Below are 47,796 nucleotides of genomic sequence, written 5' to 3'. Positions count from 1 at the left end.
GGATTAGCGATGTCGGGGTTGGCGATGTCCGGATTGGCAATATCGGGGTTGGCGATGTCCGGGTTCGCGATGTCGGGGTTATAGACCTCGGCGTTGGCGATGTCCGGGTTGGCGATGTCTGGGTTGGCGATATCCGGGTTGGCGATGTCCGGGTTGGCGATGTCCGGGTTCAAGATGATGCGTTCGGTCAGCGGCACCGCAGGTGTCGTCCCGCCGTACGGCATCTCGACCACGTCGACCTGTATCTGTGCCTTCGGGTTCGAAGACGTGGCGTACACCGAGCGGGCGGCCGTCGATCGGCTGGGCGTCGTCACGATGATGCTGGTGAGCGGCGCCAGGGCCTGGCCGGCGGAGTCAACGTCGAACTGCCGGAACGACGCGCGGCCGCCTGCGGGCTGGCCGGCGATGGTCATGCGGAACGACTTGGTCGTCGGCGACGTGTTCTGCGCGAAGACCACGAAGGCCCGCTGGACCGTGGAGCTGAGCGGCTTGGTGTTACCAGGCGACCCGGTGACCAAACCGGTTGATACGCGGGCCGTATAGATGTTCTGGTTGCGCGATCCGGTCGAGTTAACGTCGCACGTCTGAGACACGTTCTGCGTCGGGTCAAAAACGCTCACCCCGGTGCGCGCGGTTGGCGGGGTGTAGTTGGACCAATCGGGTTTCCCGTTCGGACCCGCAGCGGGCTGCCGCACGTCGCGGTTGTCGGTCCACACGGCGTGGAAGACCGGCTGCGAGCCGTTCGTGTTGAAGGCCCAGCCGCCCGTGGCGGTCGGAACGAATGCCGGCGACACGGCGACATCCACGTAGTCGCCCATGAACGGGGCCGTGCCCTTCTTGAACATCGGCAGGTTCGGCGGGTTGTACTGCAACTGGTCCTCGACGAGCGTGCCGTCCGGTGCTCTTCTGAACGCGGCCAGGTAATCGGAGACGCGCACCGACGTCGCAAACACCGGCGTAGCCCCAGGTAGTCCCATCGACGCGCGCAGGTCGAGTGTGTGCCGCTTGTAAGCGGCGGCAATGGCGCTCTTGTCGTCGATGAGTTGCGTGAACTGCCCCGAGACGTCTTCGCGCAGGTCGTAGTAAACAAGCACGAGCCGCCCGCCGCCAAATGTCAGCGAGGGCATTAACTGGTGTCCGTTGTTGCCTTCGTTGGTGGCGACCGGCGTCGGCGCCGTCCAGGCACGGCCGTCTGGCGACGTGGCGATGACGATGCGGGCATCGTTCTGCGGCGATGAGGTGAAGCCGCGTTCGGCCCACGCCAGATAGACCCGCCCCGTGCCGTCGATGGCCATCGACGGATAGGAATTGGTCCGGAACATTAGGAATGCGTTGATATCGGAGGTGGGCTGATCGAACTCCGCGACCTCGCCGGCCACATTGACCGGCCTTCCGACCGCGGGCTTCTTCGACTTCTTCCCCGTCCGTTCATGCTCCTGATCTTCCTCTTCTTCCCTCTCCCTCGATTTCCCCCGGTGCTCGAAGTAGCGCCCAGGGTCGTGATCGCCCTTGTCGTCCCGATCGTGGGCAAAGGCACGGGCCAAGCCAGGCGCGCTGAAGCGGCGGCCGCGGTCGACCGAGCGCGCCGACATGATGGCATCGGTCTGTCCAGGTGCGGCGCTCGACGCGAACTGTCGCCACGCCACGTGCACTGTGCCGTTGCGCGGGTCGATGGCGATCGACGCGCCCTGGTTGACCCGGCCGCCGTCGTTGACCTTGGCCGGCGCCGACCACGACGCGCCGCAGTCGGTGGAGCGCGACAGCAGGATGTCCGATCGCAGCCCGAGGCCGTCTTCGTAGATCGACGAGAACGCGGCATACACGGCGCCCGCCGGAATCACTTGCTTCGAGCCGTTGGGTCCCGGAATGCGGCAGGTGCCACCGTCGCGTGGGATATCCACCGCAATCCATGGCTTGTCCAGAAACCGCCGGCCATTGTTGCGGGCGACGAGCGTCGTGCCGACGTATTGGAGCGGGTCACCGGGCGGTTGCCCCTGCCTGGCCTGATAGTTGTCTTCCCGATTGTTGTTGTCGATGTAGCGCGCGACGAAGACGGCGCTTCGCCCGCCTTCTCCGCGGTCGAAGGCCAGTCCTGCGTAATAGAAAAGACCGTTGGTGCCCGCCCGCACGACGGGGTCGGCCCCGGCCTGATAGCCGTAAAGCGGTGAGGTCATGCCTTCGGTCGAGGTGTCCTGCGGATACCCTGGCAGCAGCGTCGTCCGCCAGCGTTGACCGCCGTCGAAAGACTTGAAGAGCCCGAGCCAGGCGTCGCCCGTCTCATCCGCCCCATTCACAAACGGCAGATCGACCGTGCGGTAGTCGTTGGCGCCCGCCAGCAGGTGCAGCGGGTTCCTGGTGGAGACGGCCACGGACGGTTCGTTCTGGCGCTGGAGGTAGGGGTCGCCGTCGGGCCACTTGGTGCCCGACACCATGTTGACGTTGCGGCCGGGAATCTGGGCCTGGATGGTGGACATCGCCAAACCGATGGCGAAGCAGGCACCGAGAACTAGACGCACGTACGCATTACGTCGCGGCGCAAGGGGAGCGAACCGGCGCATGAGACCGCCTCCAAAAGCTGTGGCTATTCAGTTACCCAGGGAACTACTCAGGCGGACTACAAGGACGTTCAGATGGAACAAAGACCGGTAAGTGTAAGCCAGCCCACCTGCTTGCACAAACAATTGCGACCTTAGTTTTTCCTTATTTTTCGCGCGGAACGGCTCAAAAACACGAGTCGCCAGCGGTCGAACCTTCGAGATCTGGCCGAAATCCGCCTACCGATGGACGGAATAGGTGACCTTGAGCACCAGCGACTTGTTGGCGCGGCCGTCGAAGGCGCCGTCCGTGTAGCGCGTCTCGTTGTAGACCAGGAACACGTTGTCGATGGTCCGGAAGATGTAGTTCACGCGCACCTGCGTCGCGGCCAGCTGGCCGGCGCTGTTGTATTGCGCAAACGCCGAGGTCAGCAGGTTGGTCGAGAACGACACGTTGGCCCGCAGGCCAAACAGGTGGGTGACAAACGACCCGGGCGACAGCTGGACGTCGTTGATCTGGTAGCTCGGGTTGATCGACAGCATCTTGTTCGGCCGCAGGTCGCCGGCCAGCGTCACGGTCTTCTTGGTGCCGTCGTAGAAATTGCCGGCGCTGAGCGACACGTTGCCGCTGACCTTGCGGCCGTTGTACGACCGGAGGTTCACCGTGAGCCCGCTCCAGTCGTAGGTGCCGACCGGCAGCACCACGCCGGGGCCGATGTTGAAGGGACGCACCACGCGCTCGAAGCTGTCGAACGGCACGATCTCGATGCGGTCGCCGGTTTCAAACGCGGTGGCGAAGGTGAAGTTGCTCTCGCGGCTCCTGAGCACGCGCTCGTGGTCGTGGTACCACACGGTGCTCGGGGTCAGCTCGAACTGGCGGATGCGCCAGCGTTTCGGCCGCGGCTTGAGCGACCCGCGCACGCCGATCAGCCGCTCGCGCGCGCGCACGTAGCCGATGCCCGGGTTGAAGCCCGGGTCGATGTCGATGTAGTTGGCGCCCGCCTCGACGAAGTCGTCGCGCCACTCGGCGCCCAGTTGCGTGGCCCACTGCGCCGGCTTGCCGCGGTCTTCCGATCGCGCGGCGAGTCCCATCACATTCAGGTTGTTGAAGAACGTGAACCGCGCATCCGCGCCCAGCACCGTGTTGCGCAACCCGCCGCCTTGCCGGTTGGTGACCATGGCGCCGACGTAGGAGCGGCCGAGGATCTCCTTGCGCACGCGTCCCACCGTGTAGTTCTCGCCGGCCTGGCGGCCGGTGTCGTCGGTCTGCGCGTTCAGCACGCCGACATCGAATCCCCCGACCTTACCGGTGAGCTTGCCGCCCACCGGGATGGTGATGGGCGTGCCCTGGTTCGAGAGGCCGATGTTGCGGCTGTAGAACAACTCGAGGGGCGGCGGCCCGAAGTGGAGCAGGCCCACGCCCATTCGCAACGAGTCGGCGCCCTCGACGAAGAACTGGCGCTTCTCGGGGAAGAACAGGCTGAAGCGGGTGAGGTTGACCTGCTGCGCATCCACTTCGGTCTGCGCGAAGTCAGGGTTCACCGCCAGGTCGGCGGTCAGGGTCGACGTGGCCTGCCACTTCAGGTCGTCGATGCCGAGGTCCGTGATGCGGCGCCGGGACACCGGCACCGCGACGGCGTCGAGCGACTCGGCGCCGCCGAGGAAGTACGGGCGCAGGCGGATGCGCTCCGCCTGCTTGATGTCGGCGAGCCCGTTGAGCTGCCCGGCCTGCGAGACGTTCTGGAACGCGAAGTTGCGGCCCCATCCCGCCCAGTAGGACATCTCGTTGCGGCGCTTGATCACGCGCTCGAAGTTGAGGCCCCACGCCTGCGACGCGGCGCCGGTGAAGCGCAGGATCTTGAAGGGGATGGCAATCTCCACCGACCAGCCGGTGTCGGTGAGCACGGCGGCGGCGGTCCACTGCTCGTCCCAGTCGGCGTAGTAGAAGCGCGCCTCGTTGCGGACCAGCGCGTCGAAGCGGGTGCCGCCCGGGTTGACGCGGAACACGAACGCGTTGCGGTGATCGTGGTAGGTGTCGAGCAGCACCGAAAAGGTGTCGTCGCTCTCGAGCGTGTTGTCGCGGCGCAGCTCCGAAGCGCGGATCTCGGCCGGCACGCTGTCGGTCATGATGGCGCCGATGTAGAGGTGGGCCTGGTCGTAGGCGATCCGGACCGTGGTGGCTTCACTGGCGTCGGCGCCCTGGTCCGGCTCGCGCTGCCTGAAGCCGCTGATCACGGCGGCCTTCTGCCAGATCGGATCGTCAAGGCGCCCATCGAGTTTCGGCGGCGCCGTGGTCTTCAGCGCCTGCGCCGTCGGTGCCGAGGGGGACTGTGCCTGGGAGGTTGCCGGGAGACCGAGAAGGCAGAAAAGAACTATCGAGACTCTACAAGAACACACGCGCGGACGAGCTTACCATGTGGACGGATGACTACTGACCGGTTGGGCTCCTGGTGGCCGCGGCTGCGGGCCGCGGTGATCGCAATGCTCGTGATCGTGACGACGTCAGCCTGCGCCGCGTCGCGGTCAGCCCCAGCGGGTCCCGGCACGCCGATCGCCGGCTTCCCGCCGCTGCTGACGTGGATGGGCGAGTTCACGCGGCCGTCCGGCGCTCCTAATCCGCGGATTGCTGGGAGCCAGAGATTCGGCAGCCTGTCGGGCCTCGTGCTCGATGCGACAAGCGGACAGTGGCTGAGCGTGATTGACGACCGCGAGGGCTCGCGCGTGGCGTGGCTGTCCGTGACGCTGACCGGCGGACGGTTCGAGGTGTCGCCGACCCGCGTCCAGGCGCTGAGCGCCGGCCCAGGCGTGGTCGATCGGATTGCGACGCAGGCGGACCTCGAGGCCATCACCGCACTGCCGGACGGCACCTTCCTGATGGGCGAGGAAGGCCACCTGACCAGGGACGGCGTGTGGCAGCCGGCCATTCTCCAGGTGACGCGAGATGGTGTGGTCACCGGCGTGATCGGCTACCCGAAGGAATTCCAGATCAGCGTCGATGGCCGGACCGGTGTCCGCGACAACCAGGGGTTCGAGAGCCTGACGCGCACGCCGGGCGGCCGCCTGATCGCCGGTCTAGAACAACCGCTGGCGGAGCACGCCGTCACCACGTCCGCGCGCGGCGGCGAGGGCCGCCTGATCGAGTTTGAGCCGAGCGGCGCGACCTGGAAGCCCGGGCGGCAGTGGCGCTACACGATTTCGCCAACGCCCAAGGTTGACGGCTTTCCGGACATCTGCAGCGACGGCGAGAACGGCCTGGTGGAGCTGCTGGCAATCTCCGAGACCACGCTGATCGCCCTGGAACGGGCGTGCCTGATGAACGCGGCCGGCACCGTGCCCGCCAACGCGATCCAGTTGTTCTCGGTCACCCTGTCGGGAAACACCGCGCGCAAGACGCTGCTGCTGGATCTCTCGACGCTGGCGCCGAAGCTGTCGCCGGCGCTGGCCCACCTGGAGAATTTCGAAGGGCTCGCGTTTGGCCCGACCGCCGGCGGCCTGCGCACGCTGCTGGTGATGTCGGACGACAACTTCCGCCCGACGCAGAAGACGTCGTTCCTGTTGTTCGGGATGCGATAGGTCCGCCTAAAGGCGGACACTACATCGATGTGGTGTCCGCCTTTAGGCGGACCTATTCCACAAACTTGTAACCCACTCCCCTCACCGTGAGCAGGTGCTTCGGCTTGGTCGGGTCGACTTCCAGGTATCGCCGCAACCGCACGATGAAGTTGTCGATCGCGCGCGTGTCGGTGTCTTCGTGCAGGTCCCACACTTCCTCGAGAATCGCCTTGCGCGACACCGCCCGGCCGGCGTTGCGCACCAGGTACTGCAGCAGGTCGCACTCCATCTGTGTGAGCTGGTACGCCTTGTCGCCCACGCGCAGTTCGAGCGCCTCGAGATCCAGGGTGCGGCCCGCGAACGTCAACTGCTCGTGCTCGTGCACGGGCTGCTGCAGCCACTGCCGCCGCCGCAGCAGTCCGTGCAGCCGCGCCAGCAGGATCTGCAACTCGAACGGCTTCGGCAGGTAGTCGTCGGCGCCGGCTTCGAAGCCCTGCAACACGTCCGCCGGCCGGCTGCGCGCCGTCAGCATCAACACCGGAACGTAGTGGCCGGCGGCGCGCAGCTGCTTCACCACCTCGAACCCGTTCCGCCCCGGCAGCATCACGTCGAGCACCACCGCGTCGTAGGCGTCGCGATTGGCCAGCAGGCGCTCGAGCGCGGCCTGGCCATCCCCTTCGATGTCAACGGCGTGGCCCTCGGCCTCGAGGTTGAAGCGCAGGCCGTCGGCCAGGTGGGCCTCATCTTCGACGATCAGGATCTTGCTCACCCTTCGACTCGCTTTCCCGCGCCTTCGGCGCGGGCAAGCTCGCTCAGGGCAGGTCCTTCGACTGGCGCCAGCCCGCTTCGAGCCGCCGTTTTCACGCGCGGCAGCTCGAGCGTGAACGTCGAACCCTTGCCCTCGCCCGTACTTTCGGCAAACACGCGGCCGCCGTGCGCCTTGGCGATCGAGCGGACGATGTACAGGCCGAGGCCGGTGCCCTTGACCTTGACGCCGTCGGCCTGGAAGCGGTAAAAGCGGCTGAAGATACGCCCGAGTTGCGCGCGCGGAATGCCGACGCCGGCGTCCTTGACGCGCACCCACGCCGTGTCGGGCGTGGCCGCGACCGCCTGCACCGTCACGTGCGGCGTGCCGCTCGAATACTTCACGGCGTTGTCGAGCAGGTTGGCAATGGCGGTGCGCAGGTCGTCGACGTTGCCGTCAACCACGAGCAGCGTGCCGGGATCCGCGTCGGCGAGCGTCACCGCCGTGTCCGGCAGGTGGTGCCGCATGCGGGCGATGTCGATGCAGTCCTGCACCAGCCACACCAGATCGACCGGCGCGCGGTGATCGAGCTTGCGCTTGTGGCGGGCATGGCCGGCCTTCAGCACCTGCTCCACCGTGTGCTGCAGCCGGTCGGCGTCCTGCAGCATGATGCGGTAGAACTCCTTGCGCTGCGCGTCGCCGACCTCCCGCGCCTGGAGCGTTTCCAGGTACAGGCGAATCGACGCGATCGGTGTCTTGAGTTCGTGGGTGACGGAGTTGAGGAAGCTGTCTTGCTGCTCGGTGATGCCCATCTCGCGGACCAGGAACACCGTGTAGACGATCAGGCCGGCGATGATGAGCGCGAAGGTGATGACGCCGAGAACGAGCGGCGCCACGCGCCGCCCGTTCACGAGAATCCAGCCGATGTTGAGCGTGACCGCCGCGGCAACGAGCACGACGCAGAGGACGACGAAGACGATGGAAGCCGTCTGGCGCCTGGTCACCCTGCCATTCTAGGCCAACGCGGAGCGCGGCTCCGCGGACGTCAGGCGGCTTCTTCTTCCAGCTCCTGGCGGACCTTGGCGACCTTCACGTCCCAGGCCAGGCCCACCGCCTTCATGAGGCTGATGGCAATCCAGTTCATGTCGAACTCGTACCAGGCCAGGCCGTGGCGCGCCGACACCGGGTGGGCGTGGTGGTTGTTGTGCCAGCCCTCGCCGAACGAGAGCAGCGCCACCCACCAGCTGTTGCGCGAGTCATCCTTGGTCTGGAAGCGGCGCGAACCCCAGATGTGCGTGGCCGAGTTCACCAGCCAGGTGGCGTGCAGCAGGAAGGTGGTGCGGAAGAACGTGCCCCAGAGGACATACGGAATGCCGCCAAATGCGAGCAGGCCGAGGCCGACCACTACTTGCGGCACCCAGTGCCACTTGCTCATGAACACGTGGAACGGATCCTTGCAGAGGTCCGGCGCGTAGCGGCGCAGCACCTCGGTGTCGTGGTGCATGCCCTTGCCCATCAGGATCCAGCCCATGTGCGCCCAGAACGCGCCTTCTTTCGGCGTGTGCGGATCGCCGTCCTGATCCGAGTACTGGTGGTGAATGCGATGCGTGGCCACCCAGAAAATGGGCCCGCCCTCGAGCGCCAGCGTGGCGCAGGTGGTGAGGAAGTACTCCATCCACTTGGGCGTCTTGTAGCCGCGGTGCGTCAGCAGGCGGTGATACGCCATGCCGATGCCCAGCGAGCCCGCCACCCACCACAGGATGACCGCCGCCATGATGGCGCCGAAGTCGATGTACCAGAACGCCGCGACGGCGCCGATGTGGAACGCCGTCATCGCAATGAAGGTGATCCAGTTAATACCCTTGGCGGCCTTGCGGCCATAAATCTCGGTCACAGGAATCATGATGGACAGACAGTAGCAGGCCCTCAAAGCCCGCTCTGTAATAGTTCTGTCAGGCCTTCAACCCTTGTTATGTCAGCAACTTAATGATACTTGTTATAGCCATATATGGCTGCAACATCCCTTGAGCGCGAGCTCAAGCGTGGGAGCGCCGAACTCCTCATCCTCGCCCTGCTCGAAGAGCAGGAGCGTCACGGCTATCAGATCGCCCAACTGATCACCGAACGCAGCGGCGGCGTGATCACCTTTCACGTCACCTCTCTCTACCCCACCCTGTATCGCCTCGAGGACAAAGGACTGATCGAAGGGCGCTGGGTGGAAAAGCACCACCTTCGCCAAGGCTCCGGTGGTCAAGCCGCCGGGCGGCGTCGCCGCTATTACCGGCTGACACCAGGTGGCCGCGGAGTACTCGCCAAGCAGCGAGCAGTTTGGGAAGCGTTTTCCGCCGCGCTCACGCGTGTGGCCGGCGAGCCGCTTGAAGAGTTGCCGTAGCGGACGCAGGGCGCAGACCCCTCGGCAACACCTGCTCGGAGTCAGACCCCTATTTCAGGACGAACCGCCGCCACGTCTCCACCATCGCGCGATCCGGTCCGCCCAGCGCCTGGTGGCGCTCGACGTAGTTGCGGAAGCGCGCGAGGTGGTCGGCGCTGAGACCCTTGTCCTGCACGTGCATGCGATAGAGCACTTGGATCGCGATGAACAGGAGCGGCTGGTCGTCGTTCTTGGTATTGTCGAGCAGGTCCACGAGCTTCGGCAGCGCCCCGCCGTAGTCGCCGAGCATGGCCAGCGCGGTGGCTTCGCGGCGGATGCGGTCACTGTCGCTGGCCCACGCCGACGGCGCCTCTTCGATTAGATCCACCGCCTGCCGGCCGTCACCCATGCGCAGCAGCGCATCGACGAGCGCGGGATACACGGCGCCAGGGTTTTCGCTGAGCAGCGCCATCTGCCACGCGCCCACCGCCTCCTTGTCGCGGCCGAGCGCGGCATGGGTGGCGCCGAGGTAGAACGCCGCGCCGAGGAAGTCGGACGCGCCCTTCAGGGTCTGCTGGAACCACGCCGCCGCCTGTGGCACCTCGCCCTTGCTGAAGGCTTCCAGGCCGCGCACGAACGCCAGGTTCAGCTCATCGTCCGGGGTACTGCCCGCGTCCGCGGGCGCCGAGAACTGGCCGTTGCGCGCCTTCTCGATGACCTCTTCCACGGCCGGCGAAGGCGGATGCAGGGCGGTCAGGCCATCCAGGAACGGCGCGACCACGTTCGGGATCAACACCGTTCCCCTCACGAAGCGCGGCACCGGCGCGAAGATCTTCACCTCTGCCAGCGGCGCCGGCGGGGCATCCGGATCCAGCGGCACGCGCGGATCGATCGACACCGCCGTGGTCTCGGCGACAACGGGAGCCATGAGAAACGGTCGCACCAGCCGCAGATCCGGTTGCCCCGGGGCCTTGACGATGGCGCGGGCGACGTACTCGCCCGGCGGCAGCACGCCGAGTTTCAGCGTGGCCGCGAACGCCCGCAGGTTGTTGCCGCGCGGCGCCTGCCGCGCCTCCACGCTCACCAGCGGATTGCCGTTCTCGGCGTCCGCGATCTCGATCATCACCTTCGCCCGGCCCAGCAGGCTGGCGTCACTGCCGCTGATCTCGACCATCGCGGTCAGGGTCTCGGAATCGATGATGGCGGAGGGCCGCGGCCGCGGCAACTCGCCGGCGGTGGGCGGCTGCGGCACGAGCATCAGGTCCGACACGTTCAAGCCACCGCCCATGCGCGACGGGCGCGCGTTGATGGTGTGGTGCACGCTGCCGGCGCGGCCCCGCTCATCGACCGCCGCCACGCGCAAGGTGTACTCCCCGGGATCGAGCAGGAGCGACGTGAGGATCAGGCGCGGCGACTCGCCCCGCACGCTGGCCGGAGCCAGCGTGGTCAGGCCGGCGCGATTCATCACCGTGCGATCGTTCTTGTCGAGGACGATCACGCCGACCGGCAGGTCCATCCCGGTGGCCGCCGCATCGCCCACTTCGGCGCTGATCACGACGCGCACTTTGGCGGTGCCGGAGTCGAGGGCGGTGAAGCTGGCCACGCGCATCGGCAACACCCGGCTGGGCAGCGGCTGCCGCAGCACCTCAGTCAGTTGTTCCATCGGTGTCATGGCGGCCGTGGCGGCCGCGGTTTCGACGGTGTCGCGCAGCACGAACGTCGGCCGCGCCCGCACGGTCAGGCCGCGCGGTTTCACCTGCACGCGGATGCGGTGTTCCTTCCCGGTGCGATCGGCCTCGGTGGGCTCGAATCCGAGCAGGTAGTAGCCGGAGAGCTCGCGGCCGAGCCGATCGAACGCGATGTTCGCCGCGGCGTTGACGGTCGCCAGCGTTCCGCGCGTCTGTTCCGCCAGCAGCTCCAGCCCCTCGCTCAACAGCCCATCGTCGTAGAAGCGCGACAGGCCCGGGGCGGTCGCGTCGTCCATGTCGAAGAACGACTGGCCGGGACGGATGATGTGGATGGTGGCGCGCGCCTCGGCGGCGCGGCGGCCAATCTCGCGCATGTTCTGGCGATCGCGGCCGACGAACATGCCCTCGGAGATCATCACGATGTTGATCGGGGTCTTGAGTTGCGCGAGGCCCTTGAGCAGGCCTTCGAGGGCCGTGACCCCGATCCGCGTCCGTGAGCTGGCCTCGAGGAGCAGGCTCCGCGCGTCGCTTTCCACGGTGGTGGTGCAGGCGTCGAGGGCGGGACCGGTGTCGCCGGCGCACTCGCGGGCGATGGCCTGCTCCCACAGCGAGGTGTCGTTGTTCTCGAGCGCCCACGCTTCGCTGATGTTGACCTTGGCCATGCCGGCGCGGGCCGAGACGCTGCCGCTGACCTTGAGCAGCGCCTCGGCGACGCGCTTGCGATCCGAGGTGAACTCGACGTTGCCGACGCCGGTGGGCAGGCGCGCGAGGCCGACCAGGTCGCCGGGCGCCAGCCGATCGAACAGCGTTTGCGCGGTGCGCAGCACCGAGCGCGACGACCCGACGCGCAGGTTGCTCTCGTCCACCACGAACAGCAGCAGGCGGCCGGTGGTGGCCGACTCGTTCGACGTGTAGTTGGTCTCCCGCGGAGTGGCCGGGGTGGTGTTGGTCGGGGCCGTGGAAATGAACTGGACCGACTGGATCGGCCGCGGCTGCCCGTTGACCTGCAACTCGAAGTCGCCGGCCGCCAGGGTGGGCACCGGCCTGGCGTCGCGATCCACCACGTTGACGTCGACGAGCACCAGTTCCGCCTTGGTCTCGAAGCTTGGCCGTGGCGGCGCCGGTTGCGGCTGCTGGGCGCCAAGCGTGACTACGCCACCCACCCAGGCGAGGGCGACCGTCACGAGCGCGCGCGTGGTCGTCATTTAGGAACCCGGCGCGCGATAACCCTGTCGCGCGCGAACGGAGTAGCCGGTGCCCGGGATCTCGATCTTGACCTCGCGCCAGGCGCCGTCGCGCCTGGGGTTGGTGGACTCGTAGCCGATCATGTATTGATTCGACAGCTCCTCAAGGATTTCGGCGAAGGGCTGGTCGAGCTGATCGCTCCGCTCCACGAACAGGGCGCGCCCGCCGCTGAGGTCCACCAGGCGTTCGATGCCGGACTTGAGCTGCGCTTCCTTCACCCCGCGGCCGAGCGCCACCATGAACAGGGTGGCGTCGTTGGCGCGCACGGCCTTTTCCACGGCGGTGATGGTGGCGTGGCTCGAGCGGTCGTCGCCGTCGCTGAACACGACGAGCACGCGGCGGCCCGAGGCGCGCGACAGCTGCTGCACGCCGCGCACGATCACGTCGTAGAGCGCGGTGCCGCCCCATGGTGACAGCCGATCCACCGCGCGCGTGCGCTGCACGACGCTGGTCTCGCGGCGGGTGAGCGTGAACATGTTGTCGTTGAAGGCGACCAGCGTAACCTGGTCTTTCGGCCCCAGCGCGCCCAGGAACTTCTTCACCGCGTTCTTCAGCTGCGGCATGGCCTGCGTCATGCTCTCGCTGACGTCGATCGCCACCACGATCTCGAGCGGCGAGCCTTCGGCGGAGAAGTGTCCGATCACTTGCGGCTGGCCGTCCTCGGTGAGGCGGAACGCGGTTTGCGGCAGGCCCGACACGAAGCGATGGTCGCGGGTCACGACCGCGGTGACCTGCACCACCTCGACGTTCACCTTCTCGACCTGGTCGAGCCCCTTGGTGCGCGAGCTGGCGACCACGCGGCCGCCGCCGATCAGGTTGGCCACCACGCGCAACACGTGCGGCCTGATCTCGGCGCCGGCGTCCCACGTGCACTCGGCGGCGATCGGGTCCAGCACGTTGCAGACCTGCTTGCCGTCGGCGAAGAACAACAACTGCGCCACGCGCGTGGCCAGCATCTTCGGGAGGATCTCGGCCTTCAGCACGGTGGCACCGCTCACGTAGAAATCCGGCTCGGGCGAGACGATGCGGATCTCGAGCCCGGGTGGCGGGAGTTCCTGCGCCGAGGCCGCCAGCGTGAACGCCGTGAGTAGGACGAACAGTCGGAACATCAATGACAACCTGCGTAGGGGTCAGACCCCTCGGCACTGCTTGCTCGGGGTCAGACCCCTACTGCGAGCGGAGCGGGCCGTTGCCGGCCAGCGCCGCCACGTAATCTTCTACCCGCGACGGCGAAAGCGCCAGTGCCTGTCGCGCCATGGCCGGCCAGTCGTCCGGGAAGCGCGCCGCGACGTCGTGCCAGTAATCCTGGGCCGCAAAAGTCAGCAATGACGGCACCAGGCGCGCGGGGAGCTTGAGGCGCGCCGTTTCTTCGGCCAGCCGCAGGATGAGGTCCGGCGCCTGCGTGCCGATGACGCCGCCGTCGGCGCGGCCGCCGAAGTCTTCCCACGGCGCCGACTCGGGCATGGCCGTGACCAGTCGTCCGTCGAGGCCTTCGGAATAGACCCCCCAGCGATCGAGCGCGGCCTTGCTCATCTCCGGCTTCCCGAGCCAGAGCAACTCGCGCAGCGCGAACAGCGACGCCACCGCCTCCGGCGTGCGGGTCGCGGTCCAGGGCAGCGTCTGGCGGACGACCGGCGACAGGCGCGCCTCGCCGGCGAGCGCCGTCAGCGCGGCGATGTTGGCGCCGGCCGCTGCCACGCGCCGGCGTCCGCGGGCCAGCGCCTGCACGATGCGATCGCGGTCGGCGTCGGTGAGGTCGCGCGCGTTCAGCGAAGGGATCGAGCGAGCGATGGTCAGCTGATCGTTGAGGTTGATGGTTGGCGCCACCGGCATCTCGTTGTCGGCCAGGCGGCGCAGCGACAGCCGCGCCAGGCCGAGGTCGAGGCCGAGGAGCGCGCCTTCGACCCGCCATGGCAAGCCGTCACCGGCCTGATCGCGGGGCGGCGACCACGCCAGGCCGTTGCGGCGCGCCGCGGCCGGCGCGTCGAGGCCGAAATCATGGCGCGTGATGATGTCGGCGCCCAGCAGCGCGGGGCCAGACGGATCGCCGAGCGCCGGCGCGTAGACGAGTGCCATCAGCGCATCGGCGATCGGCTGGGCCTGCCCTGACGCCAGGGCGGCATCCAGGCCGGGCGACTCCAGTTGCTCGCGAATCTCCTGGATCCGCTGGTACTCGGCGGCGGTCAGATCCAATTGGTAGGTCAGGCCTTCCCACTCGATTACGGGCAACGCGGGCTCACCCGGCGGCCCGGCCATGGCCTGCAGGAACTTGGACTCGTACGCCGTTCGCGTGGTCCACCGGTCGGGCCTCACCAGCGGCGGCAGCGCATCCGACAAGGTGGTGGTGAGCCACTGCGCCACCGCGGGCGTGATCGGCGCATCGTGATCCACGGCGCCGGCCAGCGACAACACCAGCCGTTCGGCGGCCTCGGTGGTGATCGCGCGCGACACCCGCGCGCGCTCGACGATGGCCAGCGCGCCTTGCAGCGCGATCAGGCCGTGCCGGCGCTCGCGGCCCGGACGCTCGCCGAGACGCTGCGCCGCGGCCACGGCCTTGGCGTAAGTACCCGGCGCGCGGATGCCGAGCCGATCCAGCGTCAGGAGCAGCGCGCGATACCGCCGATAGCCGGCCAGCGCCATCATCACATCCGTCGCGTCGGCCTCGGTGACGGTGCCGAACACCGCCTGCGCGAACCGCGCCATCTCGTAGCGATCGCGCCGTTCCCGCGGGGGCGCGGAGGCGATCTTCACCGCGAGCCACGCCAGCGTGACCGGCGTCGCCGGCGACCGTGGCACCGCCGCGGCCTCGCGCCGCGACAGGTCCTCTTGATCGAACGCCGCCTCCCAGAGCCACTGCCAGTTGGGCGCGGCCACCGAGCCGTTGCTGATGGCGACCTGCGTCGTGACCATCCACGCATCGGCGACGCCGCGCAGGAACGGATGCTCCTCGAGCTTCCAGTTCTGGTCGCCGGTGCGAAAGCCGTCGAACAGGGCGCGGGCCTGTTCGACCTGCGCGTCGATCGGGCCGGGACCGTAGGCGACCGCGAGGCGCTCGGCGCTCATCGACGCGATGGTGTCGTAGAACCACGCGAGGCGGCCCGACTCGCGCGTGACGATGGCGCGAATGAAGTCGGCGGGGCGCGCCACCTTTTCACCCGCGAGGGCCTCCCAGATTGGCTCCGCGGCGGCGCCGCCGGGCACGGCAATCTTGCCGTTGTCGATCTTCAGCCCGCGCGCCGCGACCGAGAAGGCGCCCGGCGCAGTGCGCGTGAGCCAGCGCAACAGCGCGCGATCGCGGTCCAGCAACTGCCGCACCGACGGATCGGCCGTCAGCGTCGCGCCGCACACGAGCAGCACCGAGCGATTGGAGAGGAGCGCGGGGAAGAGGTCGGCGCGGCCATTGAGCTCCAGCAGGTCGCGCCAGTGGTCCGCGGTGAGCGGCGCGGCGATGGTGATCGGCCTGGAGTCCGGCGGCCGCGGGGTGGCCGCCACGCCCTGGCTGTGGGTCTGCCGCGCCAGCAGCGCCAGCGCGGCCCCTCGTTCCTCGGGCGCGAGGCCCAGTTCCTCGTACGTGGCGGTGCCGCCCGTCACTGGGAGGTCAAAGAAACCTGGGACGGGTGTGCGCTCGTCAAATACTGTGAGGAGCGCCGCCAGCGCAAGCACGAGGAGGCGGGTCAAGCCCCACACTTATACTTCAACCCTTCAACCCTGCCGGCCGTCAAAGCCCCCATGAGCCTCGACCACCTTCGCCAGGACCTTCGCCACTCGGTTCGCGGCCTGCTGCGCGCGCCGGCGTTCACCATCATCACCATCCTGACGTTGGCCCTTGGCATTGGCGCCAATACCGCCATCTTCTCGATCGTCAACGGCGTGATCCTGCGCCCGCTCGGCTATTCGAAGCCCGAGCAGTTGATGTACCTCACCACGCAGTTTCCCGCTTTCGGGTTCTTGCAGTTCTGGGTGTCGCCGCCGGAGTATTTCGAGTTCCGCGAGATCACCAAGTCGTTTTCGGCGGTTGGCGCCTACACCACCGGCGAGGTCAACCTCACCGCCGGTGATCGCCCGATGCGGGTGCGGTCGGCGTCGGTGGACGACCAGTTGATGACCGCCCTCGGCGTCCAACCGGCGCAGGGCCGCCTCTTTGCCAAGGGCGAAACGGATTTGACCGGACCACCGCCCCAGCCCGGCGCCCCGCCCCAGCAGTTGCCGGCCGTGCTCCTGCTGTCGCACGAGCTGTGGCAGCGCGCCTTCGGCGGGCAGCCGATGATCGGCCAGCTGGTCGAGGTCAACGGGCTGCGCCGCGAAGTGATCGGCATCATGCCGCCGGGCGCCGACGTCATGGACAACCGCACCGAGATCTGGATGCCGCTCGGCTTGAATCCCGGCAACCGCCAGAACCGCGGCAACCATTTCCTCTACTTGATCGGGCGTCTCAAGGCCGGCGTGACGCCGCAGGCGGCGCAGACGGAGCTGGCGGGGCTGATCCAGAACTGGGGCGATCGCGTCGGCGTCAAGAACCACGTGTTCGCGCCGCTGCCCAAGACCGCGGAGGAGAGGAAGACCAACTTCGGGCACATCCTGCAGATGAAGCCGGTGCAGGACGAGATTGTCGGCAGCGCCAGCCGCTCGATCTGGGTGCTGCAGGCGGCGGTGGGGTTGGTGCTGCTGATCGCCTGCGCCAACCTGGCGAACCTGTTGCTGGCGCGCGCGGAAACCCGGCATCGCGAGTTCGCCGTGCGCACGGCGCTCGGCGCCGGCCGCGGCCGGCTGCTGCGGCAGTTCATGACCGAGGGCGCGCTGCTGTCGATGGCCGGCGGCGCGCTCGGCCTGCTGTTGGCGCAGGTGGGCGTGCAGGCGCTGGTGCGCGCCTACCCCGCGAGCCTGCCGCGGACCAGCGAGGTGACGGTCGATCCGCTCGTGCTGCTGTTCACGTTCGGCGTGTCGATCGCGACCGGATTGATCTTCGGCCTGGCGCCGATCATGCACACGCGCGTGAAGGGCCTGGTCACGGCCTTGAAGGAAGGCGGCGCCAAGGGCGCCACCGGCGCGGCCCGTCACCACGTTCGACGCGGGCTGGTCATGGTCGAAGTGGCGCTTGCCGTGATGCTCGTGATTGGCGCCGGCCTGCTGTTGCGCACCGTCTACAACCTGTCCTCGGTGGACGCCGGCTTCGATCGGTCGCGCCTGGTCACCTTCTCGCTGACCCTGCCGACCGCCAACTACCCGCAGGCGAACTCGCGCGGGCAAATGTACCAGCGGCTGCTCGACAAGCTGCGCGCCATGCCGGGCGTGCAGGCCGCCTCGGGCATGTCGGGCCTGCCGCCGAACCGGCCGCTCAACGCCAACGACACCGACATCGACAACTACACCGCGCCGCCAGAGGGGCCATTCGAGAACATCGACTACTACCAGCAGGTGATGACCGACTACTTCGAGACCATGGGCATCCCCATCGTGCAGGGCCGCGGGTTCCAGGCGAGCGATGCCGCGTCGCCCGGGCTGGTGGCCGTGGTCAACGAGACGCTCGTCAACACCTTCTGGAAGGGGCAGAACCCGATTGGCCAGCGCCTGCGCCCGAGCTCCCAGCTGGGCGACAAGGCGCCCTGGTTCACGGTGATCGGCGTCGCCAAAGCCGTGAAGCAGGGCGGCGTCGATCAGAAGACCGGCCACGAGTTCTACGGCCTGATCGATCAGACCGCCCTCGCCGGCCCGCCGTTCAACTTCGCGCCAGGCACCCTGAACATGGTGATGCGCTCGACGCTGCCGGCCGACACGCTGCTGCAGACCGTGGAGGGGGTGGTTCGCGAGGCCGACCGCACCGTGCCGGTGGTGCGGCTCCGCGAGATGAACGACGTGTTCGAGGAATCGATCCGGCGCCCGCGGCTGCTGGCGCAGTTGCTCGGTGTCTTCGCCGGCCTGGCGCTGCTGCTGGCGGCGATCGGCACCTACGGCGTGCTGTCGTACATGGTGGCCGAGCGCCGGAGGGAGATCGGCATCCGCATGGCGCTGGGCGCCGACCAGTCGAGCGTGATGGCGCAGGTCATGAGGCAGGGCCTGACGCTGACGACCATCGGCATTGTCGCCGGCCTGGCCGGCGCGTTCGGGCTGAACCGGCTGATCGCATCGCTGCTGTTTGGCGTGGAGCCGACGGATCCGACCACGCTGGTGGCGGTGGTTGCGACCATTACGCTGGTGGCGGCGGTCGCCTGCTGGCTGCCGGCCTGGCGCGCCTCACGCGTGGACCCGAACGTGGTGTTGCGGGACGACTAGGGCGGGACGCGAGCGAAGCGGGCGCGACTCCTATATGATCCCTTGCCATGGATCGACGTTCTCTCCTCAAGTTTGGCGGCCTGGCCGCCGTTGGCTTTGCCGCTGAAGCGTGCGCCCCCAGGACCGCGGCGAAACCGCAGGTGTCGGCGCCGAAGCGCCCTCCCGTGCGGCTGGCGCTGGTCAATGCCTCGTGGGACCGCGTGATTCGCACCACCATCGGCTTGCGCCCGCACCGGCCGTCGGGTTTCGTGCTCAAGGCCGACAAGCTCGATAACAAGACCATCATCCACAACTTCGGCCACGGCGGGTCGGGCATGTCGCTGTCGTGGGGCACCGCCTCGATGGCCACCGACCTGGCGCTGCCGCACACCGAGCGCCGTGCCGCCGTGCTCGGCTCCGGCGTCGTCGGGCTCACGACCGCGCGCGAGCTGCAGCGCCACGGCTTCGAGGTCACCATTTACGCGGCCACGGTGCCGCCCGACACCACGTCGAACATGTCGCTGGCCGGCTTCACGCCGACCTCGGGGCTGGTGGATTTCAAGAGCCGCACGGCGGCGTGGGACGCGCAGTTCCAGCAGGCCGTGGTCATTGCCTATCGGCGCCTGCAGTTGCTGATTGGCCCGAAGTACGGCGTGACGTGGATCATGAACTACGCGCCTACCGACAACGCGGAGGCGGCGCGCGGCAGCAACGTCCTGCTGCCGGAAAGCGTGCAGGGCTCGCGCCAACTGCTGCAGCCCGGCGAACACCCGTTCCCCACCAAGTACGCGATCGAGCGTCCCGAGATGCGCATCGAACCGTCGATCTATCTCGACGCGCTGATGAACGACTTCCTGCTGTGGGGCGGCAAGGTCGTGATCCGCAAGTTCGAAACGCCGCGCGACATCACCGCGCTCAGTGAGAACGTGATCGTCAACTGTACCGGCCTCGGCGCCAAGGCGCTGTTCAACGATCCCGAGTTGGTGCCGCTCAAGGGCCAGCTAGTGGTGCTGACGCCGCAGGCCGAGGTCAACTACGGCACCAGCGGCGGCTCCCGCAGCGCCTCGTCCGAGCCCGGCGTGGGCATTCACATGATGGCGCGGTCCGACGGCATCATCCTCGGCGGCACGTCACAGCGCGACGTCTGGACGCTGGACGTGGATGAGAAGGAGAGGGCCCGGGTGGTCGAGGGCCACATCGAGCTGTTCAATGCGATGCGGGGGCTGGCGCGGACGTAACTGCAAAGGGGTCAGACCCCTCGGCACCTCTTGCTCGGGGTCAGACCCCTGATTCGGGGTCAGACCCCGAGATGGGCTGCGGCAAACGCCCACTGATCGGCCTTCTCTTCAATCAGCTTGTCGGTCGGGCGATAGCCGTGCGAGCCCTGCGTTTCCACGCGGATCAGCGCCGGCCGGTCGCATCCCTGCGCGGCCTGCAGCGCCGCCGTGAACTTGAACGAGTGGCTCGGCACCACGCGGTCGTCGTGGTCCGCGGTCGTGACCAGCGTCGCCGGATAGCACGTGCCCGCCTTCAAGTTGTGAAGTGGCGAGTACTTGAACAAGTACGAGAACTGCGCCGGATCCGACGCTGACCCGTACTCCGTGGCCCACAAGCGTCCGCCCGTGAAACGATCGTAGCGCAACATGTCCATCACGCCCACCGCGGGCATGGCCACCGCGAACAGGTCCGGCCGTTGTTCCATCACCGCGCCGACGAGCAGGCCGCCGTTTGAGCCGCCCATCATCCCGAGCTGCGCGGGGTTCGTGTACTTTTCGCGGACCAGGTACTCGGCCACCGCGATGAAGTCGTCGAAGACGTTCTGTTTCTTCTCGAGGTAGCCGGCCTTGTGCCAGGCCTCGCCGTATTCCGCGCCGCCGCGCATGTTCACGGTCACGAACACGCCGCCCAGTTCGAGCCAGGCCGGCACGTCGGGTCGATACGCCGGCAGCACGCTGATCGAGAAGCCGCCGTAGCCGTAGATCATCGCCGGGTTGGCGCCGTGCTGCGCGAGGCCCTTGCGCGCGGTCAGGAAGAACGGGACGCGCGTGCCGTCTGGCGACGTCGCAAACAACGCGCGCGTTTCATACTGGCTCGCATCGATGGGCGGCACTGGCGGCTCGAAGGCCTCGCGGCTCGCGCTGTAGGGATCGTAGGAATAGACGGTGCCCGGCACCAGCGGCGAGCTGAAGCCAAACCACACGTCAGGCGCATCGGCGCGGCCCTCGAGTCCGGACACGGTGCCGACGCCGGGCAACGCGATGTCACCCGCGGGGGCGCCGTCGAGGCCGAACATCCGCAGCCGGCTCTGCACATCCACGAGGTAGTGGACGACGATGCGGCCGCCGATGAGGGCGGCGTGTTCGATGGCTTCCCGCTGCTCGGGAACCACGACCTTCCACGCCGCCGGCTCCGGGTTCTCCAGGTCGATCGCGATGACGCGGCGATTCGGCGCGTCTTTGTCGGAGCGCAGGTAGATGCGCGATCGGTAGTTCCCGATCGGCGCGTACTCCGCGTCCCCGGTTTCGACCACTGGCCGGATTGGACCGCCGACGACGGGCTCGAGCGGGTCGCCGAGCGCCAGGTAATGCAGCTGGTTGTTGTTCTCGGCGCCGCGATAGGTGCGAATGAGCAGGTATCGCCCGTCTTCGGTCACGGTGCCGTTGACGATCCACGCCGGATGGTCCAGGCGCTGGTACACCAGCCGATCGTTCGCCTGCGATGTGCCGAGGCGATGGTAGTAAATGGCCTGGTTCGAGAGCGCCGCTTCGAGCACCTTGTGCGTGGGCGGCTCCGGATAGCGCGAGTAGAAGAAGCCCTTCGAGTCGCGGGTCCACGACAGGTCCGAAAAGCGGACCCAGTGCACTTCATCCGGCAGGTCGAGCCCGGTGGTGATGTCGCGGACGCGGATGGTCTCCCAGTCCGCGCCGCCCTTGGCGCATGCAAACGCGATCAGCCGCGCATCCGGAGACGGCGTGAAGTGCGCGAGCGAGACGGATCCATCGGGAGACAGCGCATTCGGATCCAGCACCATCGTGGCGTCGCCGCGCCGGCCGTCGCGGGTGAAGACGGGCGCCTGTCGCTGCAGTCCGGTGTTACGGGAATAGAACAGTCTGCCGCCCTCGACCGCGGGCAGGCTGGTGCGCGCGTAGTCCCACAGCTCGGTGAGCCGGCGAACGAGCGGAGCACGATGGGGCAGGCCGTCGAGGTGCGCGCGGGTGACCGCATTCTGCGCGGCCACCCACTCGGCAACCTCGGGCGATTCGAGGTCTTCCATCCACCGGTACGGATCGGCGACCGGCGTCGCGCCGTAGGTGTCAACGACGTCGCCCTTGCGCGAGGGCGGGTACGAACGCATGCGCTACTTCGCGCGGGCGAGATCGACGACGGCGTCCCAGTTGAAGCGGACGAAGCGGTAGAGCTCGCTTTCGAGGATGCGTTCCTGATCGCTGTGGGCGCCGAAGCCCTTCGGACCGTCTTCGCTGTCGAGCGCCGGGCCAACCCCGTAGCACTGCATGCCCTTCTGGCGCAGGAACGCCATGTCGGTGGCGCCGGTGCTCATGGTGGGCAGCGTAATGGTCTTGTAGTGCTTGGTGATGTTGGCTTCGATCACCTTGAAGGCCTCGGAGTCGAGCCTGGCCGTGGGCGTGGGCGGCCGCGTGTCGCGGGCGCCGTAGCTGACCTCCACCTGGGGGTCGTTGACGACCTGCTTGACCAGCTCGAGAAACTTCGCCGGGTCCTCATCGGGCGCGAGGCGCGTATCGATGTTCGCGGTGCCTTCGGAGGGAATCACGTTGGTGCGGTAGCCGCCCGAGATCATCGTCGGCGAGAGCGACGTCCGCAGCATCGACCAGTGGCTGGGCTCGTTCTTGCGCAGGTACGCGTCGGCCGGCCCCGAGACCTTCGGATCCGGGTTCAGCAGATCGCGGTAGCGCGCCGCCTCGGCAGGCGACGACACGGTGGCCAGCCGCTTGAAGTAGGCGGCGGTGGTTTCGTTAATCCGCAAGGGCGGGGTCCAGGCGGCAATCGCGCCGACCGCCTCGCCGAGGTGGGCGAGGGCGTTGCTCTCGAGCGGCACCGAGCCGTGGCCGGCCACGCCCTTCGCCGTCACGGTGATGGCCCGCGGAATCTTCTCGACGGTCTGCACCCTCGCGAACTTCACTTCGCCTCCCGTCCGGGTCAGGCTGCCGCCCTCGGCGTAGCAGAACTCGGCATCGATCTCGGCGAAGTGCTGGTTGGCCATGAACTGGATGCCGAGGCGGGAGGCGCCTTCTTCGCCGGCCTCGGCCAGGAAGATCACGTCGCGATCGAGCTTCACGTTCAGGCGCTTGAGCATCAGCATGGTCATGAGGTTGGCGACCACGTTGTCTTTGTCGTCCACCGTGCCGCGGCCGTAGATGAAGCCGCCGTCGCGCACACCGCCGAAGGGCGGGTGGGTCCACTTCTTCGGATCGACGTTGACGGTGTCGGTGTGACCCAGCAGCAGCAGCGGCCGCTGCTTGCCGCTGCCCTTGAGGCGCGCGACCAGGTTGGGCCGGTTCGGCTCCAGTGTGAAGATCTGGACGGGAATGCCTTCCGCCTCCAGCACCTGCTTCATGTAGTCCACCACCGGCTTCTCGCCGCCCGGCGGGTCGGTGGTGTCCATCTTGATGATGGCGAGGAAGTGACGGAGCGTCTCTTCGTCGGCCTTGGCCCAGTCGGGCTGCGCCGGTGGTTGCGCCAGAAGAGTAGTGGTGAGCAGGGTGACGGTGAGCAGGGCTACGCGCATGGCGAGTAGCCTAGCATGGCCGTCGGCGTGCCGCGGAATCAGTCGCGCCGCGAGGGGTGAAACAGCCCCATGGAGAAAGCCGTTGAGATGAGCTCATGGAGCGCACCGTAAGCGGTGCCGTTTTCTCCATGAGGCTGTTTCACCCCTCGCGGCGCGACTACCGGACGACGCCGCGGCGGGCGCGGACCCGGTAAGTGGGGTTCGACACCTTCACGCGGACGGTGTGGAGCTTGCCGTCGCCGCGCGCGGTGGGGGTGTAGCCGATCATGTACTGGTGGTTCAGCTCGTCAGCGATCCGCTCGGTGGCCGGGCCGAGATCCGCGGTGTTGCGGATGATCTCGGTGTAGCCGCCGCCCTGGCTGGTCAGCTCGTTGAGCGTGAACGGATTGATGCGCGTCGAGTTGCGGGCGTCGAGCGTGTCGATGCCGATGGCGTAGAGAAAGACGTCGCTGCGCACCAGCTTCTGCTTAAGAGCGGTGGGCGTGGTGTCGCTGGCGGTGTCGGCGCCGTCCGACACCAGCAGGATGGCGGCGCGCGGATGCAGTCGCGATTCGAACAGCGGCAGCGAGAGGTCGATGGCGTCGTAGAGCGCGGTGCCGCCGGACGGCCGGATCTCGTCCAGCTTCGCGCGCATCCGGCCGCGTTCAGTGGTCCACGGCGCCAGCATCTTGGTCTCGTGATTGAACCCGAGCAGCGCCGCCTCGTCGCCGGGCGCCAGCAGCGTGTCGAGGAAGGTTGCCAGCGCCGCGCGGGCGTCCACCATGCGCTGGCCGCGCATGCTGTCGCTGATGTCGAGGGTAAGGGAGAGGCTGACGGCGACGCGTTCCTTCGTGAACTGCGTGATCGGCTGAACGACGCTGTCTTCCTCGATCGTGAAGTCGCCCTGCGCGAGTGTCGTCACCAGCCGGCCTTCCGCGTCGCGCACGGTGACGGCGGTCGTCACCAGTTCCGATGCCGCCCGGAAATTCCGCTCGCGCAGATCGATCGGGCGCTGTGCGACGAACGGTAACAGGAGCAGGAGCGAGACGAGGGCTTTGCCCATCTACTTCACGAAGTTGTAGAGCGCGCTCCGCGTCCGCACGAACAGCGCGCCATCCGCCGGCACCGGCGTCGCAAACACTTCGTCGTCCAGCGTGTTGACCTGCAGCATCTCCCAGTCGCCCTTCGCCGTGACGACGGAGATGGTGCCGTCCTGGCTGGCGAGCCAGAGCTTGCCGTCGGCGCCAATCGGCGAGGCGAAGTACTTGTCGATGGCGCCCTTCAGCCGGCCCTGCTTCAGCACCTTGCCGGTGGCGGGATCGAACGACAGCAGGATGCCGCTGTCGTTCACCATGTAAAGCACGCCCTCGTAGAGCACGGTGGACGGCACCTGCGGCACGGGGCGCAGGTACTTCCACTTCACCGCGGTGGCGGTCATGTCGCCGGAACCGCCGAGCGTGATCGCCATCAGGCCGTTCTCGGCCGCCAGCATGGCGCGGAACACGTCCCAGTCTTTGGCGTCGAGCTTGCCGTCGCGGTTGCCGTCGAAGGCGTCGAAGCCGTAGTCGGGCCGCAACATGCGGTCCATGGTGCCGGTGCCGTGGATTTCGTCGCGGCCGACGAAGCCGTCCTTGTTGGCGTCGTAGGTCGTGAGTCCGGCGGCAAAATCCACCGTCGGCACCTGCGTGCCGGCCTGGTTCTGGCCGAAACCCCAGCCGTTGACGTAGAGCGTGTTGCCGTCAATGCTGGCCACCGACTTCATTTCGCAGGCGAGGCCGCGCACCCACCACACCTTGCTGCCGTCGGCGATCGAATACGCGGTCAGCTGGAACGACTCGGGGATCAGGATCTGCGCGCCGCCCGACTTCGGGCGGTAGATCGTCGGCGTCGAGTAACCGGAGATCACGTGCGGGCGCGACACCTTCCAGCGCTGCTTGCCGGTCTTGGCATCAACCGCGAGCAGGTAGGGATCGGTGTCCTGGTCCACCGGCAGGATGATCAGGCCGTCTTCGAGAATCGGCGAGGCGCCGAAGCCGTAGAACATGTTGAACGGCCCGAGCGGCAGGCGCCAGCGCTCCTGGCCATCGGCGGTGTAACTGATGAGGCCGAAGTCCTGGAAGAAGAAGTAGACGTTGTTGCCGTCGGTGACCGGGCTCGGTGACGCCGGCCCATTCAGGTTCTCGCGGCGGCCCGGTTGCAGGCGGGGGATTTCGCGCTGCCACAACTGCTTGCCGGTCTTGCGATCGAGCGCGAGCACGAACAGCTTGTAGGCGTCCTTCTCCGGCGAATGCGCGGTCAGGAAGATGTGCGTGTCGGTCAGCACCGGCGACGAATGCCCGGGAGGGAGCGGCGCCTTCCACTTCACGTTCTTGTCCGGGCCGAACTCCACCGGCAGGTTCTTCGCGGTCGAGACGCCCAGCCCGTTGGGGCCGCGGAAGCGCGTCCAGTTCTCCGCCTCCGCTTCGGCGGACAAGTCCGCGAATGCGAGCGACACGCCGAGCACAGTCGCGAGTCCGAGCACCAGCACGACGCGCTTGTTGAGCATTAGGCGATTCTAGCGAAAATCACCGGTCAGCGGGGCGATCGGCCGAGTCGCCCGCGCCTCAACAGGATTTCCCGGCGCGTCGTACAATCGCGACATCTTGCCGACAACTTGCGAGCTGCGTGTGCTCCTCGTGCACGGGACGCTCGATTCTCCAGGTGGAGGGAATGCCGTCGGCGCGTGGATCGCGCAAGCGCTCGCCGGCGCGGTGAGGCTCGAGGTCCTGACCGAACGCCCATGGTCGCCCGACGCGGTGGACGCGTTTTGGGGAACGTCGCTGGCGCGAACGCCCGCTCGACAGCACGTGGTTCCCATGCCCGGTTCGCTGCTGCTGCGCCTGCGGCGGCAGTTGAACATCGAACGCGCGGGGATGCGGTTCGACCGTCTGCGGCTGGCGCTCGTCCTCCGTGAAGCGCGACGGCTTGGACCCGGGGTCGATCTGTGCATCACGGCGGAGAACTTCGCCGCCTTCGATCGGCCCGGCATTCAGTACGTCCACTATCCGGCCACCCTCCGTCCGGAACCGGTGGCCGCCGCGCCCCTGATGCGGCGCTACTACGACGCGTGCGATGTGCTGTCCGGGCTGACGTGGGAAGGCGCCGCACGCAACCTGACCCTGACCAACTCCCAGTGGACCGCCCGCCGCCTGCGGGCGATGGGTGTCGAGTCGCGCGTGGTCTACCCACCCGTCTTCGATCCCGGGCCCGGCGCGCCCTGGCACGAGCGAGACGAGGCGGTCCTCTGTCTTGGGCGCTACCACCCGACCAAGCGGATGGAGGCGATCATGGAGATGGCGGCGCGCGTCCGCGACTCGCACCCGGGCCTCACGCTGCGATTCATCGGGTCGAGCGTGGATCCGCACTACACGAAGAAGATGCGGGCGCTGGCAGATGCGCGCGGCGGCTGGATCACGTTCCACGAAGACCTGTCCCGGTCCGCGCTCGTCACGATGCTGGGCCGTGCCCGCTACGGCATCCACGCGATGGCGGACGAACACTTCGGCATGGCGCCCGCGGAGATGACGCGCGCGGGCCTGCTGGTGTTCTGTCATCGCAGCGGCGGCCTCGTCGAGGTCGTGGATGGTGAAGAGCGCCTGCTCTGGGATGACGACGCCGATGCCGTGGCCCGCATGCAGGCCTTGATCGGGGCGCCCGCAGACGTCCAGGCCGGTCTTTCAGAGCGGCTCCGGGCATTTGCGGCGCGGTTCTCGGAAGAGCGCTTCTGCCGGGAACTGCGGGAGACCGTTCACGAGTTCGCCATCTCACGCATACTCTAAGGTCCGATGAACCTGGCTGAAGTCCTGGCTGCGGCCCTGGCCGCCTTCCTGGCCGCCGCGCCTGTCGCCGCGTATGTGCTGGACGCCCTGGGACTGCCCCTGTCCCCGGTCGTCGTGCTCATCCTGTCGGTGGCCGCCGCCGGCGCGGCCGTCTGGCACTTGCGGCGCACCGCGGTCCGTGGCGGCGCTGACTTCGCGGGGTGGGCGGCCGTGGTCGTGTCGGTCTTTGCCGGATTGCTGTCGTTGGCGTGGCCCACCCTGCTGCTGCCGGGCCGGGGACCGGACCTCACGCACCACTTGCTGCTGGTGGACTACATCGAACGCGCCGGTCATCTCGTGCGCGATCGGTCGCTCGACGGCGCGATGGGGGAGATGGCGCACTACACTCCGGGAGTCCACGTGCTGGCCGTGTTGGCGGGGGCCTGGACCGGGACCGACGGCTTCCGGGCGTTCTACCCGCTGCTGGCCGCCGCCACCGCGTTGTCGGCCGGCTTCGTCTATCTGATCGCGCGCCGGCTGTTGCTGCCGAACTCGTTTGCGATTGCCGCCGCCTTGTGCCTCCTGCTGCCGCGCGCCTACTTCGTCGGCGCGTTCACGCACGACTCGTTCCTGGCCCAGGCGATGGCCGCGTTCTTCTGCGTGGCGTCGTGGTGGGCGCTGATCGCCTGGGAGCGCCGGACCTACGCCATGGCGGCCGCCCTGTTCGGGCTGTTCGTCACGGCCGTGTTCCTGACCTGGCCGATGTGGATCGGGCCGCCGCTCCTCGTCTTCCTGGTGTTGTTGCTCCGGCGTCACACGACTGTCCGCTGGCGCGTGCAACACCTGCTGATCGTGACGATTCCGCTCGGCCTGATCGCCGCGCTCCATGTCACCGGCCGGTTCGGCTGGCTGTTGATCGCGCGGACCAGCGGCGCCGTCGTGCGGCCGTCGTTGGAGGTGCTGGGGTCGATGTTCCCGGCGCTGTCCCTGGTGGGAATCGTGCAGGCGATCCGGGCGCCACGGAGCTACCTCACGCTCGGCTTCCTCCTCGCCATCGTGCTGCAGGCCATCACCTTGTGGATTGCAGCGGAGAACGCCGGCGCCGAGACGCCGTACATGGCGCTCAAGATGATCTACCTCGCGATTTACCCGCTGGCCGTGCTGGTGGCGTTCGGCCTTCACGCGTCGATTCCGCGCGTGAGTCCGGCGGCGCCGGCGCTGGGGTGGGCGGCGGTGGCCATGCTGGTGATCACCGCGGGGCTGCCGGCGCTGACGGCGGCGACGACGGCGCCGGTGGTCAGCGCCGACCTGTATGCGGCCGGCCGCTGGATGCGCGCGAACGTCGGCGCATCGTGCGCCGACTACCTGGTGGCGGATGCCGACACCGCGTATTGGCTGCACCTGGCCGTGCTGGGCAACCCGCGCAGCTCGGCCCGCACCGCGGAGGTCGATCGCTACGACCCGAACGCGGAGGTCGGGCGCTGGGTGGCGGGGCAGGGGCGCGGCTACGCCGTCGCCGATTTGGGACGATTGCCGGACGAAGTGCGCGGCCGCGTGGCGGTTTTGGCCCAGTTTGGCAGCGCGGCCGTTATTCGCCGCCCCGGCGCCGGGGCCTGCGAGGCCCCCTGACGCCCGGGAATGGTAGAATGAAGGGTTGTGATTTCAGTCAATAACGTCTCCATGCGCTTCGGCTCGAAGGTGCTCTTCGACGAGGTGACCACCACCTTCCTGGCGGCCCGCCGCTATGGCCTCTCTGGCCCCAATGGCTCGGGCAAGTCCACCTTCATGAAGTTGCTGACCGGCGAGTCGCAGCCGCAGAAGGGCGACGTCGTCCGCCCCAAGAAGCTGGGCGTGCTGCGGCAGGACCAGTTTGCCTTCGACAAGCTGCGCGTGATCGACACGGTGATCATGGGCAACCGGCGCCTGTGGAGCGCGCTCGAAGAGCGCGACGTCCTCTACGCCAAGCCCGAGATGACCGAGGCCGACGGCATGCGCCTCGGCGAGCTCGAGGGCATTGTCGGCGAGGAAGACGGCTACGAGGCCGAGAGCAACGCCGCCATCCTGCTGCAGGGGCTCGACATTCCAGATGCGCTGCACACCCGGCTGATGGGTGAGCTGCAAGGCGGGCAGAAGGTCCGCGTGCTGCTGGCGCAGGCGCTGTTCGGCCACCCGCAGGCATTGCTGCTCGACGAACCGACCAACCACCTGGACCTCGACTCGATCCACTGGCTGCGCGACTTCCTGCTCCGCTACGACGGCACGCTGATCGTCATCTCGCACGACCGCCACTTCCTCAACGCGGTGTGCACGCACATTGCCGACATCGACTACCAGACCATCATCACCTACACCGGCGGCTACGACGACATGGTGATGGCGAAGACGCAGATTCGCTCGCGCCTCGAGGCGCAGAACGAGCAGCGCGACAAGAAGATCGCGCAGCTGCAGGACTTCATCCAGCGCTTCTCGGCCGGCACCCGCTCCAGCCAGGTGCAGTCGCGCCGCAAGGAAGTGGAGCGGCTGCAGACCACGGAGCTGGCGCGCTCGAACATCCAGCGCCCGTACATCAAGTTCACCATGAACCGGCCGTCGGGCCGCACCACGCTCGAGTTCGAGGGCGTCGCCAAGGCGCACGGCTCCCTGAAGGTGATCTCGGACTTCAGCGGCCTCATCAGCCGCGGCGAGAAGATCGTGCTGGTGGGCCGCAACGGCACCGGCAAGACGACGATGCTGAAGGCGCTGTTGTCGGACGCGCCCGGCTTCGCCTGCCCCGGCGACCTCGACGCGGGCAAGCTGCGCTGGGGCCACGAGGTGTCGATCGGCTACTTCCCGCAGGATCACACCGGCGAGATCCAGAAGGGCATGACCGCGGCGGCGTGGCTGCACCAGTTCGACCCGGACGCCTCGCGCCAGGACATCCACGGCCTGCTCGGGCAGATGCTGTTCACCGGCGAGGAAGGGCTGAAGCCCACCGAGGCGCTGTCGGGCGGCGAAACCGCGCGCCTGCTGTTCTGCCGCATCATGCTGCAGAAGCCGAACGTGCTGGTGCTGGACGAGCCGACCAACCACCTCGACCTCGAGGCGATCAACGCGCTGAACGTGGCGTTGCAGAAGTTCGAGGGCACCGTGCTGCTGGTGACGCACGACCAGGACCTGATGGAAGAAGTCGGCACCCGCGTATGGCACTTCGACCACGGCGTGATCAAGGACTTCAAGGGCGCGTACGAGGAGTACGCTAGCGCGAACAGCCTTTCCTGACGATCTCGATCCGGCGGTTCATCGCGCGGCCCAGGTCGCTGTCATTGGCAGCGAGGGGCCGCGTTTTTCCGTACCCCTTCGACGACAGCTTCGACGCCGGCACGCCGTGCGCGGCCAGCCACGCCGCCACCGTCCTGGCCCGCGCCTCCGACAGCAGCTGCCGCGCGGCCTCCTCGGCGGCGCCGACGTTGTCGATGTGGCCCTGCACCTCCACCGCCGGCGCCGATCGCGCCTTCAGGACATCCGCGAGCTTCTCGAGCGTCGCCGTGGCTTCGGGCCGCAGCGTCGCGCGATCGAGGTCGAAGTGGATGCTGTAGGACAGCACGCGGCATTCCTTCGCCAACGCCGTTGACCAGTCTTCCGCGCCGACATCGGCGACGTTCACCTGATACGGCCCGCCGGGCTCCTGCGTCATCCGCGCGTAGACGATGCGGCCCTGGGCCGAGTAGTGGGCGGCAACGTTCACCGTCTCCGGCTGGCCGCCTTCGCCAAGGCTTCGGCGGACAGGTCGGCGCCCAAGGATCGGAATCTCCTCTAGCTTCGTCACGTCGATCAGCATCCAGCCCGCGGCGAACAGCGCATCGCGGAACGCCGAGATGAAGGCGATGGCGGTGATGCTGCCGGGCCGGTCGTAGGTCTTCTGCACGTACGACATGCCGGCGAGCACGGCTTCATCTTCCGCGGTGGCCTGCTTCAGCTCGAGGGGGGCGTAGATGCGTTTGGTGGAGATCAGCCGCGCGCCTGGCAGGGCGGGGATGTAGGGGAAGTCCTGCGCGTCGGTGACCGTCTCGGGCGTGGACTGAGGTTGCGGGAATGGCGGCGGTTGCGCGCCCGTTGCTGCCACGAGGGCAGCGACGACCGCCAGTAATGTCAACGTCGGCCGAGGCGCCATATCCGATGGTAGCCTCGAAGTGCCGCGCCTGTCAGGCCGCCGTCAAGAAGGCAGCCGCAGATGACGCAGATTACGCAGATGCGAGTTCGCTGGCGCCGGGCTTCGCCCGGCGCTGGGTCCGATGATGGACCGCGAGAAATGAGTCGTCCAGCCATTCCCACGACTCATTTCGTCGCGGTTCCTCATCGGACCAGCGGCGCGTAGCGCCGCCAGCGAACCGCAGTCTTGCGTGACCGCAACGCGCCGTCGCTAGTCTAGAACATCTGCGTAATCTGCGTCATCTGCGGCTTTGATGTTCTCATCGACGTTCGAATCTGAGTTCCCACACGCGCTCCTGCTTCACGCTCAGCGCATTGACCTTGCCGGCGGCGTCGCGCCGGAACGTGATGGTCCCGATCGATCCGCGAAACACATCTGGCTCCACCGCGGTCATCTTGATCGTCGTGTCAGGCCGGCGCTTGAGCACCAGCGCGCCGTCTTCAACCGCGGCGGTCAGTATCACCTCGGCCTCGTCGCTCCAATAGCTGCCGCTGAACGCCGCGAGCTGGGCGGCTGTCGGGGGAGTGGCCATGGTGCGGGCAGGTGTGGTGGCCGCCGGAGCTGCGGCCGGATTGAGGCGGCCAGCCAGATACAAGTCAGACACCAGGTTGGCCGATCGCGTCGCATCACCGGTGCTGACGTTGCAGAGCACGGCCACCGAGGTGTGGGCGTCGGGAAAGCGGTTCAGGTGGGCGCGATAGCCGGCCGTCGAACCGCTGTGGTAGACGTTCTTCACGCCCCGGTAGTCGTTCACGTACAAGCCAAGCCCATAATCCAAGGCGCGGCCGTCGTTGAAGCGGCCAGCCGTTGATTGCGTGATGACCAGCCCGCGGTCACCCACCGTCGGCGTCACGTAGTTCTCATTCCACTTCAGCAAATCCCCCACCGTCGTGAGCAGCCCGCCATTGCCGTGCACGTTCTCGAATGGCATCTCGATGTGAAAGCCGTCGGCGCCGCCCGAGTATGCAATCGCGCGGCCCTTGACGATGCGCGTGTGGTCGTCGCGCCAGGAGGTGCGGGTCATGCCCAGCGGCGCGAACATGCGCGTCTTGGAGAACTCGGCGAACGGCACGCCGCTGACGCGCGAGACGATGATGGCGGCGAGGTTGAAGCCGGTGTTGCTGTAGGACCACTGCGTGCCCGGCGGAAAGTTCAGGGCCTTCTGGCGACTGACGATGTCGAGCACGTGGCCGTGGGTATACGCCCGCGTCGTCCGCGGCCACCCGGCGATGCCTTCCACGCTGCCCCAGTCGCGCAGGCCGCTGGTGTGGCTCAGCAGGTGGCGGATGGTGAGCGGCACGCCGTAGTCGGGCAGTTCGGGAATGTGCTGGCGCACCGGATCGTCCAGTGAGAGCTTGCCGTCCTTGACGAGGAGCAGCACGGCCATCGCCGTGAACTGTTTGGCCACCGAGCCGGATTCGAAGATGGTGTCGGCGGTATTCGGCACGTCGTGTTCAAGGTCCGCCATGCCATATGCCTTGGTGAGCACCGGCTTGCCGGCCACGGCCACGCCGACCGCGCACCCAGGCGTGCTGGTGGTCCACTTGGCGAACACCTGGTCCACGGCAGCCTCCGGTGGCTGGGCGGCGCTGCCGCGGACGGTCACGGCGTGGGTCGCGATGGCCAGTGCCAAGGCTGCGCAGATGGAGGTTGCCAATCGTTGCGTCATGAGTGGTGATCCTATGTCAGATAGTCCCGGCCACAGATTAAACAGCCACAGACTAAACAGCCACAGATTAGAGATTAGACGCAGACGCGAGTTCGCAGTGCGCCGCCAGCGAACTGGAGCTTTCCCGGGCCGCGGCCGCGCCCATGGATTGAAGAATCGGTGTTCAATCGGTGTTCAATCTGTGGCTGTATTCTTCCGCGGCCCATATAATCCAGCCCGATGATTGCCAGCCTGCTGGCCGCGCTGCTCGCCCTGGGGCTCGCGCAGAGCCCGCGTGAGGTCATGGCCCGCGCCGTTGACGACTTCCGCGCCGGGCGCATCGAGCAGTCGGTGGCCGGGTTCGATCGGCTGGCCGCCCTCGTTCCCGACCAAGCCCCCAAGCTGTGGCAGCGCGGCATTGCGCAGTACTATGCCGGCCGCTTTCGCGACTGCCGGGACATGTTCATCTCGCACCGCACGGTGAATCCGGCCGACGTGGAGAACGCGGCGTGGCATTTCCTGTGCGTGGCGCGGGCGGAATCGCCCGAGGCGGCGCGCCAGCAGATCCTGCCGGTCGGGCCGGATGCGCGCGTGCCCATGCGCGAGGTCTACCAGATGTTCCTGGGCCGCGCGACGCCGGCGCAGGTGCTGGCCGCGGCCGGTTCGGATCCGTCGGCGCAGTTCTTCGGCCGGCTCTACGTCGGGCTATATCTCGAAGCGACCGGCGATCGGGTCAACAGCCGAATACAGGTTGAGATGGCTGCCAACGACCGATACGCGCAGGTTGGTGGCTACATGCACGATGTCGCGCGCGTGCATATCATGCTGTCACGCAGATGACACAGAACAGACACCAGGGCCGCAGACTTGTCCGCCGAAGCGCGGAGCGCGGAGGCGGATGACGCAGATGACGCAGAGTTCAAGGACTTCAATCGGCATCGTGATGCTGGTCGCGCTGGGCGCCATCGGCGGGGCCGCGCAGCAGAACCGTTTCGATACGGTGACGCCGTCGGCGCCCGAGCTGGCGCCCTATGGCGCGCACACCATCGGCGTGCGGACCATCCAGGTGACCGACCGGAACCGGCCCGACATTCTCAACACCAAGGACGGCGGCCCGGTTGCGCGTTACGACCGCACGCTGACGCTCGAGGTCTGGTATCCGGCGGCGCTGGCGGCCGGCCAGCAACCCGGCGGCGAATACCGCGTGATCACCCGCGACCCCGCCATTACCGCGACCGTCCACGGCAAGGCGGTCCGCGACGCGGCGCCGCGGATCGCGGGCGGCGCATTTCCGCTGGTCGTGATTTCGCACGGCTATCCCGGCAATCGCTACCTGATGAGCCACGTCGGCGAGAACCTGGCCAGCAAGGGCTTCGTCACGGTCTCGATCGATCACAAAGACAGCACCTACGACGATCAAAAGGCGTTCGGCAGCACGCTCTACAACCGCTCGTTCGATCAGGTGTTCGTGCTGAACGAGATCGATCGGCTGGGCAAGGCGGGCTCCGGCAGCTTTCTGGCCGGTCTCGTCGATGCCAGCCGCACCGGCATCATCGGTTACTCGATGGGCGGCTACGGCGTGGTCAACGTCATCGGCGGCGGCTACAGCGATGGCAGTGTCGCCGGCGCCCAGGCGCCGCCCAACAAGCTGCTGGCGGATCGCGCCGCCTCCAACCCCGCCTACCAGAAGACGCGCGACGCGCGGATCAAGGCGGCGATTGCGATCGGGCCGTGGGGCATGCAGGGCGGCTACTGGGACGTCGAGGGCCTGAAGGGCATTCGCACGCCGGTGCTGTTCGTCGCCGGGAGTGCGGATGACGTGTCGGGATACGAGAAGGGGACGCGGGCGATCTACCAGGGCGCGGTGAACGCCGACCGCTATCTGCTGACGTTCGTCAACGCCAACCACAACGCCGCGGCGCCAATGGCGGCGCCGGTCGAGACTTACCGCACGACCGGGACACCGCCCTCGTCGGCGTTCTCACATTATGCCGACGCCGTGTGGGACACCGCGCGGATGAACAACATCTTTCACCACTTCGCGACCGCGTACTTCGGCCTCTACCTGAAAAGCGAGCAGGACAAGCAGGCGTATTTCGAGGTGGTGCCGAACGGCAAGGACGGTGTCTACGCGATGGATCGCGACGGCAAGCCCCTGCCGACGCACACCTACTGGAAGGGCTTCAAGCGCGCGACGGCGGTGGGGCTCATCCTCGAGCACGCGAAGCCGTAGGGAAGGTGCCTGAGGTGCCTAACGGTGCCTAAGGGTGGCTTCCCGGTGGCGATCGACCCAGTATGCCCACGCCACGAACAGCCACGAGGCGTGGCCGGCGCCCGCGACCGCCGCCGCGCTGGGCGGCGGTGGGCCGAAGATCGCGGCGAAGTAGACAGCTGACAGGAACGCGATCAACGCCCACAGGCCGATCGAGCCGATGCGGTCGCGCGCGCGGGTGACCATCAAGTACACCGCCGCGCCGGTGGCAAACATCGCCAGTTCAATCGACAGCGCCGCCATCGGCGCATTCCACAGCCCGAGGCCGACGCGGCGGGCTCCGGTCAGCGTAATCGGCAGGTCGGGCCGATGGGTCGCGAAGTCGAGGGCGAAGTGGCTGAACACCAGTGTCGCCACCGCCGCGATGGCGTTGGGCCGCCAGCCCTTGATCGCTCGATAGGCCAGCGCGAACAGCGCTGACCACACCACCAGCATCACCAGGCTGTGCGAGTAAGGGTAACTGACGAAATTGAGCGGCGTCATCGCCGTGTTGCCGGGATCGACCTCGACGCGCTCGATGCCGAGCACGACCAGCGTGGGCCAGAGCAGGTCCGCGAACTGGCAGGCAAGGAACAGCGTGCCGAGCGACACCGCCGGTGCGTAGCGTTTGGCGCCGAACGCGAGCGCGTAGTGGCCAATGAACACAGGTGGAGCCTATCAAACCAGGGCCGCAGACGACCGACCAGGGCCACAGATGACGCAGATTACCCCAGAAGCCCGGTCAGGCGATCCACGACCGCGTGTGCCATCCGTTCCGCTGATCCGGGCACGATGCTGAAGTACAGCTCCGGTTCGATCAGCTCCAGTTCCATCAACAGCGGCCCGCGGGCGCTTTCGACCACATCGACCCGCGCGTAGAGGCACGACGCCGGCACGTGGGCCATCACCGCAACGCCAAGGGCGAGGACATCGCGCGACGGCGTGATTGCTTCCACCGCACCGCCAAAATCCTTCTGGACGCGGAAGTCGCCGTCCTTCCCCCGTTTCGCTACGGCGTGGCTGAAGCTCCCGCCTGCATAGACCATCGAGATCTCACCGCGGCTCTGGATCTCCGGCACGAATTCCTGGACCAGCGCGCCCGATGCCCGCGCCGGCGCCAGGTCGTCCTCTGACGGCAGGGAGTCATGGGAGATCAGGAACGTCCCGTGTGCCGTCGCGGCGATTCGCGGCTTGAGCACTGCCTGCTTCCAGCCCTCTTCCCGCAACACCGCCGCCAGCGCGGCCGCGTCGGGCTGCTCGATCCACCGGCTCGCCGGAATGGCGACGCCGGCCGCGGCGAGGCCTTGCAGGTAAATCTTGTCGATGTTGCCGCGGGCCACATCGGCGGGATTCAGGATCATCCGTCCTGAGTCGCCAATCGCCTCCAGCCACGCCGCGAACATCGTCGGCATGCGGTGGTAGTCCCAGGTGGACCGCAGAATCACCGGTTCGGCGCCAAGGCTCGTGGCCGGATCGATCTCGGTCCACGGTTCGGGCTCAACCGGGTAGCCGAGCGCCGTCAGGGCGTCGGCCAGCAGTTGGTCGTCAGCCGTGATGAACGGCTGCTGGGCGCACGTGGCGAAGACGACAGTCACCTGTGAAGTTTACAGCCGGAACAGCCTGTTGAACTTCACGACGAACGCCCGGTTGCGGAGCGAGACGACGTTGGGTCGCGGCTCGGTGTCGAAGTCGTCGGTGTAGACCACGAACAGCTCGCTGCCGGGCCGGTACTCCCACCGGAAGCGGACGTTGCTGCCGACCGAGGTGCCCGCCGAGTTGAACTGGACGATGCCGCTCACGAACATCCGCGGCGTGATGGTATAGGTCGCGCGGGTCCGCACGACCTTGGCGGTGAAGGAGCCCTGGACCAGATCCACCCAGTTGATCGACAGGCTCGGCTCGAGCGACATCTGCGGCGTGACCTGCATGCGCGCGCCGTTCAGCGAAATGGTGTGGCGGTCGCCGTTATAGAACGGGCCCGTCTCGTAGACGATCTCGCCCGAGACCTTGCGCTGCTGGCCGGCGACGTAGCCGATGCGCGTGGTGTGAAAGGTGTAGCTGCCGACCGGCAGCGTCACTCCCGGCGAGATGGCGAACGGGCGGACCAGCCGCTCGAGGCTGTCGGTGTAGGTGAAGCTGGCGACATCGCTGTTGGTGAACTCGGTGTCGAACTTGCCGACCGCCTCGCGCGTGTCCAGGCGATCCTGGTTGTTGGTCGTGTAGTTCAGGCTCGCCTGCGTCGTCATGCGGCGGACGTTCCGCAGCCGGCGGGGACGGGGGCTGAAGCGGAGCAGGCCGTAGTTGCGGCGGATGTCGGTGCGGCGCACGAACCCGATTTCCGGGAGGAAGTTCGGCTCCACCACCAGGCGTTCCGCCTGAACGCCGAACTTGTCGGCGTTGTAGTCGAAGAAGCCGCGGTAGCTGAGGTTGTTGCCCTCGCGCCCCTCGGTCCTGGTGCCGGCGAGGTAGGCGTCGAAGCGGAGGTTCTGGCGAAACGACAGCGCCGCGTCGAGGCCGTAGCCATCGTTGGAGCCGGCGCGCCCCGGCGTGGCGCTGCGGTGCGTGAACATGCCGCCGATGCTGCTGCGGCGCAGGATGTCGCGCTTGGCGCGGAGCACCGTGAAGTTGGCGGACTCGACACGGGCCTTCTCGTCGTCGCCGGTCTGGACGTTGATGGCGCCGAAGGTGAACTGGCCGGCCTTGCCGCTGACCCGGCCGCCGACGCGCAGCGGGATCACCCGCGACTGATCCAGGCCGATGCGGCGGCTGAAGAACAGGTAGGGCGTGTCGCCGGTGCCCGCCGCCAGGCCGGCGCTGGCCCGCCCGGCAAACGCGAACGTGCCGAGGCCTTCGAGAAAGAAATCGCGCTTCTCCGGGAAGAACAGGTTGAAGCGCGTCAGGTTCACCTGCTGCTCGTCCACCTCCACCTGCGAGAAGTCGGTGTTCACGGTGAGGTCGGCGGTGATGTTCTGGGTGATGCCGTACTTCATGTCGCCGCCGACGCGGAGGTTGGCGTCGTTCGACACGGCCGGCGACACGGTGTTGTCGGTGGCAATGCCGGTGAGCGTGAACGGCTTGAACTCCAGGTTGCGGCTGCCCGACGGCACCTGCAGCCCTTCGAGCGTGCCGGCCGACGACACCTTGAGGATGCCGCGGAACGTGGTCAGCGCGCGCGGCACCTGCGCCAGGTACGACCACTCGTTCTTCCAGCGAACGACGCGGCGGAGGTTGATGCCCCAGGCCTGATCGGCGCCGGGCTGGTAGCGCAGCGACTTGAAGGGAATGGCCATCTCGATGGTCCAGCCGCCGTCGAACTCACCGGTCCGCACGTCCCACACGGTGTTCCAGTCGGTGTTGGGCGGGCCTTCGTCGGTGATCTGGCTGTCGGAGAGGCCGCCGATGGCGTTGGCGTAGAAGATGTAGCCGTTGCGCCGGTCGTGGAAGGTGTCGAACAGCACCGCGAAGGTGTCGTTCTGCCGCAACTGGCTGGTGTCGCGCCGCATCTCGTTCGCGACGCGGCGCCCGGGTGCGCTTTCCCAGTTGCGCGCCGAGACGTAGACGTGGTCGTCGTCGAAGAAGATCCACGCCTCGGTCTTTTCGGTGGCGGGCTTGAACTCGTCCGGTTCCTGCTGCACGAAGTTGGTGATGGCCGGCGTGCTCGCGTAGACGCCTTCATCCAGCTTGCCGTCCACGCGCATCGGATCGGTGACGCGATGGGCGCGGACGGTGGGGGGAGGGGCCTGGGCGAGCGCCGGAGCCGGCACGGCGAGGAGGACGGCGACGACGATGCGACGGAGCATGGCGGGAATGCTACCGGTAGTCACTTGCAATTTGCAAGTGACTCGGCATCGGCGTTACACTGCCGGCCAATGCCCCAGCGCTCCCGCTGTCCGGTGGCGTGCACCCTCGATGTCCTGGGCGACAAGTGGTCGCTGCTGGTGGTCCGCGACGTCATGCGCGGCAAGAAGCGCTACGCCGAGTTCCTCGCGTCGCCGGAAGGCATCCCCACCAACATCCTGGCCGAGCGGCTGAGGCGGCTGGCGGCCGCCGGCATCATCAAGGCGCATCGCTACAGCCAGCATCCCCCGCGCGTCGAATACCAGCTGACCGCGAAGGGCGAGGACCTGCGTCCGGTGATGCGGGCGATGGTCGAGTGGGGCGTGCGCCACGCCGGCGGCCGCACCCCGCCGCCGATGCCCGCCAGGATCCCCTAGGTTGGGCCCAAGTCCCACCGTCGGTTATACTTACAAGACGTGACGCAGATGTACTTTCAGAAGGGTTTCGGCCTGAAATCCGAGGTCGGACCCGTTCTCGCGCGTACCTATCGCAGCCCGGTCATCGATCGGCTCAAGGCGCTCGGGTACCAGGCGCTGGCCGGAGGTCTGCGGATCGAACTCGCCCGCGAGTTCGGGTTTTGTTACGGCGTCGATCGCGCCGTGGATTATGCCTACCAGACGCGCCGGCAATTTCCCGACCGCCGCGTGTTCCTGTCGGGCGAGATCATCCACAACCCGGATGTGAACCAGCGAATTCGCGGCATGGGGATCGAGATTCTCGAAGACTCGCTCGACCCGGCGGCGCGGTTCCGCGAGGTGTCGGCCGCCGACGTGGTGATCCTGCCGGCGTTCGGGGTGAGCGTGCCCGAGCTCAATCACCTCAAGGCGAAGAACTGCGTGCTGGTGGACACCACCTGCGGCAGCGTGCTCAACGTTTGGAAGAAGGTCCACTTCTACGCCCGCGACGGCTACACCGTGATCATTCACGGCAAGCACCACCACGAAGAGACGCGCGCCACCGCGTCGCAGGCCCTCACGCATCCGGGCGGCCAGTATCTGTGCGTGCGCGACGTGGCCGAGACCGAGCGGCTTTGCGAATACATCCTGGGGCGTCGCACCGCGGCCGAGTTGATGGCGGAGTTCGGCGATGCCGCCAGCCCCGGCTTCGATCCCGCGCGCGACTTGCGGCGCATGGGCCTCGCCAACCAGACCACGATGTTGATGACCGAGACGCTGAAGGTGCAAGAGGTCCTGCGCCGTGCCATCGTCGAGCGCGAGGGCGCCACCGACATCGAAGGCTGCTTCCGCGCCTTCGACACCATTTGCTCCGCCACGCAGGAGCGCCAGGACGCCGTGCTCGACATGTTGCGGGACGGCGGACTGGACCTGATGATCGTGATTGGCGGCTACAACAGCAGCAACACCCAGGCGCTGGCGCGCATGTGCGCGCCGCGGGTGACCACGTTTTATATCGACAATCCAACTTGCATCGAGGAAACTTCCATCCGCCACCGGCTGGTCGGCGCGGCTGTTGAGAGCCGCACCGACGGCTGGCTGCCCGCGGGTCCCAGGACGATCGGGATCACGGCGGGCGCGTCGACCCCGGACAGCGTGGTCGGCGAGGTGCTGGAACGCATCCTTGCGCTACGGGGATGCACGGCAGCCGACCTGACGGCCTCGAGTGGGGCCGCCGCCGGCGTGCAGACTAGCTGATGAGCACACACCCGACCGAACTCACGTTGACCCTGGCGCCGCAGCGGCGCTTCGAGGCCATCGACGTCAATTCCCGCATCAACCAGGAGGCGGGGGACCTGCTGCGCCGCCACCGGCGCGCGTTCTACACCTCGTTCCATACCACCGCGGGCTATCTTGATCAGAGCCTGTCGGTGCGCCTGCACCATCGCCACGACCTGCTGTCGCAGTTCTTCAGCGCCTTTCACGCGCTGTTTCCGCAGGGCGGCGAGTACCGGCACGACCAGATGGAGCTCCGCTCCGAGCTGACCGAGGAACAGAAGGTGGTCGAGCCGCGCAACGGCGACTCGCACCTGACCTTCATCGGCGCCGGCATGCGCAACTGCGTGACCTACCGCACGCGGCCCCACTCACCGGTCTACTTCATCGAGCTCGACGGCAAGTGCGAGGCTTCGATGCGCCAGCGCAAGACCACGGTCGTGGCCTACGACCACGAGAACGTGGTCGCCCGCACGACCATCAGCATCCCGGTGTCGAAACACCCGATTGACTCGGTCAACCTGGCCGACCCGAGGCTGGGCGTGCTCGAGCGCATCAACGAGCTGGTGGCCCAGGTCGGCATCGACCGCGCCCGCGTTGACCTGGTGATCGACCCGTCGGAGCGCAACGTCGGCATCACAGTGAACGAGTACGAGACACTGCTGATGCAGCACGACCTGGTCGATGTGCTGCGCGACCCGTTCCGTTTTGCCCGGGCCAAGGCCAGCCACATGGTGGCGGATCCGTTCTCGATTCCCGGCAAGACCCTCAACTACGCCAAGTACGACGCGGTCCGCGTGCTGAATTCACTGATGGAAGCGCTGCGGCTCGATGCCGGATCGTTCGAACGCCTGATGGCGAAGGTGATGTCGCTGCCGGCGCGCCGCTTCGTGCGCTCGCGGCGGGTCAGCTTCCTGGCCGGCACCGACCCCGACACGGGGCGGCCGCGGGTGCTGCGGGGCACCTACCAGAGTCCGATCCTCGTCCAGTGGCAGCCGGCTGAAAAGCAGGAACGCCACATCGACGTCGTCGTCACGCAGTTTTCTTAGTCCGCCTAAAGGCGGACACCACATCATGTGGCGTCCGGCTTTAGCCGGACCTTCCCGCCGATCTACTTCAGCCCCACCACCACCGCGAAGCACGTCTTGCGGAACGCAACCTCGACGCGGAACCCCGCCGCCGTCATCAGGTCCACCTCGCGATCCAGCGTGAAGTAGACGTCCTCCTTCGCCCACGCGCGCAGGTAGCCTTCCGACCTGGCGCGCGAGTAGCGCTCCTGCAGGTGCGCCAGCCAGGCCGCGCGATCGCGGTGCTGCAACCCCTTGGCCGAGGCCAGGCAGCAGTCCGCGCTCACCAGCATCCCGCCGGGTCTGAGGGCCTGGAAGCATTGCCGGTACATCGCCGCCTTCCGCCGCCCGGTTCGAATGTGATGGAGCGCGAACGAGGCCGAGATCACGTCGCAACGGGGAATGGCGGTCCGCTCGAAATTGCCGGCGATCGTTTCGATGCGCCCGCGCAGCCGCTTCCCGGCCATCGCCAGCATGCCGGCGTCTTCGTCGATGCCGATCAACCGGGCCTTCGGGCGGGCCTTCAGAATCTGCTGCGCCAGCGCGCCGGAGCCGGTGCCCAGATCGACCACGACGGGCGCGGTGCCAGCCAGGGCGCCAACCGCGTCGCCGGCGGCCGCGATCAGCTCCTCGTAGTGGGGAATCAACGTGCGGATGACCGCGTCGTATTCGTCGAGCTTGATGCCGAGGTGTGCGGCTGCGCCCATCACACTCCTAATGCGCCGGCGCGCTGTTGCTGCCAGGCGTTGATGTCATCCACGCTCACGGCATCGCCATGATGCAGCGTCCAGTTGAGGGCGGCGATCACGTCGTCCGCGTCCTCCATGCCCACCGCGAGCCGGATCAGGCGATCGAACCCGTTGCGCTGCAATTGTTCAACCTTGGTGAAGTACTCCGACACCGTGCGGTGATGGTTGACCTTGGTGGCCAACCCGTCGAACGAGAGAGCATACCGGACGATCACGCAGGTCGCCAACACGTCGGCCAGGTGCCTGGTGCGGTCCTCGTCGGCGTCTGTCACCCTGAACGACAGCAGCGATCCCGGCCGCGTGTAATGCCTGGCGATGGCCGCCGCGTCCACGTGCGCCGGCAGCGACGGATGAAAGACCTCGCTGACTTTCGGATGAGCGGCGAGGAACGCCGCGACCTTCGACGCCGAGGCCGAGCGCCGCGCGTGCGCCGCCTCGGCGCCGTCGAACGCCGACAGGATGGCAGTGGCCCGCCGCCAGTCGAGAATGCCGCCGCGCATCGCCATCAGGTCCATCACGCCGTTGGCGAACTGCGAGTCGTTGGTGGCGAGGTAGCCCCACATGTCGCGATCGTTGCCGCCCAGCGACTTGGTGCCGCTGGCCAGGACGATGTCGACGCCGTTGTGGAGGGGCGGCACCTTGAACGCCCACGGCGAGGCGATGGTGGTGTCGAGGACCAGCCGGATGCCGGGCGCCCGCTCTTTCGCCGCCGCCATCACCGCGCGGAGCAGGTCGAAGTCCTGGGCGCGTACCAACGGGTTGGTGAACGTCTCGGCAAACACAAAGCGGGTGGCCGGCGTGATGGCCGCCGCCAGCGCCGCGGCGTCCCCATCGTCAACGACGGTGATCGACCCGCCGGTGCGGGCGGCCAGCCATTCCAGGTAGCTGCGCGTCTTGTTGTAGACCTGCCGCATGAGCACGGCGTGGCCGCCTGGTTCCATGAGCACGTCGAAGGCGAGCGCCGTCGCCTGCATGCCCGAATCGCAGACCAGCGCGCTGGTGGCGTGCTCCATCGCCTTCAGCTTGGTAATCAGCGCCGTCGTCGCCGTGGTCCCGTAGCGGGCGTAGAGGTGGGGCAGCTCCGACCAGCAGCCTTCGCTGGCGAACAGGAACGCGGCCTTGCCTTCCTGCCACTCCACGACCTGCGCCGAGCCGAGCAGGTCCAGTTGCACGGTCGGCTCGTCCGGATGGAGATATGGAATGCCCGTGCGCCGCGCGTGCGCATCGATCGCGTCATGGATCGATCGAGTCGCCTCGCCCATCCTGTCGAGAGGCGGACGCTGCGACGGACATGAACCGGGGTCGAGCCAATCAGCGATCGCCGTCAATCCATCACCCCGAGGCAAAGGCGCTGCTCGACGCGAGCCAGGCGATCCACGGCCGCGGTGACGGCGGCAATCTGGGTGTCGGAACTGGCGGAAATCATGAAGGCAATGTGCACGCGATCCGCTTCACCGCGGGTCGCGCGATTCTGCACCGACAGCCCGTGCCGGCGGACCAGGCCCTCGAACTTGCGCTCGAGCCCCGGATGCGGCTGGCCGGTGATCCGCAGATAGTGACGCCGCGGCGCCGGCAACACCGCCGAGCCGTCACGCGCCACCGCGAGCGTGCGGGGCACCGGCCAGCGGACCGAGTTGTCTTGCGCGAGGTCGATCAAGTCGCCGAGGATGGCCGTGGCCGTGGGCAGGGCGCCGGCGCCCTTGCCGAACAGGCTGAGGTCGCCCGACGACACGCAGCGCAGGTAGACCGCGTTGTATTCCTCTTCGACCGACGCCAGCAGGTGCCAGGTGGGGAGCAGCAGGGGCTCCACCGCCATGTCGAGCGCGCCGTTGATGCGCACGGCGCGCGCGATTTGCCGGATGCGGAAGCCCATCGACTCGGCGAGGTCGCAGTCGGCCGGATCGATGTCGCGGATGCCGCGGACCAGGAACCCGTCGGGACGCACCCACGCGCCGAAGGCGCGGTAGGCGAGGATCGACAGCTTCGCCGCCGCGTCCTTGCCGTCGAGGTCGTCATCCGGCTGCGCCTCGGCAAACCCGAGCCGCTGCGCTTCCGCGACCGCCTCGGCCAGCGTGAGGTCGCCCTGCTCGAGCCGCGTCATCACGAAGTTGCAGGTCGCGTTGACGATGCCCCACAGGCTGTCCACTTCGTCGGCGCGATGACTGAGGTGCCGCACGATGGGAATGGCCGCCGCCGCGGCGGCTTCGCAGTAGAGCGGCGTCTCGGTGCGCTGCGCCAGCACGCCCAGCTCCGCGAGCTTCGACGCGAGCAGCGCCTTGTTGGCGGTGACCACGGGCTTGCCGGTGGCCAGCGCGGCGCGGAGGATCGGCTCCACGGCCATGCCTCCAGCCACCTCCACCACGACGTCCACTTCCGGATCGCTCACCAGTTCGAGCGGCCGATCGCTGATCGGGATGCCGGCCGCGCGCGGGCCACGGTCCTTGGTGACGTCGCGGACCGCGATCCGCGACACCCGGAACTTGACGCCGTAACGTTCGGCGACTGCCTCCCTCTGGCGCTCGATCATCTCGAGCACGCCGAGGCCGACGGTGCCGCAACCGACCAGGCCGATGCGGATCTCGCGGACCGGCTCGACGCCGACGCCCTCGAACCGTGGGCGCGCCGCCTGCCGCAACTCGCCGCCAAACGCTTGCGCCCCGCGCAAGACATCGGCGAGCTTGTCCTGGTCCGCCAGGAAGGCGTCGTGGCCGAACACTGACTCCAGTTTCCACAGCGATGAGTCGGCGCCCGCCGCCTGCAGCGCCCGATGCAGCTCCACCTGCAAGGCCCACGGAAACAGCATGTCGCCGGGCACGCCGACGACGATGGTTTCCGCGCTCACCTGCTGGATGGCCTCGCGCACGGCCTGCGGATCCGAAAGCCAGCCGCGGTCGATGGCTTCGCTCAGCATCAGGAAGGTCTTGACCGGAAAGCGCTCCGCGAACCGCTGGCCGTGATGGTCCAGGTACTCCGCGACCGGCGGCCGATCGAGGCCGGGCAGCAGCTTGCCGAAGCGGGTGTCCAGCTCGTCGCGGCCGCGATAGGTGAGCATGCCGAGCTGCCGCGCGCGGCTCATGCCGGTGGCGACGTCGCCGTTGCGCAGCCCGTCGCGCACGAGCTCGCGCTGCAGGTGGCGGGTCGCGGTGCCCCAGCCATCCGGGCGCAGGCCACCGGAAATCGCAATCAGCTTCGCGCAGCGTTCCGCATGACGGGCAGCGAACGCGACGCCGACCATGCCGCCAAGGCTGGCGCCCACCCAGGTCACGGGCGTGGAACAGCCGCAGCCGTCCAGCCACGCCGCCACCAGGTCAGCCAGGCCGGCGATCGAGAGGGATTCCATCGCGCCCGGGTCGTCGAAGCCCTTCCACGTGGAGCCGTTGCCGGGCCACGACGGGCAGAGCACCGTGTGCTTCGCGGGATCGATCAGGTCGGGCGCGCAGAGCGACGGCCACCACGCCGCGCGCGCATCGTCGCTTTCGGATTGCCCATCCCCGAAGGGAAACGGCGACGCGGTGATGCCCCCGACGATGACCACGACCGGGGCGGTGCCGAGCTCGGGGCCGTAGACCCAGCCGCCCAGCTGCACGTCCTCGAGGGCGCGGCCTTCAATGGTGATGGAAAGGTGCTCGATGACCAGCCGGCGCGGACGCAGGTCGGTGGCCGCCAGGGTTGCCATCGCGGCATTGTGCCTCGAAAACGAGTTTGATACAAACGCATCCACATACGTGGATGTATATCAACAGTCCGAGCGGGATTCGGCTACCGGCCCGTCGGCCGAGGGATGATTGGGGTCAGGCCCTTATTCGAAGAAGGTGGCGGCGGTTTCGTGGAACCCGGGCAACAGGGGCGACACCAGGCGGCGGTGGCCCCGGAACCGGCGCCGGCGCACCCGCTCACCGTCGAGAGCCATCACCGTCACCACGGCTTCTTGCGGATCAATCAGCCAGTACTCCCGGACCCCGTACTGCCGGTACCACCGCAGCTTGAGCGTGCGATCGCGGCGGCGCGTGCCGGGCGATTCAACTTCGACCACCAGATCCGGCGCGCCCCATACCTGGTTGCGGAGGATGCCGGCCCGTTCGTGGGAGACAAAGACCACGTCTGGCTGCAGCACGAGCGCTCTCGCTTCGTCGAGCACGACGTCGATCGGCGAGACGCACACCAGCCCTGCGCGCCGCTCGCGCACGTGCTGATCCAGGAGGACGACCGCGCGCGTGACGATGCCCTGGTGCTGCAACCACGGAGATGGTTCCTGCACTACTGCGCCCCACACCAGCTCCTGCCGCGTGAGGTCCTCGATGCCCGCCAGGTATTCGTTCACCGACTGCCGCAATCCAGGAATCATCACCATGGGTCCCTCTCGACGACGATGCCATCGTCGAGAGCCGGGGGTCAAGAGCCTAGTCCAGCAGGTCCCGGATGAGCGACACGATCAGGTCGCTGCGCGTGTCGATGATGATGAGATCGCGGCCCACGAAATACCGCGTGTAGTAGACCGGAATGCCGGGCAGCCGGCTGTTCCACGCCGCGGGAACCGGGACCAGGTGGGCGCGCAGCCCTGGAGGCAGGGTGCCCTTTTCGCGCAACTGCTTGCTCAATCCTGGAGGGAGCGCTTCCCGCTTGGCCAGGCCGGGAGGGAGGTTCCCGCGAGTGACGTACTCGCGCACCACCCGCCGATGCCCATCCATGTCGATGGTCACGACGATGTTCGCGTCGTTATCGCGCCCTTTGTTGTCTTTCTGGGCCTTAGCGGGCTTCTTGTTGCCCTGCTCGTCAGGGGCAGCCACGACAGTGGGTGCGGCGAAGCCGCCCAGCACCGACACGATCGCCGCCACCGCGCACGCGGCCTTCCACGGCCGCACCCGGGTCACTGGGCTCCCGCTGTGCCCGCGGGCTTGCCGGACGACACCGCCATCATGATCCCGATGCCCACGGCGACAATGGCGCCAATTCCTATCCAGATCGGCGCGATGCTGCCGAGCACACCCGACTGCCACAGCCCCAGGCTGAGGCCGACAATCAGGATGAAGTAACCGACGAGGTACATATTGATGAATCGCATGATTCCTCCATCAGGGGAGCTATGCGAGACGCGTGCCAGCGCTATACTTGCCGGCCGTCACATTGTTCGGCCCGCGTAATCCTCGGACGCGCACGGCGCCGGGACCCGACCCGGCCTAGAATCGTCCGGTCGGTAACTTTGGAGGTGGTATGAAGCGAATTCCGGTAATGACCCTGCTGGCGGCGTGTCTCCTGGTATCCAGCGCCGCGATGGCGCAGGCCCCGCGTCCCCCCGCGACCTACGAGTCCACGATCGTGAACTCGTGGAAGAACGTGCACAACAAGATCCTGACGATGGCGAAAGACACGCAGTTCCCCGACGACAAGCTCGGATGGAAGCCGCATCCCGACTCACGCAGCGTGCTGGACGAACTGCGCCACGTGACGATTGGCCTGGAG

The 47,796-nt window shown here is 67.6% G+C and carries 36 protein-coding genes; 13 read left to right on the top strand and 23 right to left on the bottom strand.

Annotated elements, in window-relative coordinates:
* Positions 1-2,516: hypothetical protein (locus WC815_23680; protein ID MFA5911792.1), on the bottom strand; the 2,516-nt coding region annotated here is incomplete at its 3' end.
* A 258-nt stretch (positions 2,517-2,774) separates the two neighbouring features.
* Entirely contained in the window at positions 2,775-4,931 is a 2,157-nt protein-coding gene (locus WC815_23675; protein ID MFA5911791.1) for a DUF5916 domain-containing protein, read from the bottom strand.
* A gap of 27 nt (positions 4,932-4,958) precedes the next feature.
* Here WC815_23675 and WC815_23670 point away from each other — a divergent pair, with 27 nt between their 5' ends.
* Positions 4,959-6,107, top strand: a complete 1,149-nt coding sequence (locus WC815_23670) for an esterase-like activity of phytase family protein (protein MFA5911790.1) — start codon at positions 4,959-4,961, stop codon at positions 6,105-6,107.
* 52 nt (positions 6,108-6,159) lie between these two features.
* Here WC815_23670 and WC815_23665 read toward each other — a convergent pair whose 3' ends face one another.
* From WC815_23665 to WC815_23655, 3 genes are read right to left on the bottom strand one after another with little or no spacing between them, the layout of a single operon-like run.
* Positions 6,160-6,855 (bottom strand): response regulator transcription factor, encoded by a 696-nt coding sequence (locus WC815_23665; GenBank protein ID MFA5911789.1) that lies wholly within the window; start codon positions 6,853-6,855, stop codon positions 6,160-6,162.
* Complete coding sequence (locus tag WC815_23660) at positions 6,852-7,835, bottom strand: HAMP domain-containing sensor histidine kinase (GenBank protein ID MFA5911788.1); 984 nt, start codon at positions 7,833-7,835, stop codon at positions 6,852-6,854. Before WC815_23660 ends, WC815_23665 begins: the two co-directional genes overlap by 4 nt.
* Before the next feature lie 41 nt (positions 7,836-7,876).
* Entirely contained in the window at positions 7,877-8,725 is an 849-nt protein-coding gene (locus WC815_23655) for a fatty acid desaturase (GenBank protein ID MFA5911787.1), read from the bottom strand.
* A 114-nt stretch (positions 8,726-8,839) separates the two neighbouring features.
* On the opposite strand from WC815_23655, the gene WC815_23650 reads away from it, so the two are divergent.
* The gene (locus WC815_23650) at positions 8,840-9,223 is read left to right on the top strand and encodes a helix-turn-helix transcriptional regulator (protein ID MFA5911786.1); all 384 of its coding nucleotides are present in this window, start codon (positions 8,840-8,842) and stop codon (positions 9,221-9,223) included.
* A 49-nt stretch (positions 9,224-9,272) separates the two neighbouring features.
* Here WC815_23650 and WC815_23645 read toward each other — a convergent pair whose 3' ends face one another.
* From WC815_23645 to WC815_23635, 3 genes are read right to left on the bottom strand one after another with little or no spacing between them, the layout of a single operon-like run.
* A complete protein-coding gene (locus tag WC815_23645; GenBank protein MFA5911785.1) occupies positions 9,273-12,095 on the bottom strand; it encodes a VWA domain-containing protein in 2,823 nt (940 codons plus the stop codon).
* The gene (locus WC815_23640; protein ID MFA5911784.1) at positions 12,096-13,244 is read right to left on the bottom strand and encodes a VWA domain-containing protein; all 1,149 of its coding nucleotides are present in this window, start codon (positions 13,242-13,244) and stop codon (positions 12,096-12,098) included.
* Positions 13,245-13,302: 58 nt separating this feature from the next.
* Positions 13,303-15,813 (bottom strand): hypothetical protein, encoded by a 2,511-nt coding sequence (locus WC815_23635; GenBank protein ID MFA5911783.1) that lies wholly within the window; start codon positions 15,811-15,813, stop codon positions 13,303-13,305.
* 51 nt (positions 15,814-15,864) lie between these two features.
* Between WC815_23635 and WC815_23630 the strand changes: the two genes are divergently transcribed.
* Positions 15,865-18,405: an ABC transporter permease gene (locus WC815_23630; protein MFA5911782.1), complete on the top strand. Its 2,541-nt coding sequence runs from the start codon at positions 15,865-15,867 to the stop codon at positions 18,403-18,405.
* A 47-nt stretch (positions 18,406-18,452) separates the two neighbouring features.
* A complete protein-coding gene (locus WC815_23625; protein ID MFA5911781.1) occupies positions 18,453-19,622 on the top strand; it encodes an FAD-dependent oxidoreductase in 1,170 nt (389 codons plus the stop codon).
* Between the two features lie 59 nt (positions 19,623-19,681).
* Here the strand turns inward: WC815_23625 and WC815_23620 are convergent, their stop codons facing one another.
* From WC815_23620 to WC815_23605, 4 genes are all read right to left on the bottom strand, one after another.
* The gene (locus WC815_23620; protein ID MFA5911780.1) at positions 19,682-21,739 is read right to left on the bottom strand and encodes a prolyl oligopeptidase family serine peptidase; all 2,058 of its coding nucleotides are present in this window, start codon (positions 21,737-21,739) and stop codon (positions 19,682-19,684) included.
* A gap of 3 nt (positions 21,740-21,742) precedes the next feature.
* On the bottom strand, positions 21,743-23,149 hold the full coding sequence (locus tag WC815_23615; GenBank protein MFA5911779.1) for a M20/M25/M40 family metallo-hydrolase: 1,407 nt from the start codon (positions 23,147-23,149) through the stop codon (positions 21,743-21,745).
* Between the two features lie 157 nt (positions 23,150-23,306).
* Positions 23,307-24,191, bottom strand: a complete 885-nt coding sequence (locus WC815_23610) for a VWA domain-containing protein (GenBank protein MFA5911778.1) — start codon at positions 24,189-24,191, stop codon at positions 23,307-23,309.
* Positions 24,192-25,673: a PQQ-binding-like beta-propeller repeat protein gene (locus tag WC815_23605; protein ID MFA5911777.1), complete on the bottom strand. Its 1,482-nt coding sequence runs from the start codon at positions 25,671-25,673 to the stop codon at positions 24,192-24,194. It abuts the gene before it with no gap.
* A 97-nt stretch (positions 25,674-25,770) separates the two neighbouring features.
* Here WC815_23605 and WC815_23600 point away from each other — a divergent pair, with 97 nt between their 5' ends.
* From WC815_23600 to WC815_23590, 3 genes are read left to right on the top strand one after another with little or no spacing between them, the layout of a single operon-like run.
* Entirely contained in the window at positions 25,771-26,946 is a 1,176-nt protein-coding gene (locus tag WC815_23600) for a glycosyltransferase (GenBank protein ID MFA5911776.1), read from the top strand.
* A gap of 6 nt (positions 26,947-26,952) precedes the next feature.
* Positions 26,953-28,554 carry a hypothetical protein gene (locus WC815_23595; GenBank protein ID MFA5911775.1) on the top strand — a complete coding sequence of 534 codons (1,602 nt, stop codon included), beginning with the start codon at positions 26,953-26,955 and terminating at the stop codon, positions 28,552-28,554.
* Between the two features lie 27 nt (positions 28,555-28,581).
* Positions 28,582-30,183, top strand: a complete 1,602-nt coding sequence (locus WC815_23590; GenBank protein MFA5911774.1) for an ATP-binding cassette domain-containing protein — start codon at positions 28,582-28,584, stop codon at positions 30,181-30,183.
* Here WC815_23590 and WC815_23585 read toward each other — a convergent pair.
* Both WC815_23585 and WC815_23580 read right to left on the bottom strand, forming a co-directional pair.
* Entirely contained in the window at positions 30,161-31,075 is a 915-nt protein-coding gene (locus WC815_23585) for an OmpA family protein (GenBank protein ID MFA5911773.1), read from the bottom strand. The genes WC815_23590 and WC815_23585 overlap by 23 nt on opposite strands.
* Positions 31,076-31,373: 298 nt before the next feature.
* Entirely contained in the window at positions 31,374-32,783 is a 1,410-nt protein-coding gene (locus WC815_23580; protein ID MFA5911772.1) for a serine hydrolase domain-containing protein, read from the bottom strand.
* 219 nt (positions 32,784-33,002) lie between these two features.
* Between WC815_23580 and WC815_23575 the strand changes: the two genes are divergently transcribed.
* Both WC815_23575 and WC815_23570 read left to right on the top strand, forming a co-directional pair.
* Positions 33,003-33,602, top strand: coding sequence for a hypothetical protein (locus tag WC815_23575; GenBank protein MFA5911771.1), 600 nt, complete (start codon positions 33,003-33,005; stop codon positions 33,600-33,602).
* 67 nt (positions 33,603-33,669) lie between these two features.
* Positions 33,670-34,995, top strand: coding sequence for a hypothetical protein (locus WC815_23570; protein ID MFA5911770.1), 1,326 nt, complete (start codon positions 33,670-33,672; stop codon positions 34,993-34,995).
* 18 nt (positions 34,996-35,013) lie between these two features.
* On the opposite strand, the gene WC815_23565 is transcribed toward WC815_23570, so the two are convergent.
* Genes WC815_23565 through WC815_23555 form a run of 3 tightly spaced genes read right to left on the bottom strand, consistent with a single transcriptional unit; the run spans position 35,014 to position 38,813 of the window.
* Positions 35,014-35,679 (bottom strand): hypothetical protein, encoded by a 666-nt coding sequence (locus WC815_23565; protein MFA5911769.1) that lies wholly within the window; start codon positions 35,677-35,679, stop codon positions 35,014-35,016.
* Positions 35,680-35,738: 59 nt separating this feature from the next.
* Entirely contained in the window at positions 35,739-36,608 is an 870-nt protein-coding gene (locus WC815_23560) for a hypothetical protein (protein MFA5911768.1), read from the bottom strand.
* Positions 36,609-36,617: 9 nt separating this feature from the next.
* Complete coding sequence (locus WC815_23555) at positions 36,618-38,813, bottom strand: DUF5916 domain-containing protein (GenBank protein ID MFA5911767.1); 2,196 nt, start codon at positions 38,811-38,813, stop codon at positions 36,618-36,620.
* A gap of 69 nt (positions 38,814-38,882) precedes the next feature.
* Between WC815_23555 and WC815_23550 the strand changes: the two genes are divergently transcribed.
* Genes WC815_23550 through WC815_23540 form a run of 3 tightly spaced genes read left to right on the top strand, consistent with a single transcriptional unit; the run spans position 38,883 to position 41,569 of the window.
* Entirely contained in the window at positions 38,883-39,227 is a 345-nt protein-coding gene (locus WC815_23550) for a helix-turn-helix domain-containing protein (GenBank protein ID MFA5911766.1), read from the top strand.
* A 48-nt stretch (positions 39,228-39,275) separates the two neighbouring features.
* Complete coding sequence (locus WC815_23545) at positions 39,276-40,502, top strand: 4-hydroxy-3-methylbut-2-enyl diphosphate reductase (protein MFA5911765.1); 1,227 nt, start codon at positions 39,276-39,278, stop codon at positions 40,500-40,502.
* Complete coding sequence (locus tag WC815_23540) at positions 40,502-41,569, top strand: hypothetical protein (protein MFA5911764.1); 1,068 nt, start codon at positions 40,502-40,504, stop codon at positions 41,567-41,569. Before WC815_23545 ends, WC815_23540 begins: the two co-directional genes overlap by 1 nt.
* Before the next feature lie 62 nt (positions 41,570-41,631).
* Here the strand turns inward: WC815_23540 and WC815_23535 are convergent, their stop codons facing one another.
* The 6 genes from WC815_23535 to WC815_23510 all read right to left on the bottom strand — a co-directional run bounded on the left by WC815_23535 (position 41,632) and on the right by WC815_23510 (position 47,398).
* Entirely contained in the window at positions 41,632-42,294 is a 663-nt protein-coding gene (locus tag WC815_23535) for a methyltransferase domain-containing protein (GenBank protein ID MFA5911763.1), read from the bottom strand.
* The gene (locus tag WC815_23530) at positions 42,294-43,598 is read right to left on the bottom strand and encodes a PLP-dependent transferase (protein ID MFA5911762.1); all 1,305 of its coding nucleotides are present in this window, start codon (positions 43,596-43,598) and stop codon (positions 42,294-42,296) included. The genes WC815_23535 and WC815_23530 overlap by 1 nt, the downstream gene beginning before the upstream one ends.
* Before the next feature lie 62 nt (positions 43,599-43,660).
* Positions 43,661-46,012, bottom strand: coding sequence for a homoserine dehydrogenase (locus WC815_23525; GenBank protein MFA5911761.1), 2,352 nt, complete (start codon positions 46,010-46,012; stop codon positions 43,661-43,663).
* Positions 46,013-46,135: 123 nt separating this feature from the next.
* A complete protein-coding gene (locus WC815_23520) occupies positions 46,136-46,687 on the bottom strand; it encodes a Uma2 family endonuclease (GenBank protein ID MFA5911760.1) in 552 nt (183 codons plus the stop codon).
* 49 nt (positions 46,688-46,736) lie between these two features.
* Positions 46,737-47,207, bottom strand: a complete 471-nt coding sequence (locus WC815_23515) for a hypothetical protein (protein MFA5911759.1) — start codon at positions 47,205-47,207, stop codon at positions 46,737-46,739.
* Positions 47,204-47,398, bottom strand: coding sequence for a hypothetical protein (locus WC815_23510; GenBank protein MFA5911758.1), 195 nt, complete (start codon positions 47,396-47,398; stop codon positions 47,204-47,206). Before WC815_23510 ends, WC815_23515 begins: the two co-directional genes overlap by 4 nt.
* 149 nt (positions 47,399-47,547) lie before the next feature.
* On the opposite strand from WC815_23510, the gene WC815_23505 reads away from it, so the two are divergent.
* Positions 47,548-47,796 (top strand): hypothetical protein (locus tag WC815_23505; GenBank protein MFA5911757.1); only part of this gene is annotated, 249 nt, incomplete at its 3' end.

Source organism: Vicinamibacterales bacterium (genome assembly GCA_041659285.1).
In the GTDB taxonomy this organism is placed as follows: domain Bacteria; phylum Acidobacteriota; class Vicinamibacteria; order Vicinamibacterales; family UBA2999; genus 12-FULL-67-14b.
The sequence above is the reverse complement of the archived record's forward strand: the minus strand, read 5'-3'. Positions and strand labels throughout refer to the sequence as shown.

Coding starts and splice junctions, on each gene's coding strand:
- WC815_23670 (MFA5911790.1), top strand. CDS start 4,959: ATGACTACTGACCGGTTGGGCTCCTGGTGGCCGCGGCTGCGGGCCGCG.
- WC815_23650 (MFA5911786.1), top strand. CDS start 8,840: ATGGCTGCAACATCCCTTGAGCGCGAGCTCAAGCGTGGGAGCGCCGAA.
- WC815_23645 (MFA5911785.1), bottom strand. CDS start 12,095: ATGACGACCACGCGCGCGCTCGTGACGGTCGCCCTCGCCTGGGTGGGT.
- WC815_23640 (MFA5911784.1), bottom strand. CDS start 13,244: ATGTTCCGACTGTTCGTCCTACTCACGGCGTTCACGCTGGCGGCCTCG.
- WC815_23630 (MFA5911782.1), top strand. CDS start 15,865: ATGAGCCTCGACCACCTTCGCCAGGACCTTCGCCACTCGGTTCGCGGC.
- WC815_23625 (MFA5911781.1), top strand. CDS start 18,453: ATGGATCGACGTTCTCTCCTCAAGTTTGGCGGCCTGGCCGCCGTTGGC.
- WC815_23620 (MFA5911780.1), bottom strand. CDS start 21,739: ATGCGTTCGTACCCGCCCTCGCGCAAGGGCGACGTCGTTGACACCTAC.
- WC815_23615 (MFA5911779.1), bottom strand. CDS start 23,149: ATGCGCGTAGCCCTGCTCACCGTCACCCTGCTCACCACTACTCTTCTG.
- WC815_23610 (MFA5911778.1), bottom strand. CDS start 24,191: ATGGGCAAAGCCCTCGTCTCGCTCCTGCTCCTGTTACCGTTCGTCGCA.
- WC815_23605 (MFA5911777.1), bottom strand. CDS start 25,673: ATGCTCAACAAGCGCGTCGTGCTGGTGCTCGGACTCGCGACTGTGCTC.
- WC815_23595 (MFA5911775.1), top strand. CDS start 26,953: ATGAACCTGGCTGAAGTCCTGGCTGCGGCCCTGGCCGCCTTCCTGGCC.
- WC815_23585 (MFA5911773.1), bottom strand. CDS start 31,075: ATGGCGCCTCGGCCGACGTTGACATTACTGGCGGTCGTCGCTGCCCTC.
- WC815_23580 (MFA5911772.1), bottom strand. CDS start 32,783: ATGACGCAACGATTGGCAACCTCCATCTGCGCAGCCTTGGCACTGGCC.
- WC815_23575 (MFA5911771.1), top strand. CDS start 33,003: ATGATTGCCAGCCTGCTGGCCGCGCTGCTCGCCCTGGGGCTCGCGCAG.
- WC815_23570 (MFA5911770.1), top strand. CDS start 33,670: ATGACGCAGAGTTCAAGGACTTCAATCGGCATCGTGATGCTGGTCGCG.
- WC815_23555 (MFA5911767.1), bottom strand. CDS start 38,813: ATGCTCCGTCGCATCGTCGTCGCCGTCCTCCTCGCCGTGCCGGCTCCG.
- WC815_23550 (MFA5911766.1), top strand. CDS start 38,883: ATGCCCCAGCGCTCCCGCTGTCCGGTGGCGTGCACCCTCGATGTCCTG.
- WC815_23545 (MFA5911765.1), top strand. CDS start 39,276: ATGTACTTTCAGAAGGGTTTCGGCCTGAAATCCGAGGTCGGACCCGTT.
- WC815_23540 (MFA5911764.1), top strand. CDS start 40,502: ATGAGCACACACCCGACCGAACTCACGTTGACCCTGGCGCCGCAGCGG.
- WC815_23535 (MFA5911763.1), bottom strand. CDS start 42,294: ATGGGCGCAGCCGCACACCTCGGCATCAAGCTCGACGAATACGACGCG.
- WC815_23530 (MFA5911762.1), bottom strand. CDS start 43,598: ATGGGCGAGGCGACTCGATCGATCCATGACGCGATCGATGCGCACGCG.
- WC815_23525 (MFA5911761.1), bottom strand. CDS start 46,012: ATGGCAACCCTGGCGGCCACCGACCTGCGTCCGCGCCGGCTGGTCATC.
- WC815_23520 (MFA5911760.1), bottom strand. CDS start 46,687: ATGGTGATGATTCCTGGATTGCGGCAGTCGGTGAACGAATACCTGGCG.
- WC815_23510 (MFA5911758.1), bottom strand. CDS start 47,398: ATGCGATTCATCAATATGTACCTCGTCGGTTACTTCATCCTGATTGTC.